Below are 57671 nucleotides of genomic sequence, written 5' to 3'. Positions count from 1 at the left end.
TGGAAGAAGGAAAGGGATCCGGGATGTTTCGGAAAAGCTTGGTAGTGGGCCTGGCAGTGGCTTTAGCCGGTTGTGGCGGTGGCTCCGGTGATGGCGAAACGGCGCCGGTGGATGTGGCGCTCGCCGGGGTTATTGATATCGAGGCGAGTACCCGGGTGGATGTCGATACTGCCGATTCGCTCTCTCTGAATCCTTCTCCGTCTGACATTGTGCAGACATTGCCAGAGGAATTCATTCTCGCAGGCTATGTGAGTCGCGAGGAAGGAAGCTATCCGACTGTTGGCGGTTTTCCTGGCACCGACTACTTTATTGATGCCCTCGACCGGTTTTCACTGAACCTGGCTCCGGATCAGCGGGTGTCGCTGCAGGCGTTTGCCACCCGTGCCGGCCGATCCAGTGTAACCCTCAGGTTGCTGGATCCCGATTCAGGTGAGCTGATCGCCAGCGCCAGTACCAGTGACACCAGCTCCCAGGTGAGCGTCAGCCTCGCTGATGACAGCACCTCCTGGCCGGAAGGCACGTATCAGGTAGAAGTGCTGGCAGACTCTGTGCCCATGCTTTATATCCTGTCGTCGTCGGCTTCCGGGCTGTCTGCCCAGTCTGTCTATGAATGGCCCAGCCATCAGTTTGTCGAGGGCGAAGCCATTGTGGCTCTGGAACAGGGGCAAGGCTTTCCGGGGGCTGCGTCAGCGCAGATGTCCGCGCTCGGGATGGCTGAAGCCAGGGAGCTCGGTCGGGGGCACTGGAGAGTACGAATGGCCGGGACTCTGAGTCAGGGCCATGGCAATCGCGCAAGCGAGACTCTGGCGTGGATTCAGAGTTTGCGCAAAGACGGAGCAGTAAAGAACGCTGTGCCCAACTACCTGGTCAGATCTCAGGAGACCCCGGTCAGTGAGCCCCTTTATGCGGACCCGGCTTTGGGTCAGCAGTGGCATTATGAGTTGTTGAATGCTCCCATTGCCTGGCAACTTGCGCAGGTGGAAGGCGGACAAGGGGTGAAAGTCGCGGTTCTGGACACCGGGCTCTTTGGCCAGCCGGATGACTGGCATCTGGATCTGAATGCCAACGTTGGCACGGGTCAGGACTTTGTATCGGGCGAATACGACAACGATGGCAATCCGGGACCCGATGACAACCCGTCTGATCCGGGGAACAGTGTCGGGGGAAGTGTGTATCACGGCACCCATGTTTCCGGAACGGTCGCGGCGGCTGTTAATGGACGAGGCGGGGGTGGTGTTGCTTACCAATCAACGCTGGTACCTGTCCGTGTGCTGGGCGAAGGTGGCACCGGATCCTCGGCGGACTTGCTCGACGCGATCAACTGGGTGAATGATGATGGCACCGGCGAACCCAGGGCGGACGTGGTGAATCTGAGCCTTGGCGGCCTGCCTTTTCTCCGCGACTTACAGGATGCCATCAGTGAGGGGACAGAGCGTGGTGCGATCTATGTGGCCGCAGCGGGTAATTCTGCATCCAGCACGCCTTCCTATCCGGCAGCCTTCGATAACGTCTTTGCAGTCAGTGCGGTGGATGGTGCCGGAGTGTTGTCCTCGTATTCCAACTTCGGTTCCTGGGTCGATCTGGCGGCACCGGGTGGCGATGCCACCCGGGACGGCAATGCCGACGGCCGGGGCGACCTGGTCAGCAGCACCAGTGCCGCCGTGATTGACGGGACCCTGACGGCCACTTATGCCGGCCTCCAGGGTACTTCCATGGCGGCGCCCCATGTTTCCGGTGTTCTGGCATTGATGAAAAGCCAGAACGACGTGCTTGATTACAAGGCTGTCAATGCGCTCCTGCAGGCTGGCAAACTCACCGACTCCAGTTGCGGCGCAGGTTGCCGGACGCCCGAACTTGGTTGGGGGTTGGTGGATGCTGCCAAGTCCGTTCTGGCGGCCTCGGAAGCGCCGGTGACGGACTTGCTGACGGCATCGCCTGCCATTGTTTCCCTCTCGACGGAAGGGCCCTCTTTCGTCACTGTGGCGCTGGAGGTCTATGGGGATTCTCCTACTACAGTTACCATTGATTCTGTCCAGCTGGAATCGCCGGCAGCCTGGCTTGAAGTGGGAGCTGTAGAACCAGATAGTTCGGGGATCAGTTTTACTATTGATCTCTCCCTGATTCCTGAAGAATTGGAGGAAGGGGTCTCAGAGCGTACGACGCTTCAGATTGATTATACTGGCGATGAACCCCGCACGCTGGAAATCCCTGTCATCGGCCAGCAACTGGACGACCAGGTGGCCCGAAATGCCGGCCGCCATTTCGTACTGCTGATCGACCCGGAGCCGGAAGGCGAGATTTTCACCACAGTGGCTCAGGCAACCGCAGAGGTTGTAAACGGCCAGTACCAGTTCAGCTTCCGCCCGGATGACGGCGTCGAACCCAGATACCTCTCCGAAGTCCCGCCCGGAACCTACTTCCTGGTGGCCGGTTCGGACCTCGATAACGACGGCCTGATCTGTCATGCTGGCGAGGCCTGTGCCGAGTACCCGGTCTCCGGTCTGCGGGAAGAGATCGCCATTTCCGCAGGCGAGGCCATCCAGGGTATCCGGATGACCACCAGCTACTCGAGGCCGACGATTTCCGCCCAGTCCCCCGATATTCTCCCGCGCCCGGGATTTGAGGGCTATCGTGTGCTCTCGGCACAGCCGGATAACGAAAACACCAAGAGTATTCGCTGATCATGACCTTGTTGTCCCGTTCCTTTTCTATCATCCTCGCCGGCACCAGCATGGTGATTGCCGGCTGTGCAACCAGTCAGCCCCAGGTTCAGACCGATGAGGGTGCGCCCCTGGCCAGGCAAATCAGCCAGTCCTCCCATTGTGGCCTGACGGCACCAGGTCATCTGCTTCTGAAGAGCGAGACCGATGTCGGGCGTCTGGAAGGGTTGCAGGGCCGGACCTTGCCGCTGGTGCCACTCAGGGCCGTGGATTTTGAGCGGGAACAGGTGGTCCTTGCGGCACTGGGCCAGAAACCCACGGGAGGCTACAGTGTCACCCTGGTGTCCTCGGCTATCGAGGATGACATCCTGGAGCTTTCCGTCCGTGTCCGTGAACCGCAACCGGGCGTGTTGGTCACCCAGGCGCTGACCACTCCCTGTGCCGCCATTGCCGTCACTGCCAGGGGCTGGAGTGACATCCGTATCACGCCCGAGCAAAACAACCGTTGATCTTTGCCGTTGAATCCCTAAGCTATGGCTCAGCTTTTCTGACCAATTGCGGAGTCACTTCCTGACTATGAGCCAGCAACAGTACAACGCCGACGCCATTGAAGTCCTGAGCGGTCTGGATCCGGTGCGCAAGCGCCCCGGCATGTACACGGACACCTCGCGCCCGAACCACCTGGCCCAGGAAGTGATCGATAACAGTGTCGACGAGGCCCTTGCCGGCCATGCCCGCCGCATTGATGTCATCCTGCACAGCGACGGTTCCCTCAGCGTCGAGGACGACGGTCGCGGCATGCCAGTGGACATCCACAAGGAGGAAGGGCTCTCGGGCGTCGAGCTGATCCTGACCCGGCTGCACGCCGGCGGCAAGTTCTCCCAGGGCAACTACAATTTCTCCGGCGGTCTGCACGGGGTGGGTGTCTCGGTGGTCAATGCCTTGTCCACTGAGCTGGAAGTGATCATCAAACGCGACGGCCAGCTGCACCGGATGACGTTTGCGGACGGCGACAAAGTCACCGAGCTGGAGGTGATCGACACTGTCGGTAAGCGCAATACCGGCACCCGGCTGCGCTTCAAGCCCGATCCGAAGTACTTTGACAGCCCCAACTTTTCCATCAGTCGACTGCGCCACAACCTCCGCGCCAAAGCAGTTCTGTGCCCGGGCCTGATCGTCACCTTCCTGCAGGAAAAAACCGGCGAGAAGGATGAATGGTTTTACGAGGACGGCCTGAGGGATTACCTGCGCACCGCGCTGGCGGACATCGAGGCCGTTCCCCTGGAGCCGTTCACCGGCAACTTCTCCGGTAATAAGGAGGCCGTGGACTGGGCCATCCAGTGGTTGCCTGAGGGCGGCGAGGCGGTCATGGAAAGTTATGTGAACCTGATTCCGACAGCCCAGGGCGGTACCCACGTCAACGGGCTTCGGACCGGTCTGCTCGAGGCCATGCGGGAGTTCTGCGAGTTCCGCGCTCTGCTCCCGCGGGGTGTGAAGCTGTCGCCGGAAGATATCTGGGAGCGGGTGGCTTACGTGCTCTCGTTCAAGATGCAGGAACCCCAGTTCTCGGGTCAGACCAAGGAACGTCTTTCTTCCCGGGAGGCTGCTGCCTTTATTTCCGGGGTGGTGAAGGATGCCTTCAGTCTGTGGCTGAACCAGCATACCGATGTGGCCGAAGCCCTGGCCGAATTGTTCATCAACAACGCCCAGCGCCGCTTGCGGGCAAGCAAGAAGGTGGCCCGAAAGAAGGTCACATCCGGCCCGGCCCTGCCTGGCAAGCTTGCCGACTGCTCCGGTGGCGATACCGCCCGTTCCGAACTTTTCCTGGTGGAGGGGGACTCCGCCGGTGGTTCCGCCAAACAGGCCCGGGACCGGGAGTTCCAGGCGGTGATGCCCCTGCGGGGCAAGATCCTCAATACCTGGGAAGTGGATTCCGGTGAGATCCTGGCTTCCCAGGAAGTCCACGACATCGCTGTTGCCATTGGTGTGGATCCGGGCTCGGACGACATCGCCGGTCTGCGCTATAACAAGATCTGCATCCTGGCGGATGCGGACTCTGACGGCCTGCACATCGCTACTTTGCTGTGTGCGCTGTTCGTGAAGCACTTCCGGCCCCTCGTTGCCGCCGGGCACGTGTTCGTTGCCATGCCGCCGTTGTATCGTGTCGATCTGGGCAAGGAAACTTTCTATGCCCTGGATGAGCACGAGAAGCAGGGCATCATCGATCGCCTGGCGGCGGAGAAGCGCAAGGGCAAGATCCAGGTCACCCGGTTCAAGGGTCTTGGCGAGATGAACCCGCTGCAGCTGCGTGAGACCACCATGGCACCGGACACCCGCCGGCTGGTCATGCTGACGCTGGAGGAGGGTGATCAGACCGATGAGCGCATGGACATGCTGCTGGGCAAGAAGCGGGCCTCAGATCGCCGTGCGTGGCTGGAAACCTACGGCAACATGGCCGATGTTGCGGTCTGATATTCTATAAAGTGATTTAAAAATCGCGCTTTATTCTTTTTAAGTATTCCTCAGAGCCGCTATGCTGCCAGTTTTCATAACGGGGAATACCGGATATGGACTGGCAGGGCTGGTTCGCGTTGGGTCTGTCCGGCGTGGCATTACTATTGATGAGTTCAGGACGCTTTGCGCCCCACATGGTCATGATGGGTGTGCTGGTGGTGTTGAGCGTCAGTGGCCTGATTTCCCCGGAACAGGCCCTGGCCGGGTTCAGCAACACCGGTCTGATTACCGTGGTGGCACTATTTGTGGTCGCCTCGGGCATTCACCATTCCGGCGGCGTCGATCTTCTTGTCAGGCACCTGCTCCGCTCCCCCAAAACCGTCCGCAGTGCCCAGGCCCGTATCGCCCTGCCGGTGGCCCTGCTTAGTGGTTTCCTGAACAACACGCCGGTGGTGGCGACCATGATTCCAGCGGTGCATGCCTGGTCCCGCAAGATCGGTATTTCACCGTCCAAGCTGATGATTCCCCTGAGCTATTCCGCCATTCTCGGTGGCACCCTGACGCTGATCGGCACCAGTACCAACCTGGTGGTGAACGGTCAGTACCAGCAACTGACCGGTGGAGACGGCTTCTCCATTTTCTCCATTACCATGGTGGGCCTGCCGGTGGCCGTTATTGGCCTGGCGGTGATGCTGCTGGTCATGCCCCGGGTTTTGCCGGACCGGAAAGACCAGCAGAAATTCGGTTCCATGCGGGAGTTCACCCTGGAAGTGGCGGTTTCGGCCAGTGGGCCGCTGGTGGGCAAGACCGTGGGCGAGGCCGGGCTCCGGGAGCTTGAGCGCCTATACCTGGTGGAAATCGAACGGGATGGCAGCGTGGTGACCGCGGTGCCCTCCGAAGAGCACCTGCGCGGGGGCGACCGCCTGGTCTTTGCCGGCGATACCCAGGCCATCTCCGATCTGCTGCGGATCAACGGTATCGTCCCCTCCGTTCACGAGGACGAGCCGTCCCTGAGCAAGGACCGGACCGAGCGGCGCCTGGTGGAAGCGGTGCTGTCGCCCCAGTCGGATGTGCTCGGGCTGACCATCCGGGATGCCCGGTTCCGGGACCGCTATGGTGCCGTGGTGCTGGCGGTGGCCCGTGGTGGTGAGCGGGTCTCGGGCAATCTGGGCAATATCCGTCTCAAGCCCGGGGATGTGTTGTTGCTGGAAGCCCGCCCCGCCTTCGTCAGCCGGCAGCGTTATAACAAGGATTTCCTGCTGATCAACGATCTGGACACAGACACACCGCGCCACGACCGGGCCTGGGTGTCCTGGAGCATTCTGGTGGTGCTGGTGGGGCTGGCGGCCTGCGGGATCATGAGTATGCTCAACGCCGCCCTGCTGGCGGCCGCGTTGATGACTCTGACCGGCTGTTGTTCCGTGGGTCAGGCCCAGAAATCGGTGGATGTCCCTGTGGTTCTTACCATAGCCGCCTCTTTCGCCCTGGGGGCGGCCCTGCAGGAAACCGGAGCAGCCAGCTACCTGGCCGAGGGCATCCTGGGGCTCAGTCATGGTCACGTCCTGGTGGCGATCCTGCTGGTCTATTTTGCGGTCTCTACCCTGACCGAAATGGTGACCAACAACGCCGCGGCCGTGCTGGTGATCCCCGTGGTGCTGTCCATGACCACGGCCATGGGAGCGCCCGCCGAACCTTTTGTGATTGCGGTCATGATGGCCGCATCCGCGAGTTTTGCCACACCGCTCGGGTATCAGACCAACATGATGGTGTTCGGCCCCGGTGGCTACCGCTTTGCTGATTTCGTGCGGGTCGGGCTGCCGATGAACCTGTTTATTGGCCTGGTGACTGTGGTGGTGATCGCTGTGGTCTACGGGATCAGTCTTTACTGACCCGGGGATCGATCGGGCTGGACAGGATGTCGCAGCACAGCACTCTGAGTTCTCCGTTCTGGTAGAAGCCCAGGGACAGGGTCACGCACATATAGGCCCCGGTGACACACAGGTAAGGTGCTGTGACCTGCAGTTTTTCCGGCTGTGCGAGGGCTTGGCGGAGGTACTGCTGTCGATACCAGTCGGCGCTGCTGCTGTCTTCCAGAGGCCGGAACCGTGGGTCGAGGTTGCGTGTGCCGGCATTCGATACCAGCGTTGCATCGATCTGTATGCCGTTGGCATCTACCAGGTAACAGCGGGAAACCGTCGGGTGGTTGAGCATTTCCGCACAGGCTTCCGCCATGGTGGTGCCGGAATACATCCGGTCAATGGCTCTCAGGAAGAAGTGCTCGAAGAAGCTCACTACCTGCTGCGTCGGATCAAAGGTTACCGGATTATGTTGTTTGTACTCGTCCAATAACTGACCAAAATCCGCGGGCGATGCCTCCAGTCCACTGAGTTCGGTACTGGGCTTGCGGAAGTAGAAACCCTGGACGAAGTCCACGCCGGCATCGATGGCGATCATCGCCTGACTCCGGGTTTCCACACCCTCCAGTAAAACGAGGCACGCCGACTGGTGCAGCAGGGAGACGATGCCGTTGAGGATCTGCCGGGCCTTCGGATCCTCGGTGGCCCGTGTCAGCAGGGTCCGGTCCAGCTTGACGATGTCCGGTGACAGGTTCCAGATCCGTTCAAAATTGGAGTGGCCCGCTCCGAAGTCATCAATGGCTGTCAGGCAGCCCAGTTCCTGGTAGAAGGCCACGGTCTCCTGCAGTCGCTCGGCATCATCCGTGGGTTGTTCGACGATTTCCATCACGATTCGGTGCGGTGGCAGCCCGGTTTTCTTCAGCAGCTGATCAAAGAAGGAGTCAGACGGGTTGCCTACCGTGGCCACCTTGGGTGAAACGTTGAGGAACAGCCAATTCAGTTCATCCTTAATACTGCCGTAGTTACGGATATGCAGGTAGCGACAGAGTCGGTCCAGCAGGAGGTTCTCGAAATCCGAGGTTGGGAGCTTGAACAGGTCCACGGGCAGGATCTGGATATTCCTGGTGTCGAACGCCCGGATCAGCGCCTCGTACCCGACGATTCGTTTGTGGGAGACGCTGTAGATAGGCTGTAGTGCGGTTTTCAGGGTCAGGCCCTGGAATTCCGCGGTCCAGAGATTACCTTCCTGGTTGAGCATAGGGGAGAGCTGATCAAGCTCGGGGGATCTCAACTTCTGAGGCAATGGCTGAGGCATGGTTTCTTCGGGTCGTTATGGCGCGAGACTGCATTCTTTGGCGGAGACTGCCAAAAAAATACAGGCATTACCACAACTTCCCTGAAGAAACGGGAATCCGTTAGTGTTCTGGAGGAGATTGGCGGGATGAGCGAATGAAAAAAGCGGTCCGAGGACCGCTTTTACTCAGTTGTTGCTGGGAACAACAACTCTTTCGTCGAATTCGAGTTCCATGACGTTTCTCCTGAATTTATCCCGGCTGATTGAAAAGATATGTGAGAAGTTTATCTTTGTCATAATTTTGAACAATCCGTAGAACCCGTATACGACTAAAGGAATAGAGTGAGGACGATGATCAGAATTTCTGATCATCGGCAGCAAAACATTTTGATTTTATTCGTCATCCGGTCTTCTTAAACTCGGCCTATTAACCCAGCAGACAGGGAGCAGTCTCCAGACAATGCAATTCCGAAACAGCTCCGAACGATACGGTTCCGTGGCGATCTTCATCCACTGGCTGGTGGCGGGTGCCGTAGTCGGCCTGTTTGCGCTTGGTTACTGGATGGTGGACCTGTCCTATTACGACGACTGGTATCGCCGCGGGCCCGATATCCATCGTAGTGTGGGCATACTGCTGCTGGCGGTCATGGTTATCCGGGTAATCTGGCGATTCACCAATCCGCCACCATCGCCCCTGTCCGATCACCAGCGCCTGGAAGTGCTTGCAGCCCGTGCGACGCATGGGCTGTTATACGTGTTGCTGTTTTTCGCAATGGTCAGTGGTTACCTGATATCCACGGCAGATGGTTCTTCCATCAGTGTCTTCGGCTGGTTCGATGTACCCTCGGTTACCGGACAGGTGAAGGGTATGGAGGACATTGCCGGATCCATACATTACTGGTCAACCTGGGCGGTTGTGGTACTTGCCGGGCTTCATGCCCTCGCCGCCTTGAAACATCATTTTGTTGATCGTGACCGAACTCTGCTTCGTATGCTCTGTAAATGAGCGGCGAAGCAAGGAAGAAGAGACGCCCGATGACCGGGCTGGTTTACCAAAAGGGAGAAACCATTCATGAAGAAAGCATTGCTTGCATCCGCGGTATCCATGGCGTTGGCCGGTGGTGCCGTCCAGGCCGATGAGCATGGCGGCACCTATGCCTTCGATAACAAGGATACCCACCAGTTCATTACCTTCAAGATTTCCCACCTCGGCTACAGCTGGTTGTATGGCCGTTTCAACGATTTTGATGGTCAGTTCGTTTACGATGCCGAGAACCCGGAGAACAGCTCGGTCAGCGTCACGATCGATACCTCCAGTGTTGATTCCAACCACGCCGAGCGTGACAAACACCTGCGCAGTGAAGATTTCCTGTATGTGGATGAATATCCGGAAGCCTCGTTCACCAGTAAGCGTGTGGTCGTGGACGAAGGTGGCGAAGCGGACATCATCGGTGATCTGACCCTGCGCGGAGTTACGAAGGAAGTTACCCTGGATGCCGAGATGGTCGGCCACGGTGAGGATCCCTGGGGCGGCTACCGCATGGGTTTTGAAGCGGAGACTGAACTGCGGCTGAAGGACTTTGGTATTCCTATGGATCTTGGCCCCGTGTCTGAGACCGTTGAGATCATTATTTCTGTCGAGGGGATTCGACAGTAAGCCTGGCTGGCCCTGCCAGACCCGGTTCCGGGCTCAGCCCGGAACCTTCCTGCCTTTAATGTGATCAGATCGAGCTTGAGGATTCGCGGGAAGACGGGCAGTTCTTGCAAAGGTGGCGTTGACGCCAGAATTGACCGGCAAAAATCACCAGCCAGATCAGCAGACCCGCCCACAGGTAGGGCTCCGGTACCGCGAAACTCCCACTGATTGCAAACTCCACCAGGAGCATCAGCGCTACTGCCAGTACTGCATTGACCATGGCTGTCACCATGGCTTGCCCGCAGGCTTTCAGGTTGGGCTTCATAGTGTTTCGCTTGTTCGGGTGTGGAAACGGTCTTCTAATAAGGAGCCTCTGATTAACTCCGGATCACCACTGCAAGCCCCGAAGGGCGAGCCGGGGTTAATCAGAGGCTCCTTATGTTGGTGAGAATACGGCGACCCTTACAGTCTCTCCATGCGGGAATTCCGCTATTGGCGTTTCCGTACCCTCACTGGATCAGCACCGGATTGGTGTATCCGCGCCTGCGTCCATATAATGTGCCTTCTTCCTCTGCCCCGTGTAATTCGGGGCCGCGGAGAGTAGCATCACAGCCATTCCAAACAACAGGCAATTCAGGCAAAAGGGGCATCCATGCCAGAATTTCAGACCACCGATGAAGGCTTCGAGCGCGTCTCGCTAAGGGATTACACGGAGAAGGCCTATCTCGATTACTCCATGTACGTCATCCTCGACCGGGCTTTGCCCAACGTCGGGGACGGACTGAAGCCGGTCCAGCGGCGGATTGTCTACGCCATGTCGGAACTCGGGCTCAAGTCCACCTCCAAGTACAAGAAATCCGCCCGTACGGTTGGTGATGTTCTGGGTAAGTTCCATCCCCACGGTGACAGCGCCTGTTACGAGGCCATGGTGCTGATGGCCCAGCCCTTCTCCTACCGCTATCCGCTGGTGGACGGGCAGGGCAACTGGGGTTCTCCGGATGATCCCAAATCCTTTGCCGCCATGCGTTACACCGAGTCGCGCCTGGCCCCCTTTGCGGAGGTCCTGCTCAGTGAGCTGGGGCAGGGTACGGTGGACTGGGTGCCGAACTTCGACGGCACCATGGAAGAGCCGTCGGTCCTGCCGGCGCGTTTGCCGCACGTCCTGCTGAACGGTACCACCGGGATCGCGGTGGGGATGGCCACTGATATTCCACCGCACAACGTCCGTGAGGTGGCCGCTGCCTGTATCCGCTTGCTGGACAAACCAGAGGCCGGTGTCGACGAACTGTGTGAGCACATCAAGGGGCCGGATTTCCCCACGCGGGCCGAGATCATCACGCCCCGCAAGGACATCCGCCAGATGTACGAGACGGGGCGTGGTTCCTTGCGCATGCGTGCCCGCTGGATCCGGGAAAATGGCGAAGTGGTGGTTACAGACCTCCCGCACCAGGTCTCCGGCAACCGGGTTCTGGAGCAGATTGCCCAGCAGATGCAGACCAAGAAACTGCCCATGGTAGCGGACCTGCGGGATGAATCCGATCACGAAAACCCGACCCGGCTGGTGATTGTGCCGCGCTCCAACCGCGTCGACCTGGATGGGCTGATGGCCCACCTGTTTGCCAGCACCGATCTGGAGAAGACCTACCGGGTCAATGTCAACGTCATCGGCAATGATGGCCGCCCGGGCGTGAAGGGGCTGCACGAGATCCTGACCGAGTGGCTGGCGTTCCGCCGTACCACGGTGACCCGCCGTCTCCAGCACCGCCTGGACAAGGTGTTGGCCCGGCTGCACATCCTCGAGGGTCTGCTGGTAGCCTACTTGAATATCGATGAAGTGATCGAAATTATCCGCTACGAGGACAAGCCCAAGGACGAGCTGATGGCCCGGTTCGGGCTGTCGGCCGAGCAGGCGGAGGCTATCCTCGAGCTGAAACTGCGCCACCTGGCAAAACTCGAAGAAATGAAGATCCGCGGCGAGCAGGACGAACTGTCCGCCGAGCGGGACGAGCTACAGGCAATCCTGGGCTCCGAGGACCGGCTCCGGGAGCTGATCAAGACCGAACTGCAACAGGATGCCGAGAGCTTTGGGGATGATCGTCGCTCGCCGATCGTGGAGCGCGAGGAAGCCCGGGCGTTCAGTGAGGTGGACCTGGTATCCAACGATCCGGTTACGGTAGTGCTCTCTGACAAGGGCTGGGTGCGCGCGGCCAAGGGCCATGACATCGAGCCCGAAGGCCTGAGCTACAAGGCCGGCGATCGCTTCGCCCTGGCCGCCCGCGGCCGTAACAATCAACAGACGATCTTCCTGGACTCCACCGGCCGGGCCTACGCCCTGATGGCGCATTCGCTGCCCTCGGCCCGAGGGCAGGGCGAGCCCTTGACGGGCCGGATCAATCCGCCGTCCGGAGCCTCCTTTACCGGACTGCTGATGGGTGAGCCGGCCAGCAAGGCCCTGCTGGTGACTGATGGCGGCTATGGTTTTGTTACCTCGCTGCAGGACATGATCAGCAAGAACCGCAATGGCAAGGCGGTTGTGTCCGTTCCGAAGGGGGCGAAGATCGTGCCGCCGGTGATGGTGCCAAAGGTGAACAAAACCCTCTACCTGGCCGCCATTTCCAATGAAGGGAGGATGCTGGTGTTCCCGCTGAACGAGTTGCCGGAACTGGCCAAGGGCAAGGGCAACAAAATTATCAGTATTCCCTCGGCAAGAGTTCAGAACCGGGAGGAATTCGTGGTGGCCGTGGCGGTGTTTGCCGAGGATGACCAGCTCGAGATCCGGGCGGGCAAACGCAAGATGGGACTGCAGTTCAATGACCTCGAGCATTACCTCGGCGAGCGTGGCCGGCGCGGGCACAAGCTGCCCCGGGGCTTGCAACGGGTTGATGCCATTGACGTGATTCCTTCGGCTGCGCGGGCCCGGCAAGAGGAGAGCTCCGACAGTGAGTGAACTGGTACTGATTAACGTCTCCGGGCGCGACAAGCCGGGGCTGACCTCCGAGATTACCGGTATCATGGGGCGCTACAACGTGCGGATCCTGGATATCGGCCAGGCCGTGATCCACGATCACCTGACCTGGGGCATACTGATCGAGATTCCTGACGAGTCCAAATCTTCGCCGGTAATCCGGGACCTGCTGTTCCGCTTGCATGCCCTCGACCTTCAGGTTCACTTCGCGCCGATCACCGAGAAGGAATACCAGGCCTGGGCGGCAGGCCGGAACCGTGCATGTTATATCGTTACCCTGCTGTCCCGGGACATCAAGGCTGAACAGATTGCCCAGGTGTCTGCGATAACCGCACGTCACGGACTGAATATCGACAATATCAGCCGGTTGTCTGGCCGGCCCTCGCTGAACCCTTCTGAAAACCGTATTGCCTGTGTCGAGTTCTCGGTGCGCGGCACGCCATCCGACCTGGAACAGCTGCGGGCGGATTTCCTGCAGATTGCCGGCGAGATGAACGTGGACATCGCCTTCCAGGAGGACTCCATCTTCCGGCGTAACCGGCGCCTGGTGGTGTTCGACATGGATTCCACCCTGATCGAAGCCGAGGTGATCGACGAGCTGGCGCTGGAGGCCGGGGTGGGGGATCAGGTGGCTGAGATCACCGAGCGAGCGATGCAGGGGGAACTGGACTTCTGTCAGAGCTTTGCCGAGCGCCTGGCGCTGCTCAAAGGGCTGGATGAATCGGTGCTCGAGGGTATCGCCGCCCGCTTGCGTATGACCGAGGGGGCCGAACACCTGATCCGCAGTCTCAAGGCCCTGGGGTACCGCACGGCGATCCTGTCCGGCGGTTTCACCTATTTTGCGCGCCATCTCCAGCGTAAGCTGGGGATCGATTATATCTATGCCAACGAGCTGGAAATCGAGGACGGCACGGTGACCGGACGGGTCGCCGGGCAGATTGTGGACGGCAAGCGCAAGGCGGAACTGTTGCTGGAGATTGCCGAGAAAGAGCACATTTCCCGGGAGCAGGTGATCGCTGTTGGGGATGGTGCCAACGACCTGCCCATGCTGAGCCAGGCGGGCCTCGGCGTCGCGTTCCGGGCCAAGCCGCTGGTGAAGGAGTCCGCCCGCCACTCGATCTCTACCCTGGGCCTGGACGCCATCCTGTACCTGATTGGCTTCAGGGAGCGGGAAACCAGTGAAACCCTGCAGGATTCGGAGTTCTGAGGGTAGGTAAGCTGCAATGAACAAGGGCGCCATCTGGCGCCCTTGTCGGTTATCAGCCCTCGCCGAAATCGTAATTCATTTCCCGGCCCGGGGCCTGAAGGTAATAGCCCTGGATATAGTTCACTCCGGCCTGCCAGAGTGTGGCCAGGATGCTGGCGTTCTCCACCAGCGGAATGATGGAGAGCTTGCCGGAATTCTGGAGGGTCTTGATCATTTCCTTCACCTGGGCCTTGGCGTTGTCGCTCTTCTGGATTTCCTCGGTGAAGGAGCCGTCCAGTTTCACAAAGTCCGCGTTCACATGCTTGAAGGTGTTGAAGGGATTCAGGGCGCAGCCGAACTGGGAAATTGACACTTTGCAGTGCAGCTCGTGAACCGCCTTGGTAAATTCCTTGACCTGCTTCATGTAGTTGTTGGCATCTCCCTCCCGAACCTGGAGGATCAGGACATCGCCGGGCAGCCTCACCGCCTTGAGGGCCACGCTCAGCCAGGGAGTGAAGGTCTTGTCCTGAAGGGTCTCTGCCGTGATATTGATGAACAGGCGGGTGTCATGGCCGTGGGAGCGGTGGTTGGCCAATTGCTTGATCGTGTTCAGGATCACCCAGCGATCGATCTTGATCGCGGTCTCGCTGGGGCCTAAAGGCGGCAGGAAGTCATAGGGCGAGACTTCCTGGCCGTCCTTGTCGAGCATGCGCACGAAGGCTTCGTAATGCTCCTCACCTTCACCGCGCAGGTTGATGATTGGCTGAAACAGGAGGCGGAAACTGTTGTCCTCGAGGGCTTTCTGGATAGTCTCCACGGAGTTGCTGGAATCGAGGGTCTCATAGTCTGCCGGGTTGTAGACCAGTACACTATTGCCCTGGGCGTGGCCATCCTGCTTTTTGACATCGGAAGAGGCGGTGTGGGCACGGCCAAGCAGTTCTTCGGCCTTGGGTGAGTTCTCTGTAATCGCCGCTACACCGATACTGACCGTCATCGGAACGGTTCTGCCATTGATATCAAACAGGTTGTCTTCGATGGCCTTTCGAACCCGTTCAGCCCGTTCCTCCATGTTTTTTTCGTCACAGGGCAGGCACATCATGCAGAAGGCATCATCGCTCAGTCGTGCCAGGGTTGCGTCTTCTCCTGCGGTTTCCTTAAGTAGTGCCGCCAGGTCGCCGAGCAGCAGATCGGCTCCCGCAATGCCCACCTGACCCTTCATGGTGATGAAGTTATCGAGCGCGATGTAGGCCAGAGCACCGGTCTGGTTGTCCTTGCCGGCCCGGGCAATGGTTTCTGAAAGGGCGTCCATCAGGTACTGCCGGTTGTAGAGACCGGTGAGTAGGTCCTGGCTGCTGATCTGACGGAGTTTCTCTTCCAGTTCGGCATCGCTGTGCTCGGGCTGGAGTACAATCTGGGTGCAGAATTCACCATCGTAGGTGGCTGAAGATACGCTCATGGTGACCTTCAGTTCCTGATCATCGCTGCGCCGGGCCGTGCAGTTGAGAGCCATGCCGTCCTCGCCCTTTTCGGTGAAGCGCTTCATGAATTCCTTGTACCGCTCCTGACTTTTGGGGGTCAGCGTATCGAGGACCGGGATGCAGATCAGCTCATCGATATCGTCGTAGCCGAGGAAGTCCATGTAGGACTGGTTGGCATAGATATGCATACCGTCATTGATATAGGCAATGGCGTCCTTGGAGCTTTCCAGCAGCAGCTGGCAGCGCTGTTCCGCTTCCCGGAGGTGAGACTCCAGCACGCGCCGGCGCCGGCGCTCTTCCAGGGCGGAAATCTCACGATTGACGGTCAGCACCAGCTGGTTCGTATAGTCGAAGGGCACTGCATCCTGTGCACCGGCCTTCATAATGCCTACTTTCCGCTCCCGGCTTTCTTCAGCCATCAGCAGGATGAACGGGATGTCCTTGTCCATCCGGCGAACCATCGCCAAAGCCTCGTCGGCACCGAACTCGTCATCTACATCCCGGGCCAGCAACAGATCCCAATTGCCGGATTTCAGAACCTCTTCAAGATCTTCTTCCGAGGTGATGCGATGGGCTCGTGTGGCCTTCCCGGAATTCCTCAGCAGGCTGACCAGTGTTTCGGCATCATTTTGAGATGGATCAAGAATCAGTAGGTGTACGGTGGCGTTCTTTTTCTGCATTCGTAAGGGGTCTCGTGCTACTCGTTTGCGGAGCCGGCTCCGGGGCAGCATTAAGATCTGTTTTTAAACAGTGCCTTGAGGAAAACTGCTTGCCGAGAGTCAGGGGCCGGTCTGTCACTTATGCAGAATGATGCAGGGGATAGGGGGTAATAACAACCCTCTGTTTGGCCAGTTCGCTACCTGCGTCTCGCTTATCAGAGCGACGGCCACAGCGAATCAAACTCATCCTCACTGGCCACTGGTGCATCTGACTGGCTGGCGATGTTCAGCGGGGCATTGTTTTGAAGTTTCAGTTCGAACTGGCTGATACTGCCTGTGGATGAGACTTTGCGACCGAGTGTGCCCTGGTCCTGTCTGCCGTCGTGCAGCAGGGAGATCCGGCTCCCGGACTGGAACGGCAGTCGGGGGGTAATCAGGGTGGCGGCCTGGTTGACCACGCAGATTTCCGGCAGCATTAAACCCCGGAGGTATTCGCTGTTGTTTCCGATTTTCTGGAGTAACCGGACACCGCATGGGGCGGCGCTGGGTGCCAGCAGTTCAATGCCCACCTGGGTGCCCTGGTATTTGACCTGCCGGATCCAGCGCACAACGGCGATGCTCCAGGGATGGGATTGCTGTTCTCGCACGCCGAGGATCTCACCGGCCTGAATGGACGGCGGCACATTGGCTTCCCAGCCAACGCAGTAGCCGCCGGGGCTGGTGTTGATCAGCAGGGCCTCATGGGAACGGGGCAGGTTTTTCTCCGCAACCGGCTCTGCGGCGGGCTTGCCGAAATAGCTACCACGGAAGTTGATCGGGGTGTCGGGCGAGGAGTGCCGCTCCTCGCTGGGGCCGGCATCATGGGCGCCGGCCCAGGCGTCTTCCGCTTTCTTCGCTTCAGTCAGGAAGTGGTTGTCTTCTTCCTCCCGGATGCTGGCATTGCCGCTGACAAACTCCGTGAAGGACTTTTCTCCAGCGATGAAGTAATGGACTGCCGTGAGACCGACGCAGACCTCTAGGGTGCCCTGGCTGGCGACGCGGTTGAAGTTCCGCTTGGCCAGGATGCCAAGGGCCTGGCTCAGGTGAGTCAGCAGGGTGTCGCTGACATTGGCCAGGATACGCAGGGGGGTCTCTTTTTCCTGGTGCGAGCGCCGGGCCTGGAGCGTCTCGGAAACCATGCTTGACAGGTCGCGCGTGTCGAAACCGAAACTCTCGTCACCGGGCTGGTTATCAATCAGGCTCCGGTAGATCGGGGGATTGTCGCGCTCCATGTTCACCACAAACAAGCTGTCTTCACCAATATCCGGGCCACACCGGGTTTGTTCCGTCCAGGTCTCGAACAGTTCATAGGCCAGGCTGAGCTCGGACTGCCTCAGCTGGTTGGGGCGGGCGCAACCGAGCAACAGGACCCGCTTGTAACTGTCAGCCAGGGAGCTGGTGCGACGGGACTTCAGGGTGTTGTCTTCGATCTGAAGATGGGCCATGCCATTGCGATGGGCGAAACGGTAAAGGCGATGACATTCCAGCCAGCTGCGGGCAGGACTGGGGCAATAAAGCTGGTGAGAGCGCAGGATGGTGGCGGACAGTTCCGAGATGGCCCGGTGAATCGCCATGGTGACCGGCTTACGGTTCTTGTCCAGACCACCGTTGTCGAGGCCGTCCAGGATGCAGAGCTTGTAACCGGTGGCCAGGTGCATTTGCAGGGCCTGGGCCAGGTTGGCAATCTTGCGCTGCTTCTCCGGAAGGGCGACGGCCAGCCCCAGGTAATGCCGGGACAGCTCGTTGCAGACATAGTGGATTTTCTCCCGGATCAGTTCCAGGAACTGCAACCTCTGCTGGGGTGCGGCTGAGAGGTGGTTCAACTCGATGATCGCATGGTAGAGCTGCCGGGAAACCTCGCCAATGTTGGCCATGGGCAACTGCTCCACCCAGTTGCGGAAGGGCTTTGGCGCCGTTTCGCAAAAGGACAGGGTTGTGGTTTTCTGTTCCGGTACTCGTAGATCAGGTTTCAGGATCGTGCCTTCCATGAATTCGCGCCAATGTCCGGGCCACCGTCGGTTTCCCTTATGTTTTTATTTGTAACCACCAGTCGACTCTAAAATAGCAAACGGTCGGCGAAAAGCGAGAAGATCATCAGTTAACAAACTTTGACAAGTGATCGGGCGGTCAGGTTTGTGATCTTGCTCACGGCCACAGGTCCAGAGGGGACTTGCTTCCCTCGCCCGGAACCTCCCGCACCAGTTTCGGAACCAGAAATCCCGGCAGCCGTTTGAGTAATGCCCGCACCAGCTCACGGGCTTCATTATCGCCGACATCGAAGTGATGTGCACCGGCCACGGGATCAAAGGCATGAAGGTAGTAGGGCATGACCCCGGCATCAAACAGGGTTTCACTCAGCTCCTCAAGAACGTCCGCGCTATCGTTGACGCCCCTGAGGATCACGCTCTGGTTCAAGAGAGTAGCTCCGGCCGAGCGCAGGTAACCCAGGGCCCGGCGGGTCGGCTTGTCGATCTCGGCGAAATGGTTGATGTGCAGCACGATGACCACCTGCAATGGTGAACTGCTGATCCACTTGAGCAGGGTGTCGCACACACGCTGGGGAATCACCACCGGTAGCCGGGTGTGCAGCCGGATTCTCCGGATGTGCGGCACGCTTGCAATATCCGTCGCCCAGCGGGCAAGCAGGCGATCATTGACCGCCAGAGGGTCGCCGCCGCTGAATATGACCTCGTTGATTTCCGGGCTGTCCGTGAGCGTGCGCAGCACCTGGTCCCGATCCCCGGGCGTGAGACGCTGCTCCTCGTAGGGGAAATGCCGGCGAAAGCAGTAGCGGCAATTGATGGCGCATTGGCCCGTGACCATCAGCAGCGCCCGGCTTCGATATTTCCGGATCAGCCCGGTAGTCTGGATAGCGCCACCCTCCTGAAGCGGATCCCGGATAAAACCGCACACCTCGGCCGCCTCGTCCATTCGCGGCAAAACCTGGCGCAGCAGCGGATCGTCGGGGTTCCCGGGTGTCATACGGGCAATAAAGGGCTCCGGTACCCGGATCGGAAACAGCCGGTGTCCGGCCCGCGCTCCCTCCAGCCAGGATTCGGAGGGCAGGTTCAGCCGTTCCAGCAGTGCCTCGGGCGTGATCACCGAGGCAGACAGCAGCTCCTGCCAGCTTCGGGAGTCCTGTTCACAGATGTGGGCTTCTATACGGGCGGGGGTTCGCTGTATCATAGCGACCTTTGAAATTTTAACGACATTGTGTCAGGTGGACATTTCATGGCTTCATATTCTACCAACGAATTCCGCGGCGGTCTTAAGGTTTTGCTGGATGGCGACCCCTGTATCATTCTCGAGAATGAGTTCGTAAAGCCGGGCAAGGGTCAGGCCTTCAACCGGGTTAAACTGCGGAACCTGATGACCAACCGCGTCTGGGAGCGGACCTTCAAGTCCGGTGAGAGCCTGGAGGCCGCCGACGTTATCGACCAGGACATGGAGTACCTTTACACCGACGGTGAGTTCTGGCACTTCATGAAGACCGACGGATCTTTCGAGCAGTATCCGGCGGACGCCAAGGCCGTGGGCGATACCGTCAAATGGCTCAAGGAACAGGACGTGTACACCGTTACCCTGTACAACGGTGCTCCCCTGACCGTAACCCCGCCTAATTTTGTCGAGCTGGAAGTGGTGGATACCGATCCGGGCATGAAAGGCGACACCGCCCAGGGCGGCTCCAAGCCGGCAACCCTTTCCACCGGTGCCGTGGTCAATGTTCCTCTGTTCATCACTATCGGCGAAGTGCTGAAGGTTGATACCCGGACCGGCGAGTACGTCAGCCGCGTCAAGAGCAGCTGATTCGGTAATGACTGATCAACCTGTCTGGCAGCCCGCTGCCTCGCAGGCTGCCCTGGAAAGCCGTGCACAACAACTGGCGTTTGTGCGCGGCTTTTTTGCGCAAAGAGGGGTGATGGAAGTCGAAACCCCGGTGCTGGGGCGCTGCGGCGTGACCGACGTGAATCTGGACGGCATCCCGGCGCAGGTATCCGCCTCCGGCTTCGAGGGTGGCTGGCTGCAGACCTCCCCAGAATACCACATGAAACGCCTGCTGGCCGACGGGGCTGGTCCGATCTATCAGGTCTCGAAGGTCTTCCGCAATGGCGAGCGTGGGCGGCGCCACAACCCGGAATTCTCGATGCTGGAATGGTACCGGCCGGGATTCGATGACCGGGAACTGATGACCGAGGTCTCCGACCTGGTATGCGGATGGCTGGGCTGCGAGCGACCGGAGATCATGTATTACCGGGACGCCGTGAAGACCTGGGCTCACGTGGATCCGTTCGAGTCCACGGAACGGGAGCTGATGCGCCGCTGCGAGGAATGGCTGGAGCCGGAACAGCTGGCAGGACTTGGCCGCGATGGCTGCCTGGACCTGCTGATGAGCTTTGCTGTCGAGCCGAATCTCGGCGTTGAGCGCCCGGCGATTATCACCGGCTATCCGGCTTCCCAGGCGTCACTGGCAAGGGTATCGGAACATCAGGGCTACCCCGTGGCTCACCGTTTCGAGCTGTATGTCCGGGGGTTGGAGCTGTGCAACGGCTACTGGGAACTGACCGATCCGGTCGAGCAACGGCGCCGGTTCGAGGCGGATAACCATCAACGCCGATTGTCCGGAAAACCTCAAATGCCGATCGACGAAGCCTTCCTGGCGGCGCTGGAGCAAGGCTTACCGGACTGCGCCGGGGTGGCCCTGGGGCTGGACCGGCTGCTCATGCTCAAGCTCGGAGCAACCGATATCTCGGAGGTGCTGGCCTTCCCGATCGAGCGCGCCTGAGTTCAGGCAAGCTCGCCGAAGGCCTCGCCCATGCGCACGGTCTTGCCGGCAACCTGATCCCCGTTCCAGCTGACAGTACCCCTGGGCATTACCATGATCACCGTGGAGCCCAGCCGGAACCGGCCCATCTCCTCGCCCTTGGCAAACTCCCGGGCCTGCTCGCCCTCATACTGGAAGTCAGTTACGAGACCGTTGCCCGGCACCACGACGCCGGACCATGTGGTTTCGACACTCCCAACAATCATCGCGCCCACCAGCACCATCGCCATGGGCCCGGCGTCGGTATCAAAGATACAGACCACCCGCTCGTTGCGGGCAAACAGGTTCGGCACGTTCTCCGCCGTAACCGGATTCACCGAGAAAAGCTTGCCGGGGATGTGCACCATTTCCCGCAGCTTGCCCGCCATGGGCATGTGAATACGGTGATAGTCGCTGGGAGCGAGGTAAATGGTGGCGAACTCGCCTTCGGAAAATGCTTCGGTGCGCTGCAGGTTATCGCCCAGCAATTCATTGAGGCTGAAAGACTGCCCCTTGGCCTGGAAAACCCGGTCACCAGTCACCTGGCCCAGCTGGGAAATCTTGCCGTCCACCGGACTGACAAGGGTCTTCTCACCCTCGGCAATGGGGCGGATGCCCGGCTTCAGCGCCCGCGTGAAGAACGCATTGAAACTCGGATAAGCGGTCGGGTCCGGCTCCGCGGCTTCACTCATGTCCACGCCGTAGCGGCCGATAAACCAGTTCACCACACGGTTCTTCAAAGCCGGATTGCCCTCGCTGTCCGCAAACCGACCGGCAAGGCGTGAGACGGCCAGTTGCGGCGTAACGTACTGGCTCAGAACGAACAGTTTATCGAGCATTGAAACGAACCCTTTGCTTGAGAAGGCGCGCAGTTTAGCAAAACGGCGTAGGGGTGTAGAAACGGTTTTGCCGCTTTGCGACTCAGTCCACTCTCAGGCCTCGGGCCTGCTGCTCGGTCATGTCCGCCAGAATCCGGTGAAAGCTCTTCAGCCGCTCCAGACTGATCCGCCCCTCCGCGGCCGCCGCCTCCAGGGCGCAACCGGGATCCCCCATGTGCCGGCAATTCCGGAATTTGCACATGCCAATCAGCTCCCGGATCTCCCGGAAACCATACTCGATCTCCTGCGGCGTCATGTGCCACAGCCCGAACTCCCGGATACCCGGCGAATCAATCAGATCCCCGCCCAGGGGCAGGTGGAAAAGCTTGGCCGTCGTGGTGGTGTGGATCCCCTTGCCGGTACTCTCCGAAACCGCCCCGACCCGAAGCGATTCCCCCGGCAGTAGCGTCTGGATAATCGACGACTTGCCCACGCCTGACTGACCGACAAACACACTGGTCTGATCCTTCACCAGCGCCGCAACCTCCGGCGCCGGCTCATTACCGGATTCAGCGGCCGACGTGCGCACGACCTCATAACCGAGGTCCTCATACCGGGAGAGTAATTCCTCGATCTGCTCCCGATTCTCCTCAGTAATCAGATCCGTCTTGTTGAGCAGAATCACCGCCGGAATATCACTGGTCTCCGAAGCCACCAGATACCGGTCAATCAGGTTATCGTGAGGTTCCGGCTCCGGGGCAATCACCAGAATGATGTGATCAATATTCGCCGCCACCGGCTTCAGGGCTCCGAAATTGTCCGGCCGCTGCAGCAGATTCTGCCGGTCGCAACGGGCGACAATCACCCCGGTCTCACTCTTGCCCTTGCGCCAGATCACCCGGTCGCCGGTCACCAGACTGTCGATGTTGGCCCGGACAAAACAGCGGAAAACCGTTCCGGAATCTTCGCCCTCCAGGGCCTCCACATCCAACTGCTGGCCATAATGGGCGATGATCAGACCTTCTTGCTCCGGCCCCAGCTCACCGGCCTCGGCCTGCTGTTCAATGGCCTTTTCCTTTTTGGCAGCACGGGCAGCCCGTTCCTGCTGGATCTTCTTGATCCGCCACTGTTGCTGTTTGTTCAGTCGCCGTTTTGCCATAAATGATAAGAGAGATCCCGTGAAAGTTCGTCATCGACCGTGCCATCATACTGGAATCACTTGTGGGTCGCTGTAGTATGTTGAAGACCTTAAAGACTATATCTCCGGATTATGAGCTAGCGGTGGGGTAGCCTCTTCGGGAATGTTGAAGGCCAAGGATGGCCTGAAACAAGCGCACATGGACGTGCTCGTAGCGGTTCCCGAAGAGGCTACCCCGCTGCTAGCCTGCCCCCAAATCAGAAGGTTAGGAACACATGTCAGAAGGCAACCGCCTAGTTTGGATCGACCTGGAAATGACCGGCCTCGATCCGGAAAAAGAACGCATCATCGAAATGGCCACCATCATCACCGATGCTGAACTTAACATCATCGCCGAAGGCCCGGTCATCGCCGTCCATCAACCGGACAGCCTGCTGGAGGCCATGGACGAATGGTGCACCAACACCCACGGAGCCAGCGGCCTCACCAAACGCGTCAAAGAAAGCACCATCACCGAAACGGCAGCCGAACAGGAAACCCTCGTGTTCCTCAAAAAACACGTGGGCCCCGGCGAATCACCCCTGTGCGGTAACAGCATAGGCCAGGACCGCCGTTTCCTGGTCAAGTACATGCCGGAACTGGAAGCTTTCTTCCACTACCGCAACCTCGACGTCTCCACCGTCAAAGAACTGGCCCGCCGCTGGCGCCCCGACGTACTCGACGGCGTGAAGAAAAAAGGCAGCCACCTCGCTCTGGACGACATCCGCGACTCCATCAACGAGCTGCGTCACTACCGCGATCACTTCTTCAAACTGTAAGCCCGTGCTGGCGTAACGCCCAATGCACATGCTCACGGACCATCTCTGACCGGTGGTCCGCCCGCTGCTTCAAGGCTTCCACCACCGGAATGGTGGTCGGCGCATTGCCCAGGCCAACCGCCAGATTCCGGAGCCAGCCCTCGTAACCGGTGCGCCGGATCGCCGACCCCTCCGTTCGCTTCAGGAACTGTTCCTCCGTCCACAGGAACAGCTCCGCCAGCGAACTGTTATCGAGCCCATGCCTGGGCTGGAAATCCTGCTCCGCCGTCGGCTTGCTGAACTTGTTCCATGGGCAGACCAGCTGGCAGTCGTCACAGCCGAACACCCGGTTGCCCATCTTCGGGCGCAATTCCTCAGGAATCGAGCTTTTCAGCTCAATAGTCAGGTAGCTGATACAGCGACGGGCATCCAGCAGGTGAGGGCCAACAAAGGCGTCCGTGGGGCAGACCTCCAGGCAGGCGGAGCAACTGCCACAGTGTTCCGTTTCGAAGGGCGGGTCCACAGGGATTGGTGCACTGGTAAAAATCTCGCCCAGAAAGAAAAACGACCCGGCCTTCGGATGAATCAGCATGTTGTTCTTCCCGATCCAGCCCAGTCCCGCCCGCTGGGCCAGTGCCCGTTCAAGAACCGGGGCGCTGTCGACAAAAGCCCGGTACTCGAACCCGCTCACAGCTTCGTCAATCCACTTTGCCAGGGTGGCCAGGCGCTTGCGCATCAGCTTGTGATAGTCCCGCCCCAGGGCATAACGGGTAACGTAGGCGGTTTCCCGGTCAGTGAGCGCTTGTTTCGGGTTATCCGGTGCCGGCAGGTAGTCCATCCGCACCGAGATGATCCGGGCCGTGCCGGGCACCAGCGACGTCGGGGTGTATCGCTTGTCCCCGTGGTGGCCCATATACTCCATTTCGCCTTGGTAATCCTCCGCGAGCCAGGCGTTCAGGCGATCGGCGTGGGGCCCGGTGTCCGGCAGGGTGATGCCGGCATCGGCGAAGCCCAGCTGTTGTGCCCATTGCCGGATTTTACCCGGGAAATCATCGAGTTCGGGCTGTGCTGGCGGAGATTCTCTCGGTTCGGTCATGGTTGTGTTGTCAGCGGGTGTGGTCCGGGTGAATTCACTGTGGAAGTTTAATTTGATTAAGTTATGACCTTTTTCCCCGTTTTGCTATGCTTTACAGGTATCTGGCCAATTTTCTTAAACCGGTTTCTGTAACGGGAGCTCAGGCTCATGCCGCCCATCTCTGCCCACAGTCTACCAGACGACCTCTATTCCGCCGATGCTGTGCGGCAGATGGACCGCTACGTGATTGACGAACTGGGCGTGGACGGTTTCGAGTTAATGCAGACCGCAGCCCACGCTGCTTTCCGTCGCCTGGTCCGGCGTTGGCCCGACTGTGGCCCGGTACTGGTGCTGTGTGGCGCGGGCAACAACGGCGGTGACGGCTACCTGGTGGCGGCCAACGCCAAGCGGCACGGACTGACTGTGTCCTGCATTGCCGTAGCCCCGACCGAAAAACTCGCCGGTGATGCCCGCAAGGCCTGGCAGAAGGCCGTTGCTGATGGCGTTGAGGTACGTGAACTATCGGTGGCGGATGAGCCCGCACTCGACGCCTCGTTTGAGCATGCCGGCCTGATTGTCGATGCCCTGCTCGGGACCGGTGTGTCCGGAGCTCCCCGGGAGCCGTTTTCCGGTGTCATTGCCCGTTGCAATGCCAGTGGCGTACCGGTGCTGGCGGTGGATGTGCCGTCGGGTCTGAATGCGACGACCGGTGTTGCCGACGGTGATGTGGTCCGGGCAACGATGACCGTTACCTTTATCGGTCTCAAATCCGGGCTGTTCACCGGGCAGGGACCGGCGGTATGTGGCGAGGTTGTGTTTGATTCGCTAGGTACAGACAACGACATCGATGCCAGTGGCCAGTCTCCCGTGGCTTGTTTGCGGAACTTGGACTCCGTTGGGCGCTGGCTCCCGGAACGTGCGGCGAACGCCCACAAGGGGAGGTTCGGGCATGTGCTCATTATCGCCGGGGACCGCGGGTTTGGCGGCGCCGGCCTGATGGCGGCAGAAGCGGCAGTCCGTTCCGGGGCTGGCCTGGTCTCGCTGGCAACGCGGCCGGAGCATATCTCGGCGGCACTGGCTCGCTGTCCATCGGTGATGGTGCACGGCCTTATTCACGGGTCCGAACTGCCGCCGCTGCTTGAAGCGGCGTCGGTTGTGGTGTGCGGACCGGGCATCGGCAAGAGTGCCTGGGGGCAGCAGATGCTCCAGCAGGTGTTGGCCAGTGACAAGCCAAGAGTGCTGGATGCCGATGCCCTGAACCTGATGGCGGCCCGGGTCGCCGTGCCCTTCGTCCATCAGGTGCTGACGCCGCATCCTGGCGAGGCCGCCCGGTTGCTCGGTTGCACCGTTTCCGAAGTCGAGGTTGACCGGATGGCAGCGGTGTGCAAGCTGCAGTCCATCTTTGGTGGGGTGGTTCTGCTCAAGGGCGCGGGAACCGTGATTGCCTCTGGTAGCCAGACGGTGGATATTATCAGCGGCAGTAACCCGGGAATGGCCACCGGCGGTATGGGTGATGTCCTGGCTGGAATGCTCGGGGCCATGTGCGGTCAGCTGGATGACCTGGCCCGGGCGACCATTCTTGGGGCCTGTGCCCATCTGGCGGCGGCTGACCGGGCCTCGGAATCCCGCGGTTACACCGGGCTGATACCCGCCGATGTGATCGATAACCTGCCGTCGGTTTTCCGGCAGATTGAATTTTCCGATGTTCAGAAACGGGTGGATGGATGACGATTTACGGTGACGAGCGCCGCCTGTTTCTGGAAGGTGAGGCGGAGACCGAGAAGCTCGGTCGGGAACTGGCCCGTCTGGTCATCCAGTCCGGTCAGGGGTTGACGGTATTCCTGGACGGCGACCTCGGCATGGGTAAAACCACCCTGAGTCGTGGTGTCATGCGTGGCCTCGGGCATGAGGGGGCGGTAAAAAGCCCGACCTATACCCTGGTAGAGCCCTATGAGCATCTGAAGCCGCCGGCCTATCATTTTGATCTGTATCGCCTGGGCGATCCGGAGGAACTTGAGTACATGGGTATCCGGGATTATTTCTCGGGAGATAACCTGTGCCTGATTGAATGGCCGGAGCGGGGCAAGGGCGTCCTGCCGGAGCCGGATCTGGAGATCCACCTGGAGCGGGAAGAGGACGGCCGGTCCGTCATTATCCGGGCCCGTTCGGCCCAGGGAGCCCATTTGATGAACGAGCTGGAACTGGTTGGTCCGGAACATTGACGACCGGTGATAACTGATCTTTTGCAGGTAAGCGGTATGTTCAAGGGAAAACGCAGCCTTATCAATTTGTTGGCGCTGTTCACAACCTGGTCTCTCGCATGGGGAGCGGCAGCTGGTGACCGTGTCGAGGGTGCGCGGATCTGGCCCGCGCCGGACCACACCCGCCTGGTGCTGGACGTGACCGGCCCGCTGCAACACAACATCTTTTCCCTGAGTGGGCCTTCACGGTTGGTGATTGACCTGAGTAACGCCTCGCTCAAGGCAGACCTGGACAAGCTGGATCTCTCGGGTAGTCCGATCCAGCGGATTCGCAGCGCGCCACGGAACGGGAATGACCTCCGGGTAGTGCTCGACCTCAGAAGCGATATCAAACCACGCAGCTTCCAGCTGGAACCCAACCAGCAGTATGGCCATCGACTGGTCGTGGACCTGATCGATGAGAATGGCAGCCGGCTCGAACGGGCCACCCAGCCGACGGTGACCCAGGACTCGGGTGGCAAGCGGGATGTGATTGTGGTGATTGATGCAGGCCATGGTGGCGAGGATCCGGGCGCGATCGGCCCGAGGGGCACCCGGGAAAAGGATGTGGTCCTGAAAATGGCGAAGACCCTTGAGAGCCTGATAAACAAACAGCCGGGCTACACGGCAAAGTTGACCCGCACGGGTGACTACTACGTTGGCTTGCGGAACCGGACGTTGCTGGCCCGGAAGTACAATGCCGATCTGTTTGTGTCGATCCATGCCGATGCCTTCCGGACACCCCAGCCAAATGGAGCGTCCGTTTTTGCCCTGTCCCAGCGCGGGGCCACCAGTGAAACGGCCCGATGGCTGGCGCAGAGCGAGAATCGATCCGACCTGATCGGGGGCACCGGTGGTGTGTCTCTCGAAGGAAGGGACGACATGCTGGCAGGGGTACTTCTGGACCTGTCCATGACCGCCAGCATCAATGCCAGCCTCGGATTAGGTGGTTCGGTGCTGGGCAAGCTCGATAACGTTGCCAGGTTGCATAAGCCGGGCGTGGAGCAGGCGGCATTCGTGGTGCTGAAATCGCCGGATATTCCGTCCATCCTGGTCGAAGCGGGCTTCATCTCCAATCCCCAGGAAGAGAAGAACCTGGCAACGGACTGGTACCGCAGTCGCCTGGCCGGTGCCATCATGGGCGGCATCAACGACTATTTCCGCAAGACTCCGCCGCCAGGCACGCTGTTGGCCTGGCAGAAGCAGAATGGCAAGGGTGGCAACGACGTCAGTCAGTACCGGATCCGGCGCGGGGACACCCTGTCCCAGCTGGCCAAGGAAAACCAGATTTCCGTTAACGAGTTGATGCGACTTAACGGCTTGAGTGATGACCGTGTTATGGTAGGGCAAACCATTCGTATCCCCGCATCCTGAGCAAGAGGTTTTCCCGAAACATGCCCCACATTCATTTGCTCTCTCCCCGGCTGGCGAACCAGATAGCCGCGGGTGAGGTGGTGGAGCGTCCCGCATCGGTCGTCAAGGAATTGGTTGAAAATGCCCTGGATGCCGGTGCCAGACGGGTCGATGTCGAGATAGAGCAGGGCGGCGCCAAGCTTATCCGCGTCCGTGATGACGGCAGTGGTATCGAGGAAGATGACCTGCCTCTGGCCCTGAGCCGCCACGCAACCAGCAAGATCACCAGTCTCGATGATCTCGAAGCCGTAGCTTCCCTCGGGTTCCGGGGCGAGGCGTTGGCCAGTATCAGCTCAGTCTCCCGGTTGACCCTGACTTCCAGGGCCGAAAACCAGGAAGCGGCCTCCCGGGTGGAGGTCGAGGGTCGTGAAATGGATGCCAGGATTTCTCCCGCGGCCCATCCGGTGGGTACCACCGTGGAAGTCCGGGACCTGTTCTTCAATACGCCGGCCCGGCGGAAATTCCTTCGTACCGAGAAGACCGAGTTCAATCATGTCGACGAATGTATCCGTCGGCAGGCCCTGAGCCGGTTCGATACCGGGTTCACCCTGCGTCATAACCAGCGAGTGGTGCAGAGCCTGCGACCGGCCGAATCCGCGCTGGACCGTGAGCGCCGTATTGGAGCCCTCTGTGGCCAGCAGTTCATCGACAATGCCGTGGTCATTGATGCCGAGGCCACCGGGCTGCGGCTCTGGGGCTGGGTTGCGCTGCCGACGTTTTCCCGGAGCCAGTCGGATCTGCAGTACTTCTTCGTTAACGGCCGGGTGATCCGGGACAAACTGGTGGCCCATGCGGTGCGCCAGGCCTATCGGGATGTGCTGTATAACAACCGTCACCCTGCCTTTGTGCTGTACCTGGAAGTGGACCCGGCCACGGTGGACGTGAATGTGCATCCCACCAAGCACGAGGTGAGGTTCCGGGACGGTCGTCTTGTGCACGATTTCATTTTCCGGACCCTGCATCGGGCGCTGGCGGATGTCCGGCCCGATGATCATTTCCGCGGTGCGGTGGCGCAGTCCGTCGGGCGGGAAGCCGCGGCCCAGCCGACAGGTATGGAGAGTGCTGGAGCTCCGAACGCACAACAGGGTTGGTCTTACCCGCCACGGGAAAGCGCGAGTCAGGCTTCTCCGGCTCCTTCCGGTTTTGGAGGGGAGCGGCCACCGATGCCGCGGCAGGAATGGCGGGCCAGCGATCAGATGGCGTTTTATCAGTCCCTCAACGCCGGCGGCGGAGTTGAGGCCGAGTCCTCCGCTGGTTCAGCGGGGCTGGCACAGGTACAGGCAACCCCCCCCGCCGATAGCGAGGAAGAACCACCCCTGGGCTATGCCATCGCCCAGCTACACGGAATCTATATCCTGGCCCAGAGTCGTGCCGGCCTGATTGTGGTGGATATGCATGCGGCCCATGAACGCATCACCTACGAGCGAATGAAGCGGGCGCTGGCGGAGCAGGACCTGAAAAGCCAACCGCTGCTCGTGCCGGTATCCATGGCGGTCAGCCAGAAAGAAGCGGCGCTCACGGAAACCCACGGCGAAGGGTTGCAGCAACTGGGCCTGCAAATCGAGCGGATCGGGCCGGAAACCCTTGCGGTCCGGCAGGTTCCGGCGCTCCTGCGTGGAGCCGATGCCGAGCAGCTGGTGCGGGATGTGCTGGCGGACCTGATCGAGCATGGCCAGAGTGACCGGGTCGAGGCCGTCACCCACGAACTGCTGGGCACCATGGCCTGCCACGGCTCGGTCAGGGCGAACCGCCAGCTGACCATCCCGGAAATGAATTCCCTGCTTCGGGACATGGAGGCAACGGAGCGGAGTGGTCAGTGCAATCACGGGCGTCCCACCTGGACCCTGGTGACCCTCGGCGAGCTCGACAAACTGTTCCTGCGCGGGCGTTGAGGATGTTGAGAGAGCCCCGATGACGAACAGTGAAACCCCGGGCAAGCACCCGCCCGCCATCTTCCTGATGGGGCCAACCGCCTCGGGCAAGACCGACCTGGCTATCGCCCTGTGTGAACACCTGCCCTGTGACATCATCAGTGTTGATTCTGCCCTGATCTACCGGGGAATGGATATCGGCACGGCCAAACCTACCGCCGAAGAACTGGCCCGGGCGCCGCACCGGCTCATTGATATTTGTGATCCTTCAGAGATCTATTCCGCCGCCGACTTCCGCCGCGACGCTCTGGCTGAAATGAAGAAAATCACCGCAGCCGGGCGCATTCCGCTGCTGGTGGGTGGCACCATGATGTATTTCAAGGCCCTGCTGCACGGCATGTCCGGATTGCCGTCTGCGGATCCCGAGTTGCGGGCCCGGCTGGAGCGCGAGGCGAAGGAAAAGAGCTGGCAGGCTCTTCATGAAGAGTTGCAGCAGAAGGACCCGGCGGCGGCCCGACTCATCCATCCCAATAACCGGCAACGACTCATGCGGGCGCTGGAGGTGATCCGGCTGACCGGCAAGCCTATTTCGGCGTTCTGGCAGGTGGAAAACGGGTCATCGGGGCAATCGTCGGGAGCCGGCGTCGAGGATTACACCTATTTCACGCGGTGGCAGGCAGACGAAGGGAGCGCTCTGCCGTATACTGTTATCCAACTTGCAATCGCTCCGAGTGAGCGGAAAGTGCTTCATGAACGAATAGAGCTGCGTTTCCACCGAATGCTGGAAGCCGGTTTTCTTGATGAAGTCCGGGCTCTTATGGCCCGGGGTGACCTCGATCCGGAACTGCCCTCCATGCGCTGTGTCGGCTACCGGCAGGCATGGGAATATCTGGCCGGTGACAGTGATCGTGAAGAGTTTGTGGGCAGGGGCGTTGCCGCTACCCGCCAGCTGGCGAAACGGCAGCTTACCTGGTTGAGGAAATGGTCCGATGTCCACTGGCTTGACAGTGACGATAAAATGGTCGCCGCAAAAGCCTTGAAAAAGCTTGGACTTCGCACCACATTAAAATCTGAATAACGACGATCTGCATCTACTTAAATAACAGGAGAACACACATGTCAAAAGGGCACTCCTTACAAGACCCTTACCTTAATGCATTGCGCAAGGAGCGCATCCCGGTTTCCATCTTTCTGGTCAACGGCATCAAGCTTCAGGGCCAGATTGAGTCTTTCGACCAATTCGTGATTTTGCTGAAAAACACTGTCAGCCAGATGGTCTACAAGCACGCGATTTCTACTGTAGTTCCTGCCCGCAATGTTCGCATTCCGCAGCAGGCTCCGGGAGGAGAGGGCGAGTCTGAAGACTGAGCCAGCCGCTTTCCCGGTATTGCCACCCGCGTTTCCGAAGAGCCGTTCCACGGCTTCAGGTGCGCGGGTGTTTGTTTTTCTGAGGGGTCGATTCTGATGACCCGGGAGTCTGTACACGTTGTTTGAGCGTCCTGATGTCGGCGAACGGGCGGTTCTGGTTCACATTGACTTCACCGCCTATGAGGATTCCGAAGACCTGGAGGAATTCCGGGAGCTGGTGACCTCTGCCGGCGTGGAGCCGGTGACTGTTATTTCCGGTTCGCGCAAGCAGCCGAGCCCGCGATTGTTTGTGGGTGAAGGCAAGCTGGAAGAGATCCGTGATGCCATTGTCGCTTTCGAAGCGGATGTGGTGCTGTTCAATCATGCCCTGAGTCCGAGTCAGGAGCGCAATATCGAGCGTGAGCTCAAGTGCCGGGTGCTGGATCGCACCGGAGTCATTCTCGATATCTTTGCCCAACGGGCCCGGACCCACGAGGGCAAGCTGCAGGTGGAGCTGGCCCAGCTCGAGCATATGTCCACGCGACTGGTGCGCGGCTGGACCCACCTCGAGCGGCAAAAGGGTGGTATCGGCCTGCGGGGGCCCGGTGAAACCCAGCTCGAAACCGACCGTCGCTTGTTGCGTGAGCGAATCAAGTCCATCCACAAGCGCCTGGAAAAGGTCCGCAGACAGCGGAATCAGGGGCGCCGTGCCAGGCACAGGGCTGATATTCCCACGGTCTCGCTGGTCGGCTACACCAACGCTGGCAAGTCCACCCTGTTCAACCGGCTGACTACCTCCACCGTCTACGCGGCCAACCAGTTGTTCGCAACCCTCGACCCGACACTGCGCCGGCTGGAACTTCCGGATATCGGGCCGGTCGTATTGGCGGACACGGTCGGATTCATCCGGCACCTGCCGCACAAGCTGGTGGAGGCCTTCCGGGCGACGCTGGAGGAGACCACCGAAGCGAGCCTTCTCCTGCATGTAATTGACTGTCACGATGGTCGTCGCGACGATAACATCGAACAGGTTGAAAACGTCCTGGCTGAGATCGGTGCGGACGAAATTCCCGTATTACAGGTGTCCAACAAGATTGACTTGCTGGACGGGTTTGCCCCCCGCATTGACCGCAACGAAGAGGGAATTCCGGTGCGGGTCTGGGTGTCGGCGGTCAGCGGCGAAGGTCTCGATGTTCTGTTCGATGCCATTGTTGAGCGACTGGCTGAGGACGTTGTGCATTATTTCGTATTGCTCGGCCCCGCTGATGGCAAGTTGCGGGCCTTGTTGCACGAGGCCGGTTCCGTGCTCAGTGAAGAACACCGGGAAACGGGTGACAGTGTGGTTGAAGTCCGCTTGCAGAACCGGGACTGGCTCCAGCTGCTGAGCCGGGCGGGCGTGAAAGAACATGAGATTCGCCTTGAACTTAGCCACGCCTGAGAGCGTAAACGGTTGCCGGGGCGAGTATAAATCCCTAGTATTTGCAGCCATTCGACAAGTATAGGAACGGAGAGCACTATGGCCTGGAACGAACCGGGTGGAAACCGTAACGACAACGATCCCTGGGGGACCGGTGGTGGTCGTCGCGGCGGCAATGATCAGGGGCCGCCAGATCTCGACGAGGCGCTGAAAAAGGGCCTGGACAAGCTTAACAAGATGTTGGGCGGCAAAGGCGGCAAGTCGGGAGGCGGCGATAGTGGCTCTGGTGGCACTGCTGGAGGCTTCGGTGCTGTGATCGCCCTGGCGGCGATACTGGTCGTCGGTTATATCGTTTACCAATCCTTTTACACCGTGGACGAGCAGGAGCGGGCCGTCGTTCTTCGTTTCGGTGAGTATTCCCGTACCGAAGATCCGGGGCTCCGCTTCAAGGTGCCCCTGATCGATGACGTGCGCAAGGTTCGGGTAACCAACGTACGTAGCGCCGAATCCGCGGGCCAGATGCTGACCCAGGACGAAAATCTGGTGACCGTTGACCTGCAGGTGCAGTATCAGGTCAGCGATGCCCGGGATTATGTGCTGAACGTGCGTGACTCCAACCAGGCGCTGGCGTTTGCCACTGACAGTGCGTTGCGCCATGAAGTGGGTAGCGCCACCCTGGACGACGTGCTTACCGAGGGCCGAGCCGAGCTGGCCATCAACGTAGAACAGCGCCTCCAGGCGTTTCTGAAGGATTATGGTGCTGGTCTTCGGATCGTTCGCGTCAACGTCGAAAGCACCCAGCCACCTGCGCCGGTCCAGGATGCCTTCCGGGAAGTTCAGCGTGCCCGGGAAGATGAGCAACGCTCCATCGAGGAAGCCGAGACCTATCGGAACAAGATCGTTCCCGAGGCTCGCGGTAAGGCCCAGCGCATGATCGAGGAGGCGAATGCCTACAAGTCCCGGGTCGTCGAGATGGCGCGTGGTGAAACCGCCCGTTACCTGGACCTGCTGGCAGTCTATTCCGATGCGCCCCGGGTGACCCGCGAGCGAATGTACATTCAGGCGCTGGAGAACGTGATGTCCAACACCAGTAAGGTGTTTGTGGATACCAAGTCTTCCAGCAACATGATGTACCTGCCGCTGGATCAGATGATCAAGCGCAACACGGTGACCAGTGGTCGGGATGGGGCCGGTAATACCGGTTCCATGGACGGCCAGGTTGATATCCAGTCACTGACCGACGAAGTACTGCGCGAGCTGCGCAGTCGTCAGGCTACCAATTCCAGAACGGGGAGATAATCCATGGGTCCGAAGAGTATTATCGGCCTTGCCGGTGCCTTGATCGTTGTTCTGGTGGTTTCGGCCAGCGTCTACATCATCCCGGAAACCCACCGTGGCGTGCTGCTGCGCTTTGGTGAGTTGATTGAAACCAACATTCCTGCGGGCATCCACTTCAAGGTGCCGGTGATTGATAATGTGCGCCAGTTTGACGTCCGTGTGCTGACCATGGATCTTCCGGCCCGTCAGTACCTGACCGTCGAGAAGAAACCCCTGGACGTGGACTCCTACATCGCCTGGAAGATCGCTGACGTTGATACCTTCTACCGGTCAACCGGGGGGGACGAGTTCCGGGCGCAGTCCCTGCTGTCCTCCCGGGTCGATAACGGCCTGCGGAACGAGTTCGGTGTGCGGACCATGCACGAGGTGGTCTCGGGTCAGCGCGATGAGCTGATGCACTCCCTGCGGGACCAGGTGAACGAGACGTCCGTCTCCGAATTCGGTATCCGGGTGCTGGATATCAGGGTCAAGGCAATCGAGTTGCCGCAGCAGGTCAGCGAGAACGTCTACCGCCGGATGGCGACCGAGCGGGAAAAGCTGGCCCAGGAATTCCGTTCCCGTGGTCGTGAGGCTGCAGAAGGTATCCGTGCCGATGCTGATCGCCAGCAGACGGTCATTGTGGCTGAGGCCTTTTCCAAGTCCGAACAGCTGCGCGGTGAGGGCGATGGCCAGGCGGCCCGAATCTACGCCGATGCCTACAGCCAGAACGAGGACTTCTACAGCTTCTACCGTAGCCTGACGGCGTACCAGAGCGCGTTCGCCAGCAAGGATGACATCATGATCATTGACTCGGACAGCGACTTCCTCAGGTTCCTGAAGGATCCTCAGGGCGCTACCAACTGATCCGGGTTTGAAGCACGAAACCGGAATACCTTCGTATTCCGGTTTTTTTGTGCCCGACAACCGTGTAAAATTCGGCCGGTTTTGTATCGGGTTTTTCTGACCCACGACTTCGCCGCAAATCCTGAGTGCTCCCCCCAGCCATCTGGCTGTTGCGGGAATAACAGACAACGGAATCTCATGACAGTATCTGATCGCTGGTTACTGCCGGACGGGGTAGAGGACATTCTGCCGCCTCTGGCCGGACGGATCGAATCCCTGCGCCGGGACGTAATGGATACCTGCCAACGCTGGGGCTACCAGCTGGTCATCCCGCCCCTGATCGAATACCTCGAATCCCTGTTTACCGGCACCGGGCATGACCTGGAACTGCAGACCTTCAAGCTGACCGACCAGCTCACGGGCCGGATGATGGGGGTTCGGGCGGATATGACTCCCCAGGCCGCCCGCATTGATGCCCATACCCTGGGCCAGGAAGGTATTACCCGTCTGTGTTATGCCGGCCATGTGCTGCATACCCGACCGCGCCACATGCTGACCGGGCGCACCCCGATCCAGGCCGGTTGCGAGCTGTTTGGCAGTGCTTCCGAATCGGCCGATATGGAAGTGATCAGCCTGATGCTGGAAACCCTCCGGGTGGCCGGACTGCCCCGTATTCACCTGGATCTGGCCCATGTGGCGATTTACGAGAGTCTGATCGGTGAAGCGGATTTCGATCGGGACATCGAGGAAACGATCTTTGATGCCATGGCCCGGAAATCGGTACCGGAACTGGACGAACTCCTGGGTGACTGCCCGGAAGGTTCCGCCGGCGACCGGCTGCGGAAGCTCGCTCGTGTGAGCGGTGGCCCAGAGGCACTGGTCGAAGCGCGGAAGATCCTCAGCGGCGCGTCCGAGGCACTGGAAGCCGCCCTCGACAAGCTGGACCGTGTGGCGAACATGCTGACCCGGGACTTCCCGGAAGTGAGCTTCGGTTTCGATTTCTGTGAGCTCCGGGGCTACAACTACCACACCGGTCTGGTATTTGCCGCCTATGTGCCCGGCCACGGGGATTCCGTCGCCAAGGGCGGTCGCTACGATGCCATTGGCAGCGACTTTGGTCGTCCCCGCCCCGCCACCGGCTTCAGCCTCGACATCCGAGCCCTGGTATCCCTGGGCGAGCGGGCAGTACACAAGAGCGGCGCGGTTTGGGCGCCGGCAGACCAGGACCCGGCTCTGGAAGGGACAGTTTCGGACCTGAGAAAAACAGAAACGGTTATCCGGGCATTGCCGGAGGATGAGGGTTGTAACCCTGCCACCCGCGGGTGTGACCGGCAATTGGTGAAGAAGGACGGCGAGTGGATCGTCGAATCGCTGGACTGAATTGAGAGAGAATCATGGGTAAGAACGTAGTTGTGCTGGGCACCCAGTGGGGTGACGAAGGCAAGGGTAAGATTGTGGACCTGCTGACCGATAAGGTCGCCGCCGTGGTTCGTTTCCAGGGTGGCCATAACGCCGGCCATACGCTGGTGATTGAGGGCAAGAAGACGGCCCTGCACCTGATTCCCTCCGGCATCCTGCGGCAGGATGTCCAGTGCCTGATCGGCAACGGTGTGGTCCTGTCCCCGGAAGCCCTGCTTAAGGAAGTCCGGGAACTGGAAGCCAATGGGGTGGCGGTGCGTGAACGCCTTAAAATCAGCTTGGCCTGTCCGATCATCCTGCGCACCCATGTCCGCATTGATCAGGCCCGCGAGCGTGCCCGTGGTAACGACAAGATCGGCACCACCGGCCGTGGTATCGGCCCGGCCTATGAGGACAAGGTGTCCCGTCGTGGTGTGCGCCTGGGTGACCTGTGCAACCCGGCAGACTTCGAGGAGAAGCTGCGGGAGATCATGAGCTACCACAACTTCGTCCTCACCGAGTATTTCAAGGAAGAGGCCGAGGATATTGATGCCGCTCTCGAAGAGCTTCGTCGGATGGGCGAGGAAATTCTGCCCATGGCTGCGGATGTGACCGATCTTCTGCACGACTATCGGAAGCGTGGCGAGAACATCCTGTTCGAAGGCGCCCAGGGCTCCCTGCTCGACATCGACTTGGGCACCTACCCGTTCGTAACGTCTTCCAACACCACCGCTGGAGGTACCGCCACCGGCTCCGGTTTTGGTCCCCTGTTCCTGGACTACGTGCTGGGCATTACCAAGGCCTACACCACCCGTGTTGGTTCCGGTCCGTTCCCCACCGAGCTGTTTGACGACATGGGCCAGCATCTGGCAGTGAAGGGCAACGAAGTGGGCACCACCACCGGTCGCTCCCGTCGCTGTGGCTGGTTTGATGCGGTAGCTTTGCGCCACGCTATCCAGATCAACAGCGTCTCCGGCATCTGCCTGACCAAGCTGGATGTGCTGGACGGTCTGGAAACCGTGAAGGTGTGCGTGGGTTACAAGACCCCGAACGGCGAGATCTTCCGTCCGCCCATCGGTTGTGACAGTTACAAGGACATTGAGCCGGTGTACGCGGAGCTGCCGGGCTGGAGCGAGAGTACCGTGGGCCTGACCAGCATCGATCAGCTACCGGAGAACGCCAAAGCGTACATCCGGTTCCTGGAGGAGCAGATTGAAGCGCCGATCGACATCATCTCCACCGGTCCGGACCGGATCGAGACGATCACGCTGCGTCATCCGTTTGGTGAATAAGCGAAAAGAGCACTGATGTAAACACAAAGCCCCGCAACTACGCGGGGCTTTGTGTTTCAGGGCTTGGTGGCAATTACCGTGGCGCGTTTCGGGCCCGGATAGCCCTCCACCGTTCTTGAGGGATCCTCCGGATCGAGAAAATCCTGCAAAGAGTTGAACCGCATCCAGTCCGTGGAACGTTGTTCCCCGGTTGTCGTCTCGGTAACGTCCACCACTTTCGCGTCCCGGAACCCGGTGCGCTGCAGCCAGCGTAACAGAGTGCCACAGCTGGGCAGGAACCAGACGTTGCGCATTTGGCCATATCGGTCCTCGGGCATCAGACTGTAGCCCTCCGGACCATCCACCACCAGGGTTTCCAGCACCAGCTCGCCGCCCCGGCGCAGCGTGCTCTTGAGTTCCAGTAGATGGTCCAGAGGCGAGCGCCGATGGTAGAGCACACCCATGGAGAAGGTAGTGTCAAAGATCTCCAGGTTGGTGGGCAGATCCTCCATTCTAACCGGCAACAGGTCGACCGGAACCTCCCCGAGATAGTTCTTTACCGCGAGAAACTGGAACAGGAACAGGAGCCCCGGATCGATACCGACGACCCGCTGGGCCCCGGCGCCATACATGCGCCAGCAGTGGTAGCCGGAGCCACAGCCGACGTCCAGAATCTGACGGCCCTTGAGGTCGGACAGGTGGGGTGCGACCCGGTCCCACTTCCAGTCGGAGCGCCACTCGGTGTCGATGAAGATGCCGAAGAACTGAAAAGGGCCCTTGCGCCAGGGCATTAGCCCGCGCAATCCTGTTTCCAGCTTCTGATGGTCCGCCTCAGTCAGTGCCTGACCGGTTTCGAGGGTAACCGCCGAAGCATTCAGCTGCCCCCGAGTCCCCGGTAGCCTGGGCAGCGTTTCCAGGGCTCCCGACCAGCGCGCCAGGTCTCCGTGAGGAACCTCTTCGAATTTGTAACGGAACTGCTCCCGAAGGGCTTCCGCCCAATCTTGCAGGCCCTGGGCATCGAGTTCGGACAGAACAGGGTTGAAATAGCGTTGCCAGTCGAAAGTGTTCATGAGTATGCGGTAGTCGTTATTCGGCCTTGATGGCCAGCATGGAGACAAAGTTGAAACACTGATACCACAATAGCACCTGGTCGAAACCGGCGTTCAGCAGACGGTTGCGATGCTGCGCCAGGGTCTCGGGAATGAGCACCTGCTCAATGGCCGATCGCTTCTGGCTGATCTCCAGGTCCGAGTATCCGTTGGCGCGCTTGAATTCATGGTGCAGGCGGGTCTGGGTGGCTTGCTCCTGCTCCGATTCAAAACGGATTTTCTCGGACAGAATCAGTACGCCGCCCGGGCGTGTGGCCGATGCGATGCGGGCGAGGAGTTCCTCTCGTTTTTCCGGTGGTACGAACTGCAGGGTGAAGTTCAGGGTCGTGACCGAGGCATTGCTCAGCTCGGTGTCCAGAATGTCCTCGCAGCGAAGGGATACCGGTAGGGCCGAGTCGTCGAGGGCAATGTAATGTTCGCAACGCTCGATCATCGCCGCCGAGTTATCCACTCCGAACAGTTGGCAATCTTCGTGAGCAATGCCGTGGCGCATGGCCAGGGTGGAGGCACCCAGGGAGCAGCCAAGATCATAGCAGTTGGAGCCGGGCTGGGCGTACTGTTCGGTGATCACTTCGATCATCGGGATGATGGTGGTGTAGCCAGGTACCGAGCGGCGGATCATGTCCGGGAAGACCCGAGCCACCGAGGCGTCGAAACGGAAGTCCTCCGGTTGTCGCTCCGTGGCAAACAGGCGGTCGGTGGCCTGTTCCGGGGGTTGGGGTGATGCTTTTTCCTTACTCATCCGCCGCTCCCTGGGCCGGCACAGCGGGCGCGGTCGGGGACGGGCGGCGACAACGAACGCCTCGGTTCTTGTAATCCACCAGGATACCTCGGAAGGAGGGATCCACATCAGCGGCAATCGCCAGGTAGCCGTTCTCGCAGACCGCATGCAGCTCCGACGCCTTGGGCGACATCCGGAATGGCTCATCCGGCGTCACGTGGATGGCCTCGAACTCGCCCACGGGCATGTGGTCCTTGTTGTCGGTATGATCGATCCGGCCTGAAGCTTCCAGCACCAGGATGGTGCCCACGATGGAGATCACGGCGGTGACAATCAGACTGCGGACGGTATAACGGGCTTCACTCTGGCTCATACCTACCTCGTTGTGACGTGAATGACATTCGGTCAGTACTGGCCGGGGATACTGATGGCCGGTGCCTGCAGGGCGGCCATCTGCTCCCGGAGGGACAGGATCTGGTCGGACCAGAACCGGGGCTGGGCAAACCAGGGAAAGAAGCGGGGGAAGGCGGGATCGTCCCAGCGTTTTGCCAGCCAGGCACAATGGGCGATCTGCCGGTAGCAGCGCAGGGGTTCGATCAGGTGGCGTTCACGGCGGTTGAAGTTCCGGAACATTTCGTAGCCTTCCAGCAGTTCCCCGAGTTGGGCGCCGCGCTCGTGATCATTGCCGTTGAGCAGCAGCCACATATCCTGGATGGCCGGGCCGGAGCGGCAATCGTCCAGGTCGACAAAGAGCATCTGCTCCTCCCGACACAGAATATTACCCGCGTGACAGTCGCCATGCAGGCGCAGGGTATCCACCGGCCCGGCATCGTCGATGCGGGCGGCGCACAGGTCCAGAAGTTGCGGTATCAGGCTATCCCAGGCCGGCCGCAGATCCTCGGGGATCCAGTCGCCCTCAATCAGTAGCAGGTTGTTGGTCTTAAGGCCTTCCATCAGGGCAAACGCGGGCCGATGATGGAAGGGCTCACGAGCTCCGATATTATGGAGTTGCCCGAGCCACTGTCCCAACCGGAACAGCGTGTCGGTGACGCTGGTATCGGGCGCGTGGCCGCCCCGCTGGGGAAAGACCGCAAACCGGAAACCGCCATGCTCGCCCAGGGTATCCCCGCCTGCCATAACCATCGGCGCCACGACAGGGATACCTGCTTCGTGCAGTTCCAGGGTAAACCTGTGTTCCTCCCGGATGGCGGCCTCGCTCCAGCGACCCGGACGGTAGAACTTGGCAATCACCGGAATCTGCTCCTCGATGCCGATCTGGTAAACCCGGTTCTCGTAGCTGTTCAGGGCGAACAGGCGACCGCTGACCGGGAAACCCGTCTCTTCGAGGGCATCCAGGATGGCATCTGGAGTGAGGGCGTCGTAGGGATGGCCGGATACGGCCAGTTGCGGGTCATGGGGCATAGGAGTGTGGTCAAAGGCCTTAGTCGGTGTTCGATTTCATGCGCAGCAGATGATACCAGTTCTCGTCCAGTTCCCAGCGGACGTGGTCGATTCCCGGGTCGGCAAGGACGATTTCACCGGCCCGGGCCTGCACCTGTGCCAGTTGCCGTTCCGCCCGTTGCCAGTCCCGATGGTTGTCCGGGAGATTTCGCATGCTCGGAAAGATTGCCCTGAGGGCTTCTTCCGTTGACACAGTGTGGGATCGAAGAGAGCCCATGATGGCGGTGTCCCCCTCTACCCGCAGCACCCGGTGCTGGTAGGGGTAGTTGGCGACCATGTCATCGGATTTCAGCAGCTCGTTAAGACTGATGACCTCGAAACTGCGCCATCCCAGCCAGCCCACGAACAGTGCAGCGACAACCATAACGGCAATAAACTGTTTGCGGTCCGACATCCATGGGGCTCCGTTAAAATTTTCCTGGCTGCAAGTATAACGTTTATGCGGGTTCAGGTAATGTTTACCGGGCATTTGGCGTTATATCGGGGGAGGCATTGCGGGTGACGGAATCGGAAATCCTGGAAACTCAGACAGTGGTAATCGGTGCCGGTGTGGTCGGTCTCGCTGTGGCCCGGACGCTGGCGATGGCTGGCCGCGATGTCATCGTCCTGGAATCCGGTATCCGGTTTGGCGAGGGTGTTTCTTCCCGCAACAGCGAAGTTATCCACGCCGGCATCTATTATCCGGAGGGTACCCTCAAGGCCCGTCTGTGCGTGGCTGGCCGTCGGCAGCTCTATGATTACTGCGCCAGTCGCAACGTGGGGCACCGAAAGTGTGGCAAATGGATTGTGGCAACCAGTGCCGACCAGCAGGCGAAGCTGGCGGAGATCCAGAGCGCGGCGGCGCGCAATGGGGTGCCGCTTGAGCTGGTTGACGGCACGAACGTTCGCGCACGGGTACCGGAAATTCGGGTGGAGGCGGCGCTGTGGTCTGGAGAAACCGGGATCATCGATTCCCACGGTCTGATGCTGTCCCTTCTCGGTGAGCTGGAAGATCATGGCGGCCAGTTGGTGCTGAAGTCTCCGGTGCGTTCGGCCGTGTCTGAGCATGGGCGCCACCGCCTGATTGTGGGAGGGGATTCGGCCTGCACGCTGGTTGCCGATGAGGTTATCAATGCGGCGGGGCTGGGAGCGCCGGGCCTGGCGGAGAACTGGCAAGGGCTCCCGGAAAGCCAGCGACCGGAACAATGGTTGGCCCGGGGCGTGTACTTTTCCTACAGTGGCCGGCACTCGTTCGACAGCCTGATCTACCCCGTGCCAGAAGCGGGCGGACTGGGTGTCCACCTCACCCTGGACCTGGCGGGGCAGGCCCGTTTCGGCCCGGATGTGGAGTGGATCGAAGCCGAGGATTACACCTTGGACCCGAAGCGCGTCCACCGTTTTTCCGAAGGCGTCCGGCAGTGGTGGCCCGGTCTGGACCCGTCGCGCCTCCAACCCGCCTATGCCGGGATCCGGCCTAAGCTCAAGGGACCGGAGGGTGGCTTCTTTGATTTCCGGATCGATGGGCCAGGGGAGCATGGCATTCCCGGGCTGGTCAACCTGTTCGGTATCGAGTCTCCCGGGCTGACTTCCTGCCTTGCCATCGCGGAGCTGGTCCGGGAGCAGTTGGCCTGACAACCGGCTTCGGTCAATGCTTAGCCGGGCGTCCTGGCCAGTGCCCAGATTTCCACGACCTGGGCACCCGCTGATTTCAGTTTCAGGGCCAGGGCCCGGGCCGTGGCGCCGGTGGTTACAACGTCATCCACAATCGCCACGCGCGCCGGTGGTGCACCCCGCACCTCGAAAACGTCCCTCAGGTTAGCCAGCCGCTGCGTTCTGTAGAGCCCGCGCTGGGACTGCACCTGTTTCACTCGCCGGACCAGGCCGACATCAAGGGGAATTCCCAGTTGCCGTCCCAGCTGTTCGGCAATGTCCGCGGCCTGGTTGAATCCCCGTTTTCGACGGCGTTTCGGGTGCATAGGCGCAGGCACCAGCAGGTCGGGCATGCTGTCCGGATCGGCGGCCAGCTGGTCCGCCAGGAATTGGCCGAAGTCTGCCACCAGAGGCCGGGCGAATTTCCGTTGGCCATGGTACTTGTACCGGCCAATCATGCCGTCCACCGGAAACTGGTAGCGCCAGGGAATCCTGGCACGCTCGAACGGCGGTGGCTCCTTGCTGCATTCGCCGCATCGCAGGTTGTCTGCCGCCCACGGAAGGGGCAGGCCGCAGTTGAAACAGCTCCAGCGGTTAACCGGCAGATCGGCCCTGCAGGGGGCGCACAGGCCATGAAAGGCATTGGCAGACAGGCAGGCAACGCAACGTCCTGCTTTTGCGCAGCTGTTAACCTTTAACTCCTTTAAGGTTGACAGCAAGTTCAGTCCCTTTATCATCTGTTTCATCCGTAAACCCAGATACCGGGAAAGGTTAACAGGACTTGAACATGACCGCGAATGAACTGCGTCACGATTGGACGCTCCAGGAAGCCCGCGCACTTTTCGAACTGCCTTTCAATGACCTGCTGTTCCGTGCCCAGAGCGTGCACCGGCAGCATTTCGATCCCAATGAGGTTCAGGTCAGTACCCTCTTGTCCATCAAGACCGGCGCCTGCCCGGAGGACTGCAAGTATTGCCCCCAGAGCGGTCATTACAACACCGGGCTTGAGAAGGAAAAGCTGCTGGAGATCGAGAAGGTGGTCGCCGAGGCCCGGGCTGCCCGGGAGAAGGGCGCTTCCCGCTTCTGCATGGGTGCCGCATGGCGCAGTCCGACGAAGAAGGACATGCCCTATGTGCTGGATATGATCCGGGAGGTGAAGTCCCTGGGCCTGGAAACCTGTATGACTTTGGGCATGTTGCAGGAAGAGCAGGCGCAAGAGCTGGCGGATGCCGGTCTGGATTACTACAACCATAACCTCGACACCTCCGAGAAGTTCTACAACCACATCATCACTACCCGTACCTATCAGGATCGCCTGGATACCCTGGATAACGTGCGCAAGGCAGGGATGAAGGTATGCTGCGGGGGCATCATGGGTATGGGCGAGGATGAGGACGATCGGGTCGGTCTTCTGGTTCAGCTCGCTAACCTGCCACAGCATCCGGAGAGTGTGCCGGTGAATATGCTGGTGAAGGTGAAGGGCACGCCGCTGGAGGCCGTTGAGGATCTGGATCCGTTCGAGTTTATCCGGATCATCGCGGTGGCGCGGATCATGATGCCGGCTTCCCATGTGCGGCTGTCTGCCGGTCGTGAGCAGATGAATGAGCAGATGCAGGCGCTGTGTTTCATGGCGGGGGCGAATTCGATCTTTTATGGCGAAAAGCTTTTGACCACTTCGAATCCGGAGGCGGATGCGGATATGCAGTTGTTCCGTAAGCTGGGAATTCGGCCTGAGCAGCGGGAGCAGTGTGCGACCGAGGAGCAGGAGGAAGAGGCGATTGCCGAGGCGGTGGAGTATGAGGCGACCCGGCATATGTTTTATGACGCTACTCGGGAGTCTGCCTGAGTTGGTCTTTTCGCTTGGGCTTCGGCGCAAGTGAAGGTCGGGAGCTTCTTTCCGGGACACGCTACGAGCACATCCATGTGCGCTTGTTTCGGGCCGTCCATGGCCCTCAACAGTCCCGGAAAGAAGCTCCCGACCTTCACCCGAAGTTGGCAGTTAACCTCAACGCGCTAATGGTCGGACAGCGATGCGTAACTTTGCCAAAGAGATTGAAGACCGGAAACAGGCCGGGTTGTACCGTACTCGTCGGCTGGTGTCGGGCCCGCAACAGCCCGAGCTGATAGCCGATGGCAAGCCGTTGTTGTCGTTCTGCAGCAACGATTACCTGGGTCTGGCTAACCATCCTGCCAACATTGAAACCCTGAAAAGCGCCCTCGCTGAAACCGGTCTCGGCGGCGCCGCCTCCCACCTGATCTGTGGCCACCACGACGCCCACCACCAGTTGGAAGAGCGTCTGGCAAAGTTTACCCGTCGCAGTTCCGCCCTGTTCTTCTCCACCGGCTATATGGCCAACATGGGCGTTATTTCCGCGCTGGCAGGCCGTGGCGATACGATTTTCTCGGACCGGCTGAACCACGCCTCGATCATCGATGGCTGCATCCTCAGTCGGGCACGGATCCGGCGGTATGGGCATGGTGATGTGGCTGCCCTGGAGGCCATGCTGGCGGAGACGAGTGGCCACAAGCTGGTGGTGACCGACGGTGTGTTCAGCATGGACGGGGATGTTGCACCGCTGCGGGAGTTGGCCCGTGTGTGCCGAGAGCACGATGCCTTGCTGATCGTTGACGATGCCCATGGCATCGGTGTTCTCGGTCCGGAGGGTCGCGGCAGTGTGCTGGATGCCGGACTTACCGAAGAGGACGTGCCGATTCTGATTGGCACCCTTGGCAAAGCTGTGGGTACCAGTGGCGCGTTTGTGGCCGGGTCGGAATTGCTGATGGATTATCTGGTCCAGAAAGCCCGGACCTATATCTACACCACCGCGATGCCGCCTGCGGTTGCCATGGCAACCTGCACCAGTCTGGATGTCATCGAACGGGGCGATTACCTGCGTTCGCATCTGGACTCCCTGATTGACCGATTCCGGACGGGGGCGCGGGCGCTGGGTTATGAACTGATGGTGTCCCAAACCCCGATCCAGCCGATCATGGCCGGCACCAACGAAGCCGCCCTGGCGTTGAGCAAGGCACTGGAAGACCGGGGGCTGCTGGTAACCGCCATCCGCCCGCCAACCGTTCCCGCCGGCGAGGCGAGGCTGCGGGTCACCCTGAGCGCCGCGCACCGGATGGCCGACGTCGACCGCCTGCTGACGGCACTGGAAGAGTGCCGGTCGCTGATAAATGCCCCGGAGACCGCATGGGCGTGATCCGGACACCGCCAGAGTCACCGGGCCAGCCCGTTCCGGCCGCCAAGAGCGATATCGCCAGGGAATTCGGTAAGGCATCCGACACTTATGACCAGGCCTCCCGCCTGCAGCGCCTGATGGGGGAAGCCATGCTGGCGCGATTGGCTCAGCAAAACGTAGCTCCGCGTACCATCCTCGACCTCGGCTGTGGCACTGGCTGGTTTACCCGAGAGCTGCAGAAACGTTTCCCGGAAGCGCAAATTATCGGCGTGGACCTCTCGCCTGGTATGATCGAAAAGGCCAGGTCCTCAAGCCCGGAAAGCATCGAATGGCTCACCGCCGATGCCGAATCCCTGCCGTTTACATCGGACACCTTTGACCTGATTTTCAGCAACCTGATGATCCAGTGGTGCCAGCACCCAGGAACAGTCCTGGCCCATTGCCGCCGGCTTCTCAAACCGGACGGACGACTGGCCGTATCCACCTTGTTGGACGGCACTCTTCGGGAACTGAAACAGGCCTGGTCGGTGGCAGATCCTGGTCAATCCCATGTGAACCAGTTTGAGAAACCTGAATGCTGGCAGCGTTTGGCAGGTGATAATTTGCCGGGTGCCGAGCTTGTCACCGAAACCATTCGTTTGCCTTATGATTCTCCCATGGCTCTGAATCGGGAATTAAAGTTGCTTGGGGCTGGTTTCAAAGGGGAAGGACGTCGAAAGTTGGTGACTTCTCCAGGTCGATATAAGGCAATGTGTGGTGCCTATCCGGGGTTGGACAAGCACGGATGTGTTGCCAGCTACGTGGCCGGTTGGATGTATTGGCGAATCTGAATTCGGGAAGTTGGTAACAACTGGTGGTCGGGGCTCAGGAGGAGGAATCTCTTTCCAGGACTGTTGAGGGCCAGGGACGGCCCGAAACAAGCGCACATGGGTGAGGCCGAGCGTTTATGAAGCGAAGCTTCATGCGACAGCCGAACGACAGCAATCTATGATTGCTGGCTGGACCCCGAAGGGGTGCTCGTAGCGTGTCCTGGAAAGGGATTCCTCCTCCTGAGCTTCCACCCAAAGTAAAAATTTTAAGAGAGTTACGCCCAAGATGGCCAAAAAAAGCTATTTCGTAACCGGCACTGACACCGGCGTCGGCAAAACCATGGTCTCTGCCGCCATACTCGAGGCCGCCAAAGCCCAGGGCAAACGCACCCTGGCCATGAAGCCCATCGCCTCCGGCTGCGACCAGACCCCCGAAGGCCTCCGCAACGAAGATGCCCTGATGCTCCAGCAGGCCATTACCGAAAAACTCCCCTATGACCAGATCAACCCCATCGCCCTGGAACCGGCCATTGCCCCCCACGTCGCCGCCCAGCAAGCCGGCAAAACCGTCACTGCCCAGCGCCTGGTCGGCTTCTGCCGAGGGCTCCAGATCCAGCCTGCGGACCTGTTGCTCGTCGAAGGCGCCGGTGGCTGGCGGGTGCCCCTGAACGACCGGGAAACCTACGCCGCCATGCCCCGTGAACTGGACATGCCCGTCATCCTCGTCGTCGCCCTCAAACTCGGCTGCATCAACCATGCCTTATTGAGCGCCGAAGCCATACGCTCGGATGGCCTCGCTGTTGCGGGCTGGGTCGCCAACCGCGTCGAAAGCGAGGCCATGGACTGCGAACAGGAAACCCTCAATTACCTGTCCACCCATCTCGGCACCCCCTGCCTCGGGGTCCTGCCGTGGCTCGAACAGCCGAAGCCCGCCGCTCTGGTGCGCTACCTCAATATCGGCCCACTGTTTGAATCCTGAACCGACCTGACGGTATGCCGGCTGCCACCAAAGCGGCCGGCCCCTTCGCCCCCCCCCCATCAGCCCTGGAACATTCCCCGAAACCTCTCCCGTCACCAGCGCAGGGGATCTTCCTGTGCCCGGATGGCCGGCCACCCCACACAAATTTTCCGTCCGGCTATTGACAATTCCGTGCCAGTAAACGTATGTTTCAAACAAGTGTTTAATTAAGGCCTCGGCGTGTGTCGCTGGGGTGCCTGAGCAAACCAAGGCCAAAGGCTGTTAACCCTGTTTCAGCTGAGACCGAGAACCGAGGTGGATTCCATGCCTGAATACAAAGCGCCCCTGCGTGACATCAAATTTGTTATGAACGAGCTGCTGGACAGCGAGCAGCACTACGCCAGTCTGGAAGGTGCCGAAGACGCCACTCCCGATATGGTGGACGCCATTATCCAGGAAGGTGCAAAGTTCTGTGAGCAGGTACTGTCTCCGTTGAACCAGGTGGGTGACCGGGAAGGCTGCACCTTGAGCGAAGACGGTGTGAAGACACCGACCGGCTTCAAGGAAGCTTACCAGCAGTACGTGGAAGGTGGCTGGCCGTCCATGACCGCCGATCCCAACTACGGTGGCCAGGGCCTGCCGCATTCACTCGGCCTGGTCATGAGCGAAATGGTGGGTACCGCCAACTGGTCGTGGGGCATGTACCCGGGCTTGAGCCATGGTGCCACCAACACCATCGAAGCCCACGGCACCGAAGAGCAGAAACAGACCTACCTGACCAAACTGATCAGCGGTGAGTGGACCGGCACCATGTGTCTGACCGAGCCGCACTGCGGTTCCGACCTGGGCACCCTGCGCGCCAAGGCCGAGCCCAACGCCGACGGCACCTACAGCATCACCGGTACCAAGATCTTTATCTCCGCCGGCGAGCACGATATGGCCGAGAACATCGTTCATATCGTTCTGGCCCGCCTGCCGGGTGCGCCGGAAGGTACCAAGGGTATCTCCCTGTTCATCGTACCCAAGCAACTGCCGAACGAAGACGGCTCTGCCGGTGAGCGTAACGCTGTTTCCTGTGGCTCCCTCGAGCACAAGATGGGCATCCACGGCAACGCCACCTGCGTCATGAACTTCGACGGCGCCAAGGGCTGGCTGATCGGGCCGGAGAACAAGGGCCTGAACTGCATGTTCACCTTCATGAACACCGCCCGTATCGGTACCGCCATCCAGGGTCTGGGTGCGGCAGAGCTTGGCTTCCAGGGTTCTCTGGCATACTCCAAAGAGCGTCTGGCCATGCGTTCCCTGAGCGGTCCGAAGAACCCGGACGGCATTGCCGATCCGATCATCGTGCATCCGGACGTGCGCCGCATGCTGCTGACCCAGAAGACCGTGGCCGAGGGTGCCCGTGCCCTGATTTACCTGGCCGGCCAGCAGGTGGACGTGGTTCACAGTGGCAAGACCGAGGAAGAGCGCAAGCAGGCTGATGCGCTGCTGGGGTTCCTGACTCCGATCGCCAAGGCATTCCTGACCGAGATCGGTTACGAGTCCGCCAACCTTGGTATGCAGGTCTTCGGTGGCCACGGCTTCATCTCCGAGTGGGGCATGGAGCAGAACGTCCGTGACTCGCGTATCGGCATGATCTACGAGGGTACCACCGGTATCCAGGCACTGGATCTTTTGGGCCGTAAGGTCCTGATGACCCAGGGCGAATCCCTCAAGGGCTTCACCAAGCTGGTACACGTATTCTGCAAGGAGAACGCGGATAACGAGCAGCTGAAGGAATTCATCGAGCCGCTGGCCGCGATCAACAAGGAGTGGGGCGAGCTGACCACCAAGGTTGGCATGGCCGCCATGAAGAACCGCGAGGAAGTGGGTGCGGCCTCCGTGGACTACCTGATGTACTCCGGTTACGCAGTATTCGCCTACCTGTGGGCCCGTATGGCCAAAGTGGCCCTGGACAAGATGGTTGAGGGTACCACCGAGGAAATGTTCTACAACGCCAAGGTCCAGACAGCGCGCTTCTACTTCAAGCGCATGTTGCCGCGGACCAAGGCGCACGCTGAAACCATGCTGGCCGGCGCGGATACGCTGCTGGACATGCCGGAAGAAGCTTTCGCCATCTGAGGCGGGCTTCGTTAGCGTTGCGACCCAGAAAGCCCGTGCTCCCCGGAGGCGGGCTTTTTTCATGTGTTCCGACGGGGTTTCGGGTAAAATACCGGCCCATAACAACATAACTTTCAGCGGACACATAGCCGAGCAGGCGTCGCGATCAGGAGTAAGACCTCCCGCACCCTGCAAAGACTGACTGGAATTTTGTGGAGAGTTTCAAATGGCTGAATATCAGGCACCGTTACGTGACATTCGCTTCGTGCTGAATGAAGTATTTGATGCGCCTGCGCTTTGGGCATCCCTGCCCAAGGTGGCCGAGAACGTGGACCCCGAAACCGCGGATGCCATCCTGGAGGAGGCCGGCAAGATCGCCGGTGGCGTTCTGGCTCCCCTGAACCGCGAAGCGGATGAGCAGGGCAGCAAGTGGGATAACGGCGAAGTGACCGCCCCGGACGGCTTCAAGGAAGCCTACCAGACCATCGTGGAAGGTGGCTGGAACGGTCTGGGTGGTAACCCGGAATTTGGTGGCATGGGCATGCCCAAGACGCTGGTGGCCCAGTTCGAGGAAATGATGCAGGGCGCCAACATGGCCTTTGGTCTGGCCCCGATGCTGACCGCCGGTGCCTGCCTGGCCCTGGATGCCCACGGCAGCCAGGAGCTGAAGGAGAAATACCTGCCCAACATGTATTCCGGTGTCTGGTCCGGTGCCATGGACCTGACCGAGCCTCACGCCGGCACCGACCTGGGCATCATCCGTACCAAGGCCGAGCCCAATGATGACGGCTCGTTCAATGTCACCGGCACCAAGATCTTCATCACCTGGGGCGAGCACGATATGGCGGAGAATATCATCCACCTTGTGCTGGCCAGGCTCCCGGACGCGCCGAAGGGGCCGAAGGGTATTTCCCTGTTCCTGGTGCCCAAGTTCCTGGTGAACGAGGACGGCTCCCTGGGTGAGCGCAACAGCTTCAGCTGTGGCTCCATCGAGAAGAAGATGGGCATCAAGGGTTCCGCCACCTGCGTCATGAACTTCGACGGCGCCAAGGGCTGGCTGGTCGGCGAGGAGAACAAGGGTCTGGCCGCCATGTTCACCATGATGAACTACGAGCGCCTGGGCGTAGGCATCCAGGGTATCGGTGCTGCCGAAGCTTCCCTGCAGAATGCCCGTGAATACGCCCTGGACCGTATCCAGAGCCGTGCCCCGACCGGTGCCCAGCAGCCCGAAAAGGCCGCTGACCCGATCATCGTGCATCCGGACGTGCGCCGCATGCTGCTGACGATGAAGGGCTATGTTGAAGGTGGTCGTGCCTTCTCCACCTATGTGGCCCAGTGGCTGGATATCTCCAAGTACGCGGATGACGACGAGCGTCGCGAGCACGCCGAGGGTATGGTGGCGCTGCTCACACCGGTGGCCAAGGCATTCCTGACCGACCGCGGTCTCGAGGCCTGTATCCTTGGTCAGCAGGTATTTGGTGGCCACGGTTTCGTCCGTGAGTGGGGCCAGGAACAGCTGGTCCGGGACTGTCGGATTACCCAGATCTACGAGGGTACCAACGGCATCCAGGCGCTGGATCTGATGGGGCGCAAGGTGGTGGGTAGCCAGGGTAAGCTTTACGAACTGTTCGCCCAGGACGTGGCCAATTTCCTGGAGCAAAATGCCGACAACGAGCACCTGCACCCGTTCCTGGAGCCGCTGGCCGCTGCGGTGGAGCGTCTTGATGACGTAACCGAGCATGTCCTCGGCCAGGCCGGCAACTCGCCGGATGCGGTCGGTGCCGCTTCGGTGGATTACCTGGACCTGTTCGGCCTGACAGCCCTGGGTTACATGTGGGCGAGGATCGTCAAGGCGGCTGCGCCCCGGGCGGCAGGTGACACCTCCGGTTTCTATTCCGGCAAGGTGAAGACTGCGCGCTTCTACTTTGACCGCCTGCTGCCGAAGACGGTCTCCCTGGCGGAAGGCATCCGCAGTGGCAGCGATGCCATGATGGCGCTGACCGCAGAAGAGTTCTGATCGCTGTCTGACGGTCTGGAACGTAAAAGGCAGGTCCGAGGACCTGCCTTTTCTTTTTCCGGGCTCCGTCGCTGCGGGCCAATCTGGTCAGAGCTGTCCCAGCTGCTCCGGATTATTCACAAACGGGTTTTCGTTGCCCTGGATTTCCGCGATGCGGCGGTGGCGGGTCAGTTCGTTGTCATCCGGGGGATCCAGCCGGTTCCAGCCCGTGAACACGGAGGTAGCCCCCAGCCAGGGCAGGTCATAGGTGGTGACCATGTAGGCCATGGTCCGCGCCACATCGCCCTTCACTCGCTCAGGTGGCTCGAAAAACTGGGCGCTGGCCCGGATACCACACTCATCGGGCTTGGCAACATCGCCGATGTTGTCGTAGCGAACGTTGCGGCGCTGCATTTCGATCCGATTACGCACCGGGACCATGTTGTGCAGGTCCGAGGCGATCTGACGGTAGCGGTTGTCCTGCTCGCACTGTCGTGAGGTCCCGCAGGAAAGGGCGCTGCGAATATCCGCCAGGGGGTACACATAGCCATTGGTCAGCAGGAAACCCTTGCTGGTGAAGGGTGTATCGCAGAAAAACGATTTCCCGCCATCGGCGTACAGTTTGCCCCAGAACTGGTCCTTGATGACGGTATCCGGATCACTGAATCGGGTGTTCTGGCCGATAACGACGGTGGTGGCGATCAGCAGGAGGAAGGCGGCGGAAAGGATCGGAAGCTTTTTCATACTCCATTTATACCTCGCAGTGTCTGGAAGCACCCTGTCCGTTCAGGCCTGTCACTGCGGACAGTCCGAACTCGGAAGGTCTGACGCTTCGTTCACTTGTATCGTGGAGTATGGCACAAAGACCCTCGGTGCGAGGGTCTTCTGGTCAGGAATTTGCGACCCTGTGGCGGGTCGCGGTCGGTTTACTTGAGCTTGTTGCGGATATTCTGGTAGCCGGTCTTCAGGTCTTCGCCGAGTTTTTGCGCAGTCTGACGGGCTTCCTGGCTGGCATTCTCGGTATCGTGCAGAATCTGGTCCATCTTGTTGCGGAACCGGTCCCAATCCTGCTCCAGGTCATCCCACTCGTCCTTGACGTCTTCGCGGGCCAGATGGAGCTGAACACGGGCTTCGTCCCGGTACTGTTTGATTTTTTCCGACAGTTTCTTGAGTTCTTCTTGAACACTCATTTCAGGCACCTCCTTGGTTAGATGGTGCGATAACAATGCGCCTGAACCGGAAAAACTGTCAAGTACGGGAATAGCCTGAACATGAACGGACCTCAGCCGATTGATTCAGGTCACGGTTTTACGGAGAGAAGTGCGGAAATATCCCGTAGGTAATGCCAGGGGGAGAGATCATCGAAACCCTTGGCCGCGCGGTCGATCTGGCTGCACAGGCCGGTGGCCTGTTGCAGTTGCCCCGGGCTCAGACGGCGGGCGGCACGCTCGAGCACCCGTGCACGTTGGGGCTGGAACACGCCTCGTTTTTTCAGGAAGGCGGCAGGATTCTCGCCCTGGCCCGTCGCTGCCCGAAGCTCGGCTACCAGGTTGAGATCCCGGTTCAGCACGGCCAGCAGGCCCAGCGGATTTTCGCCTTCCTGTTGCAGCACCCCGATCATTTTTCCGGCATGGGGCGCTCTCCCCGCGAGCAGTTCGAGCACCAGTTCAAAGCCATTGAAGCGGGAGCTGTCCTGAACCGCCTGCTCAATGGTTTCCTCGTCGATGGTGTTGCCATTGGTCACCAGAGCCAATCGGTCCAACTCCTGGCTGGCGGCCAGCAGATTGCCCTCAAGTCGTTCCGCAAGCATGGCCAGAGCACTCCGGGTCAGGTGCAGACCCTGACGGTTGGCACGCTGCTGCAGCCAGCCCTCGAACTTGTCGGCGTCCACCGGCCAGACCGGTACATGGACACCCTTGCCCTGCAGCTCCTTGTACCACTTGCGCCGGGTTTCGGCGGCATCCAGACGGGTGCTGATCAGCAGCAGGATGATGTCTTCGGGAGGCTGCTGCAGCATCTGTTCGAGTACCGAGCGGCCATCACCGAGCTTGCCCGTAGGCAGGTGGATCTCGATACGGCGTTTCTCGGCGAACAGGGACATGGCATTGAACTCATCCGCCACCGTGCTCCAATTCAGCTGATGGTCGGCATGGAAGGTCAGGCGGTCATGAAACCCCGCTTCCCGTGCCGCCTTGCGGATCTGGTCGCAGCACTCCTGTACCAGCAGGGGTTCGTCTCCGGAAACCAGATACACCGGAGCCAGACCTTTCTTGAGCAGTTGGGGGAGCTGGGCCGGTTGGGTCTTCATGGGTGATCGGCGTCAGGTTCTGCCGGTGGGTCGTCAGCCCGGTAATCCTCGCGGATCGCCTGTATCCGGGCTTCCGTCATCGGTGCCAGGCGGAACAGGATCTGTTGGGCCAGCCGGTCGTTCATGCGCTGCTCCAGCTCGTCCTGTTCCCGTTGCTTGGCCAGGATATTGGTTTCATCGTACCGGTAGCTCTCCCGAACACTCAGCTCGGTGTCTGCGATCAGCGGGATCCGATCATCTGTGATCAGCTCAATGCTGACAGCCTGGGTCAGGGTATATTCGGCGGCCGCCGCCCGGACAGTAATGGCGGAGGCCCGGCGATCCTGGGAGTAGGACTTCAGGCCCAGGACATAGGCGGCGTTCGCCGCGTCAGCGGTTTCAAGTCCGCCCAACTCCAGTTGCTCCTTTACGGACAGGCACAGCGTGTCCGGGATCTGCGAACCGCAGTTCACGGCCAGCGGTTGCAGTGCCGCCGGCACCGGCGAGGTACCCCGCAACTGAAAGCCGCAGCCGGTCAGCACCGCGGTTAGAACCAGCGCAGTAGCCCGAACAGCCACGGTTTTCCGGACAGGGCGGAGAGTCATATCAGTTGGCCACCACGTTCACGAGCTTGCCGGGGACCACGATGACCTTGCGAACGGTCTTGCCCTCGGTAAAGCGCATGACGTTCTCGTTCTCCAGGGCCAGCTTTTCCAGATCCGCCTTGGCGATATCCGCCGGAACGTCTTCCTTGGCCCGGACCTTGCCATTGACCTGCAGCACCACCTGGATCTGGCTACGTACCATCGCCTTCTCATTCGCTTTCGGCCAGGACGCCTCGACCACGGGCTCCTCGTGCCCCAGGCCCTGCCAGAGCTGGTGACAGATGTGCGGAACGATCGGAGACAACACCAGCACCGCAGTGTCCAGGGCCTCCTGGCGAACCGCGCGGCTCTGGGGCTCGTCATTACCCAGTTTGCCAACCTCGTTCAGTAGCTCCATCACGGCGGCAATCGCGGTGTTGAAGGTCAGCCGGCGGCTGATGTCGTCACTGACCTTGGCAATGGTTTCGTGGGTCTTGCGACGCAGATCCTTCTGGGCATCGTTCAGCGCTGCCACGTCCACCGCCGGAGCCGGGCCGCCGGCGGTGTGCTCGTTCACCATCCGCCACAGGCGCTTCAGGAACCGGTGGGCACCCTCGACGCCGCTGTCGGACCACTCCAGGGACTGCTCGGGCGGGGCCGCGAACATCATGAACAGTCGGACGGTGTCGGCGCCAAATTCGTCAATGATGGCCTGCGGATCAATGCCGTTGTTCTTGGACTTGGACATCTTGGTGACGCCGCCGATCTCCACCGGCTCACCGTCAGAAGCGAGTACCGCCCGGACCACCTGGCCCTTGCCATCCCGCTCGACGGTCACATCCGCCGGATTGAACCAGGTCTTGCCGCCGTTCTCGTCGTTACGATAGTAGGTCTCGGCCAGCACCATGCCCTGGGTCAGCAGGCGCTTGAACGGCTCGGAGCTGTTCACCAGGCCCACATCCCGAAGCAGCTTGTGGAAGAAACGGGCATAGAGCAGGTGCAGGATGGCGTGCTCGATACCACCGATGTACTGGTCAACCGGCAGCCAGTAATTGGCGGCCGCCGGGTCCAGCATGCCCTTGTCGTAGTTGGGACTGCAGAACCGTGCGTAATACCAGGACGACTCCATGAAGGTGTCGAAGGTATCGGTCTCCAGGGTCGCCGGCTGGCCATTGTATTCAGTCTTGCACCACTCCGGATCGGCCTTGATCGGAGACTGGACGCCGTCCATTTCGACGTTTTCCGGCAGGCGAACCGGCAGGCGGTCATCGGGCACCGGCATTTCGGTACCGTCTTCCAGTGACATCATCGGGATCGGCGCGCCCCAGTAGCGCTGGCGGGAGACGCCCCAGTCACGCAGGCGGTAATTGACGGTGCGCTTGCCGATGCCGTTGTCTTCCAGGTACTTCGCGATCTCGTCGAAGGCTTCCTCGCTGGTCAGCCCGCTGTACTTGCCGGAAGACACCAGAGTGCCCTTCTCGGTAAAGGCCTTCTCCTGGACATCGATCTCGCGACCATCCCGGGCAGCAATGACCTGCTTGATCGGCAGCCGGTATTTCAGGGCAAATTCGTGGTCCCGCTCATCATGACCTGGTACGGCCATCAGGGCGCCGGTGCCGTAGTCCATCAGCACGAAGTTGGCGATCCAGACCGGGATTTCTTCCTGGGTCAGCGGATGAACCGCCTTGAAGCCGGTATCGATACCTTTCTTCTCCATGGTGGCCAGCTCGGCCTCGGCCACCTTGCTGTTACGGCACTCATCCACGAATTCAGCCACGTCGCGGTGACGCTCCGCCGCTTCCTTCGCCAGCGGATGCTCGGCGGCAACGGCCATATAACTTACGCCCATCAGGGTGTCAGGGCGGGTGGTGTAGACGGTCAGGCCTTCATCACGATCCTTCAGCGGGAAGCTCAGCTCGGTACCTTCGGACTTGCCGATCCAGTTCCGCTGCATGGTCTTGACCTGCTCGGGCCAGCCATCCATGTCTTCCAGATCGTTCAGCAGTTCCTCGGCATAATCGGTAATGCGGATGAACCACTGGGGAATCTTCTTCTGCTCCACCAGCGCACCGGAGCGCCAGCCACGACCGTCAACCACCTGCTCGTTGGCCAGCACGGTCTGGTCCACCGGGTCCCAGTTCACCACCTGGGTCTTGCGGTAGGCGATGCCCTTGTCCAGCATCTTCAAAAACAGCCACTGGTTCCACTTGTAATAGCTGGGGTCGCAGGTGGCCACCTCACGGCTCCAGTCGATGGCCAGGCCCATGGCCTGCATCTGTTTTTTCATGTAGGGGATGTTGGCGCGCGTCCACTGGGCGGGGGGCACACCGTTTTTGAGCGCGGCATTTTCTGCGGGCAAGCCAAAGGCATCCCAGCCCATGGGCATGAGCACGTTGTATGCGTTCATGCGCAGGTAGCGCGTGAGCATGTCGTTGATGGTGTAGTTGCGCACATGGCCCATGTGCAGCTTGCCGCTGGGGTAGGGCAGCATGCTGCAGGCGTAGAACTTCGGACGGCTTTCGTCCTCGGTCACGCGGAAGGCGCCGCTGGCTTGCCAGTGCGCCTGCGCGGCGGCTTCGATCTCGGCGGGGGTGGCGTCCAGCCGCCCGTAACGCAGATTTTCGCTGATCGTGGTGGCGAACAGGCCGGTATCCTGCGGAACCCAGGCGATTTGACCGCGCAGGGATTTGAGCGCTACCTGGGTGATGTTGTGCCCGTCGAACAGGATTTCGCCGTCCTGCGGTTCGTAGAGCCGCCCCAACAGGCGCACCAGCGTGCTTTGGCCGGCCATCGAGGACGGCTTCTACTACGACTTCCGCATCAACAAGCAGCTCACCCCCGATGACCTCGAAG

The 57671-nt window shown here is 60.2% G+C and carries 48 protein-coding genes; 29 read left to right on the top strand and 19 right to left on the bottom strand.

Features of this window, described 5'->3' with window-relative positions; all coding sequences use genetic code 11:
* Window positions 1-23 precede the first annotated feature (23 nt).
* The 4 genes from R6W86_RS18800 to R6W86_RS18785 all read left to right on the top strand — a co-directional run bounded on the left by R6W86_RS18800 (window position 24) and on the right by R6W86_RS18785 (window position 7003).
* Window positions 24-2681, top strand: coding sequence for a S8 family serine peptidase (locus tag R6W86_RS18800; protein WP_410330874.1), 2658 nt, complete (start codon window positions 24-26; stop codon window positions 2679-2681).
* A 2-nt stretch (window positions 2682-2683) separates the two neighbouring features.
* Window positions 2684-3169 (top strand): protease complex subunit PrcB family protein, encoded by a 486-nt coding sequence (locus R6W86_RS18795; protein WP_410330873.1) that lies wholly within the window; start codon window positions 2684-2686, stop codon window positions 3167-3169.
* A 67-nt stretch (window positions 3170-3236) separates the two neighbouring features.
* Window positions 3237-5132, top strand: a complete 1896-nt coding sequence (gene parE / locus R6W86_RS18790) for a DNA topoisomerase IV subunit B (RefSeq protein ID WP_410330872.1) — start codon at window positions 3237-3239, stop codon at window positions 5130-5132.
* Between the two features lie 95 nt (window positions 5133-5227).
* A complete protein-coding gene (locus R6W86_RS18785; protein ID WP_410330871.1) occupies window positions 5228-7003 on the top strand; it encodes an SLC13 family permease in 1776 nt (591 codons plus the stop codon).
* On the opposite strand, the gene R6W86_RS18780 is transcribed toward R6W86_RS18785, so the two are convergent.
* Window positions 6990-8285, bottom strand: coding sequence for an EAL domain-containing protein (locus R6W86_RS18780; protein ID WP_410330870.1), 1296 nt, complete (start codon window positions 8283-8285; stop codon window positions 6990-6992). The genes R6W86_RS18785 and R6W86_RS18780 overlap by 14 nt on opposite strands.
* 439 nt (window positions 8286-8724) lie before the next feature.
* On the opposite strand from R6W86_RS18780, the gene R6W86_RS18775 reads away from it, so the two are divergent.
* Together R6W86_RS18775 and R6W86_RS18770 are read left to right on the top strand one after the other, a co-directional pair.
* Window positions 8725-9270: a cytochrome b gene (locus R6W86_RS18775; protein ID WP_410330869.1), complete on the top strand. Its 546-nt coding sequence runs from the start codon at window positions 8725-8727 to the stop codon at window positions 9268-9270.
* A 66-nt stretch (window positions 9271-9336) separates the two neighbouring features.
* Window positions 9337-9921: a YceI family protein gene (locus R6W86_RS18770; RefSeq protein WP_410330868.1), complete on the top strand. Its 585-nt coding sequence runs from the start codon at window positions 9337-9339 to the stop codon at window positions 9919-9921.
* A 64-nt stretch (window positions 9922-9985) separates the two neighbouring features.
* Here the strand turns inward: R6W86_RS18770 and R6W86_RS18765 are convergent, their stop codons facing one another.
* The gene (locus R6W86_RS18765) at window positions 9986-10225 is read right to left on the bottom strand and encodes a hypothetical protein (protein ID WP_410330867.1); all 240 of its coding nucleotides are present in this window, start codon (window positions 10223-10225) and stop codon (window positions 9986-9988) included.
* A 327-nt stretch (window positions 10226-10552) separates the two neighbouring features.
* On the opposite strand from R6W86_RS18765, the gene parC reads away from it, so the two are divergent.
* On the top strand, window positions 10553-12847 hold the full coding sequence (gene parC / locus R6W86_RS18760; protein WP_410330866.1) for a DNA topoisomerase IV subunit A: 2295 nt from the start codon (window positions 10553-10555) through the stop codon (window positions 12845-12847).
* The gene (serB, locus tag R6W86_RS18755; protein ID WP_410330865.1) at window positions 12840-14072 is read left to right on the top strand and encodes a phosphoserine phosphatase SerB; all 1233 of its coding nucleotides are present in this window, start codon (window positions 12840-12842) and stop codon (window positions 14070-14072) included. The genes parC and serB overlap by 8 nt, the downstream gene beginning before the upstream one ends.
* Before the next feature lie 52 nt (window positions 14073-14124).
* On the opposite strand, the gene R6W86_RS18750 is transcribed toward serB, so the two are convergent.
* The 3 genes from R6W86_RS18750 to epmB all read right to left on the bottom strand — a co-directional run bounded on the left by R6W86_RS18750 (window position 14125) and on the right by epmB (window position 19413).
* Window positions 14125-16209 (bottom strand): EAL domain-containing protein, encoded by a 2085-nt coding sequence (locus R6W86_RS18750; protein ID WP_410330864.1) that lies wholly within the window; start codon window positions 16207-16209, stop codon window positions 14125-14127.
* A gap of 194 nt (window positions 16210-16403) precedes the next feature.
* Window positions 16404-18215 (bottom strand): GTPase, encoded by a 1812-nt coding sequence (locus tag R6W86_RS18745; protein ID WP_410330863.1) that lies wholly within the window; start codon window positions 18213-18215, stop codon window positions 16404-16406.
* A 157-nt stretch (window positions 18216-18372) separates the two neighbouring features.
* Window positions 18373-19413, bottom strand: a complete 1041-nt coding sequence (gene epmB / locus R6W86_RS18740; RefSeq protein WP_410330862.1) for an EF-P beta-lysylation protein EpmB — start codon at window positions 19411-19413, stop codon at window positions 18373-18375.
* Between the two features lie 45 nt (window positions 19414-19458).
* Here epmB and efp point away from each other — a divergent pair, with 45 nt between their 5' ends.
* Complete coding sequence (gene efp, locus R6W86_RS18735; protein ID WP_092001142.1) at window positions 19459-20034, top strand: elongation factor P; 576 nt, start codon at window positions 19459-19461, stop codon at window positions 20032-20034.
* A 7-nt stretch (window positions 20035-20041) separates the two neighbouring features.
* Window positions 20042-21010, top strand: a complete 969-nt coding sequence (epmA, locus tag R6W86_RS18730) for an EF-P lysine aminoacylase EpmA (RefSeq protein WP_410330861.1) — start codon at window positions 20042-20044, stop codon at window positions 21008-21010.
* Window positions 21011-21012: 2 nt separating this feature from the next.
* On the opposite strand, the gene asd is transcribed toward epmA, so the two are convergent.
* Together asd and rsgA are read right to left on the bottom strand one after the other, a co-directional pair.
* Window positions 21013-21867, bottom strand: a complete 855-nt coding sequence (asd, locus tag R6W86_RS18725; protein ID WP_410330860.1) for an archaetidylserine decarboxylase — start codon at window positions 21865-21867, stop codon at window positions 21013-21015.
* 82 nt (window positions 21868-21949) lie between these two features.
* A complete protein-coding gene (gene rsgA, locus R6W86_RS18720; RefSeq protein WP_410330859.1) occupies window positions 21950-23005 on the bottom strand; it encodes a small ribosomal subunit biogenesis GTPase RsgA in 1056 nt (351 codons plus the stop codon).
* A gap of 254 nt (window positions 23006-23259) precedes the next feature.
* On the opposite strand from rsgA, the gene orn reads away from it, so the two are divergent.
* Window positions 23260-23802: an oligoribonuclease gene (orn, locus tag R6W86_RS18715; protein WP_410330858.1), complete on the top strand. Its 543-nt coding sequence runs from the start codon at window positions 23260-23262 to the stop codon at window positions 23800-23802.
* Here the strand turns inward: orn and queG are convergent.
* Window positions 23792-24877 carry a tRNA epoxyqueuosine(34) reductase QueG gene (queG, locus tag R6W86_RS18710; RefSeq protein WP_410330857.1) on the bottom strand — a complete coding sequence of 362 codons (1086 nt, stop codon included), beginning with the start codon at window positions 24875-24877 and terminating at the stop codon, window positions 23792-23794. The two genes, orn and queG, sit on opposite strands and share 11 nt — an antisense overlap.
* A 147-nt stretch (window positions 24878-25024) precedes the next feature.
* Between queG and R6W86_RS18705 the strand changes: the two genes are divergently transcribed.
* From R6W86_RS18705 to R6W86_RS18655, 11 genes are all read left to right on the top strand, one after another.
* Window positions 25025-26584, top strand: a complete 1560-nt coding sequence (locus R6W86_RS18705) for an NAD(P)H-hydrate dehydratase (protein WP_410330856.1) — start codon at window positions 25025-25027, stop codon at window positions 26582-26584.
* The gene (gene tsaE, locus R6W86_RS18700) at window positions 26581-27078 is read left to right on the top strand and encodes a tRNA (adenosine(37)-N6)-threonylcarbamoyltransferase complex ATPase subunit type 1 TsaE (RefSeq protein WP_410330855.1); all 498 of its coding nucleotides are present in this window, start codon (window positions 26581-26583) and stop codon (window positions 27076-27078) included. Before R6W86_RS18705 ends, tsaE begins: the two co-directional genes overlap by 4 nt.
* A gap of 36 nt (window positions 27079-27114) precedes the next feature.
* A complete protein-coding gene (locus tag R6W86_RS18695; RefSeq protein ID WP_410330854.1) occupies window positions 27115-28470 on the top strand; it encodes an N-acetylmuramoyl-L-alanine amidase in 1356 nt (451 codons plus the stop codon).
* 20 nt (window positions 28471-28490) lie between these two features.
* A complete protein-coding gene (gene mutL, locus R6W86_RS18690; protein WP_410330853.1) occupies window positions 28491-30401 on the top strand; it encodes a DNA mismatch repair endonuclease MutL in 1911 nt (636 codons plus the stop codon).
* 19 nt (window positions 30402-30420) lie between these two features.
* Entirely contained in the window at window positions 30421-31458 is a 1038-nt protein-coding gene (gene miaA, locus R6W86_RS18685) for a tRNA (adenosine(37)-N6)-dimethylallyltransferase MiaA (RefSeq protein ID WP_410330852.1), read from the top strand.
* Window positions 31459-31496: 38 nt separating this feature from the next.
* Window positions 31497-31748, top strand: coding sequence for an RNA chaperone Hfq (gene hfq / locus R6W86_RS18680; protein ID WP_008170056.1), 252 nt, complete (start codon window positions 31497-31499; stop codon window positions 31746-31748).
* Window positions 31749-31866: 118 nt separating this feature from the next.
* Window positions 31867-33165: a ribosome rescue GTPase HflX gene (gene hflX, locus R6W86_RS18675; RefSeq protein ID WP_410330851.1), complete on the top strand. Its 1299-nt coding sequence runs from the start codon at window positions 31867-31869 to the stop codon at window positions 33163-33165.
* 78 nt (window positions 33166-33243) lie between these two features.
* The gene (hflK, locus tag R6W86_RS18670; RefSeq protein WP_410330850.1) at window positions 33244-34443 is read left to right on the top strand and encodes an FtsH protease activity modulator HflK; all 1200 of its coding nucleotides are present in this window, start codon (window positions 33244-33246) and stop codon (window positions 34441-34443) included.
* A 3-nt stretch (window positions 34444-34446) separates the two neighbouring features.
* A complete protein-coding gene (gene hflC, locus R6W86_RS18665) occupies window positions 34447-35325 on the top strand; it encodes a protease modulator HflC (protein WP_410330849.1) in 879 nt (292 codons plus the stop codon).
* Window positions 35326-35502: 177 nt separating this feature from the next.
* The gene (locus R6W86_RS18660; protein WP_410330848.1) at window positions 35503-36684 is read left to right on the top strand and encodes an ATP phosphoribosyltransferase regulatory subunit; all 1182 of its coding nucleotides are present in this window, start codon (window positions 35503-35505) and stop codon (window positions 36682-36684) included.
* 14 nt (window positions 36685-36698) lie between these two features.
* On the top strand, window positions 36699-37994 hold the full coding sequence (locus R6W86_RS18655) for an adenylosuccinate synthase (protein ID WP_410330847.1): 1296 nt from the start codon (window positions 36699-36701) through the stop codon (window positions 37992-37994).
* 56 nt (window positions 37995-38050) lie between these two features.
* Here the strand turns inward: R6W86_RS18655 and cmoB are convergent, their stop codons facing one another.
* Genes cmoB through R6W86_RS18630 form a run of 5 tightly spaced genes read right to left on the bottom strand, consistent with a single transcriptional unit; the run spans window position 38051 to window position 41658 of the window.
* A complete protein-coding gene (gene cmoB, locus R6W86_RS18650) occupies window positions 38051-39043 on the bottom strand; it encodes a tRNA 5-methoxyuridine(34)/uridine 5-oxyacetic acid(34) synthase CmoB (RefSeq protein WP_410330846.1) in 993 nt (330 codons plus the stop codon).
* A 16-nt stretch (window positions 39044-39059) separates the two neighbouring features.
* Window positions 39060-39824 carry a carboxy-S-adenosyl-L-methionine synthase CmoA gene (gene cmoA, locus R6W86_RS18645; RefSeq protein ID WP_410330845.1) on the bottom strand — a complete coding sequence of 255 codons (765 nt, stop codon included), beginning with the start codon at window positions 39822-39824 and terminating at the stop codon, window positions 39060-39062.
* Window positions 39817-40176, bottom strand: a complete 360-nt coding sequence (locus tag R6W86_RS18640; protein ID WP_410330844.1) for a kinase — start codon at window positions 40174-40176, stop codon at window positions 39817-39819. Before R6W86_RS18640 ends, cmoA begins: the two co-directional genes overlap by 8 nt.
* A 32-nt stretch (window positions 40177-40208) precedes the next feature.
* Window positions 40209-41225, bottom strand: coding sequence for a serine/threonine protein kinase (locus tag R6W86_RS18635; RefSeq protein WP_410330843.1), 1017 nt, complete (start codon window positions 41223-41225; stop codon window positions 40209-40211).
* Between the two features lie 19 nt (window positions 41226-41244).
* Entirely contained in the window at window positions 41245-41658 is a 414-nt protein-coding gene (locus R6W86_RS18630) for a hypothetical protein (protein WP_410330842.1), read from the bottom strand.
* Window positions 41659-41762: 104 nt separating this feature from the next.
* Between R6W86_RS18630 and R6W86_RS18625 the strand changes: the two genes are divergently transcribed.
* Window positions 41763-42875, top strand: coding sequence for an NAD(P)/FAD-dependent oxidoreductase (locus tag R6W86_RS18625; RefSeq protein WP_410330841.1), 1113 nt, complete (start codon window positions 41763-41765; stop codon window positions 42873-42875).
* Window positions 42876-42895: 20 nt separating this feature from the next.
* Here R6W86_RS18625 and R6W86_RS18620 read toward each other — a convergent pair whose 3' ends face one another.
* Window positions 42896-43612 (bottom strand): ComF family protein, encoded by a 717-nt coding sequence (locus R6W86_RS18620; RefSeq protein WP_410330840.1) that lies wholly within the window; start codon window positions 43610-43612, stop codon window positions 42896-42898.
* Between the two features lie 68 nt (window positions 43613-43680).
* Here R6W86_RS18620 and bioB point away from each other — a divergent pair, with 68 nt between their 5' ends.
* From bioB to R6W86_RS18590, 6 genes are all read left to right on the top strand, one after another.
* Complete coding sequence (bioB, locus tag R6W86_RS18615; protein ID WP_410330839.1) at window positions 43681-44739, top strand: biotin synthase BioB; 1059 nt, start codon at window positions 43681-43683, stop codon at window positions 44737-44739.
* 184 nt (window positions 44740-44923) lie between these two features.
* Complete coding sequence (bioF, locus tag R6W86_RS18610) at window positions 44924-46102, top strand: 8-amino-7-oxononanoate synthase (RefSeq protein WP_410330838.1); 1179 nt, start codon at window positions 44924-44926, stop codon at window positions 46100-46102.
* A complete protein-coding gene (gene bioC / locus R6W86_RS18605) occupies window positions 46093-46911 on the top strand; it encodes a malonyl-ACP O-methyltransferase BioC (RefSeq protein ID WP_410330837.1) in 819 nt (272 codons plus the stop codon). Before bioF ends, bioC begins: the two co-directional genes overlap by 10 nt.
* Window positions 46912-47176: 265 nt before the next feature.
* A complete protein-coding gene (bioD, locus tag R6W86_RS18600) occupies window positions 47177-47869 on the top strand; it encodes a dethiobiotin synthase (RefSeq protein ID WP_410330836.1) in 693 nt (230 codons plus the stop codon).
* A 303-nt stretch (window positions 47870-48172) separates the two neighbouring features.
* Window positions 48173-49972 carry an acyl-CoA dehydrogenase C-terminal domain-containing protein gene (locus tag R6W86_RS18595; protein WP_410330835.1) on the top strand — a complete coding sequence of 600 codons (1800 nt, stop codon included), beginning with the start codon at window positions 48173-48175 and terminating at the stop codon, window positions 49970-49972.
* A 205-nt stretch (window positions 49973-50177) separates the two neighbouring features.
* A complete protein-coding gene (locus R6W86_RS18590) occupies window positions 50178-51968 on the top strand; it encodes an acyl-CoA dehydrogenase C-terminal domain-containing protein (RefSeq protein WP_410330834.1) in 1791 nt (596 codons plus the stop codon).
* An 87-nt stretch (window positions 51969-52055) separates the two neighbouring features.
* On the opposite strand, the gene R6W86_RS18585 is transcribed toward R6W86_RS18590, so the two are convergent.
* The 5 genes from R6W86_RS18585 to leuS all read right to left on the bottom strand — a co-directional run bounded on the left by R6W86_RS18585 (window position 52056) and on the right by leuS (window position 57609).
* A complete protein-coding gene (locus R6W86_RS18585; protein ID WP_410330833.1) occupies window positions 52056-52691 on the bottom strand; it encodes an endonuclease in 636 nt (211 codons plus the stop codon).
* 182 nt (window positions 52692-52873) lie between these two features.
* Window positions 52874-53137, bottom strand: a complete 264-nt coding sequence (locus tag R6W86_RS18580) for a hypothetical protein (protein WP_410330832.1) — start codon at window positions 53135-53137, stop codon at window positions 52874-52876.
* A 110-nt stretch (window positions 53138-53247) separates the two neighbouring features.
* Window positions 53248-54255, bottom strand: a complete 1008-nt coding sequence (gene holA / locus R6W86_RS18575; protein WP_410330831.1) for a DNA polymerase III subunit delta — start codon at window positions 54253-54255, stop codon at window positions 53248-53250.
* A complete protein-coding gene (gene lptE / locus R6W86_RS18570) occupies window positions 54252-54839 on the bottom strand; it encodes an LPS assembly lipoprotein LptE (protein ID WP_410330830.1) in 588 nt (195 codons plus the stop codon). The genes holA and lptE overlap by 4 nt, the downstream gene beginning before the upstream one ends.
* A 1-nt stretch (window position 54840) precedes the next feature.
* The gene (gene leuS, locus R6W86_RS18565; protein WP_410330829.1) at window positions 54841-57609 is read right to left on the bottom strand and encodes a leucine--tRNA ligase; all 2769 of its coding nucleotides are present in this window, start codon (window positions 57607-57609) and stop codon (window positions 54841-54843) included.
* Window positions 57610-57671 lie beyond the last annotated feature (62 nt).

The sequence above is a fragment of the Marinobacter sp. genome (assembly GCF_046484525.1).
Classification (GTDB): domain Bacteria; phylum Pseudomonadota; class Gammaproteobacteria; order Pseudomonadales; family Oleiphilaceae; genus Marinobacter.
The sequence above is the reverse complement of the archived record's forward strand: the minus strand, read 5'-3'. Positions and strand labels throughout refer to the sequence as shown.

What these genes read in the sequence shown, in the direction of transcription:
- R6W86_RS18800 (WP_410330874.1), top strand. Translation starts at nt 24, where the DNA reads ATGTTTCGGAAAAGCTTGGTAGTGGGCCTGGCAGTGGCTTTAGCCGGT.
- R6W86_RS18795 (WP_410330873.1), top strand. Translation starts at nt 2,684, where the DNA reads ATGACCTTGTTGTCCCGTTCCTTTTCTATCATCCTCGCCGGCACCAGC.
- parE (WP_410330872.1), top strand. Translation starts at nt 3,237, where the DNA reads ATGAGCCAGCAACAGTACAACGCCGACGCCATTGAAGTCCTGAGCGGT.
- R6W86_RS18785 (WP_410330871.1), top strand. Translation starts at nt 5,228, where the DNA reads ATGGACTGGCAGGGCTGGTTCGCGTTGGGTCTGTCCGGCGTGGCATTA.
- R6W86_RS18780 (WP_410330870.1), bottom strand. Translation starts at nt 8,285, where the DNA reads ATGCCTCAGCCATTGCCTCAGAAGTTGAGATCCCCCGAGCTTGATCAG.
- R6W86_RS18775 (WP_410330869.1), top strand. Translation starts at nt 8,725, where the DNA reads ATGCAATTCCGAAACAGCTCCGAACGATACGGTTCCGTGGCGATCTTC.
- R6W86_RS18770 (WP_410330868.1), top strand. Translation starts at nt 9,337, where the DNA reads ATGAAGAAAGCATTGCTTGCATCCGCGGTATCCATGGCGTTGGCCGGT.
- R6W86_RS18765 (WP_410330867.1), bottom strand. Translation starts at nt 10,225, where the DNA reads ATGAAGCCCAACCTGAAAGCCTGCGGGCAAGCCATGGTGACAGCCATG.
- parC (WP_410330866.1), top strand. Translation starts at nt 10,553, where the DNA reads ATGCCAGAATTTCAGACCACCGATGAAGGCTTCGAGCGCGTCTCGCTA.
- R6W86_RS18750 (WP_410330864.1), bottom strand. Translation starts at nt 16,209, where the DNA reads ATGCAGAAAAAGAACGCCACCGTACACCTACTGATTCTTGATCCATCT.
- R6W86_RS18745 (WP_410330863.1), bottom strand. Translation starts at nt 18,215, where the DNA reads ATGGAAGGCACGATCCTGAAACCTGATCTACGAGTACCGGAACAGAAA.
- epmB (WP_410330862.1), bottom strand. Translation starts at nt 19,413, where the DNA reads ATGATACAGCGAACCCCCGCCCGTATAGAAGCCCACATCTGTGAACAG.
- efp (WP_092001142.1), top strand. Translation starts at nt 19,459, where the DNA reads ATGGCTTCATATTCTACCAACGAATTCCGCGGCGGTCTTAAGGTTTTG.
- epmA (WP_410330861.1), top strand. Translation starts at nt 20,042, where the DNA reads ATGACTGATCAACCTGTCTGGCAGCCCGCTGCCTCGCAGGCTGCCCTG.
- asd (WP_410330860.1), bottom strand. Translation starts at nt 21,867, where the DNA reads ATGCTCGATAAACTGTTCGTTCTGAGCCAGTACGTTACGCCGCAACTG.
- rsgA (WP_410330859.1), bottom strand. Translation starts at nt 23,005, where the DNA reads ATGGCAAAACGGCGACTGAACAAACAGCAACAGTGGCGGATCAAGAAG.
- orn (WP_410330858.1), top strand. Translation starts at nt 23,260, where the DNA reads ATGTCAGAAGGCAACCGCCTAGTTTGGATCGACCTGGAAATGACCGGC.
- queG (WP_410330857.1), bottom strand. Translation starts at nt 24,877, where the DNA reads ATGACCGAACCGAGAGAATCTCCGCCAGCACAGCCCGAACTCGATGAT.
- R6W86_RS18705 (WP_410330856.1), top strand. Translation starts at nt 25,025, where the DNA reads ATGCCGCCCATCTCTGCCCACAGTCTACCAGACGACCTCTATTCCGCC.
- tsaE (WP_410330855.1), top strand. Translation starts at nt 26,581, where the DNA reads ATGACGATTTACGGTGACGAGCGCCGCCTGTTTCTGGAAGGTGAGGCG.
- R6W86_RS18695 (WP_410330854.1), top strand. Translation starts at nt 27,115, where the DNA reads ATGTTCAAGGGAAAACGCAGCCTTATCAATTTGTTGGCGCTGTTCACA.
- mutL (WP_410330853.1), top strand. Translation starts at nt 28,491, where the DNA reads ATGCCCCACATTCATTTGCTCTCTCCCCGGCTGGCGAACCAGATAGCC.
- miaA (WP_410330852.1), top strand. Translation starts at nt 30,421, where the DNA reads ATGACGAACAGTGAAACCCCGGGCAAGCACCCGCCCGCCATCTTCCTG.
- hfq (WP_008170056.1), top strand. Translation starts at nt 31,497, where the DNA reads ATGTCAAAAGGGCACTCCTTACAAGACCCTTACCTTAATGCATTGCGC.
- hflK (WP_410330850.1), top strand. Translation starts at nt 33,244, where the DNA reads ATGGCCTGGAACGAACCGGGTGGAAACCGTAACGACAACGATCCCTGG.
- hflC (WP_410330849.1), top strand. Translation starts at nt 34,447, where the DNA reads ATGGGTCCGAAGAGTATTATCGGCCTTGCCGGTGCCTTGATCGTTGTT.
- R6W86_RS18660 (WP_410330848.1), top strand. Translation starts at nt 35,503, where the DNA reads ATGACAGTATCTGATCGCTGGTTACTGCCGGACGGGGTAGAGGACATT.
- R6W86_RS18655 (WP_410330847.1), top strand. Translation starts at nt 36,699, where the DNA reads ATGGGTAAGAACGTAGTTGTGCTGGGCACCCAGTGGGGTGACGAAGGC.
- cmoB (WP_410330846.1), bottom strand. Translation starts at nt 39,043, where the DNA reads ATGAACACTTTCGACTGGCAACGCTATTTCAACCCTGTTCTGTCCGAA.
- cmoA (WP_410330845.1), bottom strand. Translation starts at nt 39,824, where the DNA reads ATGAGTAAGGAAAAAGCATCACCCCAACCCCCGGAACAGGCCACCGAC.
- R6W86_RS18640 (WP_410330844.1), bottom strand. Translation starts at nt 40,176, where the DNA reads ATGAGCCAGAGTGAAGCCCGTTATACCGTCCGCAGTCTGATTGTCACC.
- R6W86_RS18635 (WP_410330843.1), bottom strand. Translation starts at nt 41,225, where the DNA reads ATGCCCCATGACCCGCAACTGGCCGTATCCGGCCATCCCTACGACGCC.
- R6W86_RS18630 (WP_410330842.1), bottom strand. Translation starts at nt 41,658, where the DNA reads ATGTCGGACCGCAAACAGTTTATTGCCGTTATGGTTGTCGCTGCACTG.
- bioB (WP_410330839.1), top strand. Translation starts at nt 43,681, where the DNA reads ATGACCGCGAATGAACTGCGTCACGATTGGACGCTCCAGGAAGCCCGC.
- bioF (WP_410330838.1), top strand. Translation starts at nt 44,924, where the DNA reads ATGCGTAACTTTGCCAAAGAGATTGAAGACCGGAAACAGGCCGGGTTG.
- bioC (WP_410330837.1), top strand. Translation starts at nt 46,093, where the DNA reads ATGGGCGTGATCCGGACACCGCCAGAGTCACCGGGCCAGCCCGTTCCG.
- bioD (WP_410330836.1), top strand. Translation starts at nt 47,177, where the DNA reads ATGGCCAAAAAAAGCTATTTCGTAACCGGCACTGACACCGGCGTCGGC.
- R6W86_RS18595 (WP_410330835.1), top strand. Translation starts at nt 48,173, where the DNA reads ATGCCTGAATACAAAGCGCCCCTGCGTGACATCAAATTTGTTATGAAC.
- R6W86_RS18590 (WP_410330834.1), top strand. Translation starts at nt 50,178, where the DNA reads ATGGCTGAATATCAGGCACCGTTACGTGACATTCGCTTCGTGCTGAAT.
- R6W86_RS18585 (WP_410330833.1), bottom strand. Translation starts at nt 52,691, where the DNA reads ATGAAAAAGCTTCCGATCCTTTCCGCCGCCTTCCTCCTGCTGATCGCC.
- R6W86_RS18580 (WP_410330832.1), bottom strand. Translation starts at nt 53,137, where the DNA reads ATGAGTGTTCAAGAAGAACTCAAGAAACTGTCGGAAAAAATCAAACAG.
- holA (WP_410330831.1), bottom strand. Translation starts at nt 54,255, where the DNA reads ATGAAGACCCAACCGGCCCAGCTCCCCCAACTGCTCAAGAAAGGTCTG.
- lptE (WP_410330830.1), bottom strand. Translation starts at nt 54,839, where the DNA reads ATGACTCTCCGCCCTGTCCGGAAAACCGTGGCTGTTCGGGCTACTGCG.
- leuS (WP_410330829.1), bottom strand. Translation starts at nt 57,609, where the DNA reads ATGGCCGGCCAAAGCACGCTGGTGCGCCTGTTGGGGCGGCTCTACGAA.